A 57671-nucleotide genomic window follows, 5' to 3' on the forward strand; every position below is an offset into this window, starting at 1 on the left:
CCCCCCCCCCCCCCCCCCCCCCCCCCCCCCCCCCCCCCCCGCCCCCCCCCCCCCCAAAAACGGCGGGGTGTTTTTGGGCTATTCGGAGCGGGCAGCCAGTGCCGCCTCGTACAGGTCACGCTTGGAGGTGCCGGTATCAGCAGCGACCACGGCGCAGGCGCTCTTGAGACGCTCGCCACCAGCCACGCGGTCGAGGACCAGCTGTACTACGTCCTGCGCTTCGGGGGTTTCGGGGGCTTGTGCCCCCTCAACGATAATGACGATTTCGCCTCGGACGCGTTCAGACTCAGCCCATTCGGCAAGCTCAGCCAGGGTACCGCGTCGAACCTCTTCGTGAAGCTTGGTTAGCTCACGACTGACCGTTCCGCGGCGGTTGGCGCCGAAGGTCTGCACGAAGTCTGCCAGGGTCGCGGCGGTGCGGTGCGGGGATTCGTAGAAAATCATGGTGCGCTCCTCCCCCGCCAACGATGCAAGACGGCGGGTGCGCTCGGAGCCCTTGCGGGCGAGGAAGCCTTCAAAGGTGAATCGTCCGGTGGGCAGACCGGAGAGCGCGAGCGCGGTCAACGCCGCGGAGGGACCGGGCACCACGGTGACGGGCAGGTCGGCTTCCGTGACGGCTGCGGCGGCAACGTAGCCGGGGTCGGAGATGGTGGGCATGCCCGCATCCGAGAGCAGTAGCACGCGCTGGCCGTCCTGTACCGCCTGCACGATGGTTTCGCTGCGTTCGGCTTCGTTGTGGTCGTGGTTGACGATGATGCGGCCGCGGGTGCGCACACCAAGCCCGGAGGCGAGGGTGCGTAGCTTGCGGGTGTCTTCAACGGCGATGAGGTCTGCGGTGGCGAGGGCTGAGCGCAGTCGGTCGGAGGCGTCGGCAAGGTTGCCGATGGGGGTGCCTCCGAGGATGAGCACGCCGCCTTCTTCGGAGGTGACAGCAGGGTCAGCGGTGTCAGCCTGGGGTGCCTCGACCGTTTCTGAGGGGTCGATGGTTTCTTCGATGTATTCTGCGGGTGCGGTCATGGCAGGCCTCGTGTCTGTGTCTGATCTTCGTGTACCCACTAAGTGTAACGCCCGCACTCAATCCGGTGCCGGGTGGGGTGGCGGGTAATAGGTGGCTGGTGTGGGTGGGCTTCCGGATGCGTCATATATGCCGTTCACGGGCTGAAATGGTGCATCGTGCGTTCTGACCCTTTAGGATTGATGGGGTGAAGATACCTAAGCTACTTTCTCCCGCATCTGCCGCTCCGGTTGGTCCGGCCGATTTGACCCGTTCTTCGTCTGAACGCGGTCGTTACGGCCTCGATTCTCTGCTGGATGCGCTCGCTGTTGCCTATATTCGTGCCCCCCGTTGGGGCTGGTTGGTGCCTGCATTGATTGTGCTGATTGCCGGCATTCTGCGTTTCTATAATTTGGCGCATCCGAATGCCATTGTTTTTGATGAGACGTACTACGCCAAGGACGCCTACTCGTATGTGCATTATGGCTATGAGTTGAGCTGGTCGAAGGACGCTAATGCTTCCTTTGCAGCGGGTCACCCGTCGGGTCTGTTGACGGATTCGCCGGAGTATGTGGTGCATCCTCCGTTGGGTAAGTGGATGATTGCCGCGGGCATGGCAATTTTTGGTGATAATAATCCCTTTGGTTGGCGTGTTTCTGCTGCGCTGATTGGCACCCTGTCGGTGGCGTTGATTGCCTATGTTGGCTGGTTGCTGTTCCGTTCAATGACGGTGGCGACTATTGCCGCGCTGCTGGCTGCTGTGGATGGTCTGATGCTGGTGGAGTCTCGTTTGGCTCTGCTGGATATTTTCCAGATGTTCTGGATTTTGGTGACTTTTGTGTGCCTGGTGCTTGACCGCATTCAGGCACGGCGCGTGTTGGCGCGCCATATTGCGGAGGCGGCACGCCAGAATGGCGGTGTGCTTCCGCCGATACCGTGGGGCCCGAGCATGGGTCTGCGCCTGTGGCGTTTCGCGGCCGGTGTGTGCGCTGGTGCCGCGGTGGGTGTGAAGTGGAATTCGTTGTTCTTCGTTGCGGCGATGGGTCTGCTCACGGTGTTCTGGGATATTAATGCTCGCCGTATTGTGGGTCTGAACAAGTGGGGTTTGACGGCGCTGGTGCGTGACGGCATACCCGCATTTTTCCAGATGATTGGCGTGGGCCTGCTGGTGTATCTGAGCACTTGGGCAGGCTGGTTCCAGTCGTCGAATGCGTATTTCCGCCGTTGGGCTGTTGAGAACCCGGGCAAGGGTGTCATGTGGCTTCCTGAGGATTTGCGTTCCTTGTGGGAGTACCATGTCTCGGCGTTTAAGTTCCATTCTGGTTTGAGCAGCCCGCATACGTATTCTTCGCAGGCGTGGCAGTGGCTGGTTTTGGGTCGCCCGACCTCGTACTACTATGAGTCGCCAAAGTTGGGTTCTTCGGGTTGTACCGTGAAGTCCTGTTCCGAGGCTATTTTGAATATCGGCAACCCGGCGATTTGGTGGGCTTTTATTCCGGCGATTATTGTGGCGCTTCTGGTTTTGGTGCTGAAGCGTGATTGGCGTTTTGGTGCGTTGCTGGTTGTGTTCGGTGCGGGCTATTTCCCGTGGTTTATGTACCCGACTCGCACGATGTTTTACTTCTACGCTCTGTCCTTTGAGCCGTTCCTAATCCTGCTGTTGGCGGGTGTTTTGGGTCTGGTGCTGTCGGGTGCTCGCGGTTCGGTGTTGCGTGCTCGTTTGGGCGTGACACTCGTGGCGATTTACCTGGTGGGTGTGCTGATGTTGAGTGCGTACTTTATGCCGCTGTGGACTGCTCAGGTGATTCCGTATGAGCAGTGGTATTCGCATATGTGGTTTAAGTCCTGGATTTAGGCTCAGGTTTTTAGGCTGGGGTTTTAGACCTGGTCTTAGACAGGGGTTCAGGCGCGAGCGATGCGAGCTTGGGTATAGCGAAGGGGGCTGGGTTCTACCGTGTGGTAGAGCCCAGCCCCCCCCCTTGTTGTGCTCTTTCCGCGCTGGTTTGCACGGGGAAGTGGCTGATGATTTTTAGTTATCGCCGACTCGTGCGGAGGCGAGCTTGACGCGCAGTTCCTGGCGTTCTTGGCGGCGGCGTTCTGCCTTAAGCTTGCGGTATTTGGTGGGCCAGGTGGTCACGAGCAGGAGCGTAATCTGCGCTGCTACGAGGACCGCTACAGCGATTGCCGCGTCAATCCAGAATTGCGGCGGGTAGAGGCGGATCAGGGAGCTTCGTATGGAGAATTCCCAGTTGCCCTGCGGGAAGAACACCTGGTGGAAGGTGGTAAACAGCCATTCCCAACCGAAGACGCCCACGACACCGAGCACCGCGATGAGTCCCAGAGTAATCCATGCGCCACCGAAGAGGCTGCGGCGGATGGTGCCGGGGGCGCGCTCGCGCAGGGAGATGCTGCTAAAGAGCGTTATCAGGAATAGTGCGGCAACGGCTACGGTGGCGATGAGCAGTACCCATTTCACGTCGTGCATGTGGTTCACTTCTGCTTCAGTGAAGGCGAAGGTATTGTCGGCACCGGTGGTGACGCGGGCGAGATATTCGCGCGGCGCGAAGTTGTTGATGTAATCCACGCCGTAGGAGCCCAGGCGCATCCTCTCGATGAGGTAGTAGCCGTAGCTGTCTTTGGGGAATCCTGGGCGGTGGTATTCGAGCCAGAGGAAGGGCGCGGAGGCTACAGCGCGGATCGCAATCATGAGTACGGTCAGCGGTACGGTGAGCGCGATGAGGGTTGCGCGGAGCTTAATGAAGCGCGGGGTGTCTTCCACGGCATCTTCGCGAGCTGCGGCGCGTTCTGCAGCTTCGGGCGAGGCAGCCAGGGAAGACAGCGGCGCGTTGGGGTCCGCGACCGCGTGGGTGTGACCGGTGCGGGTAGTTTCGGTGCGGTACTTGCGTCCGGCGGTGGAGGCGCTTGCCGCCTCCGCGGTAGCGACGGTTTCTGCTTCAGCCGCATTTTCGGCTTCTGCTGCTGCAGCTGCTTCTGCTTCGGCTGCCCTCTGCATGGTTTCGCGGTTGAGGTCGCTGAGCGTCGGGTTTTTGGGGGTGCTCTGCGAATCGCGTACGAGGGGCACGAAGCCGGTGGAGACGTTGGGGCGGGTGCGTACGCGGGTGCCGACGCCCTGTTCGCGGAGTTTGCTGCGTGCGGGGACGACGGGTACGGAGCCGGTAGGCAGGTCGGGTTCTTCGGCGACGGTGGGTACGTCTGCTGCGATGCGTCCGAATGCGCCGATGGGCGGTGCCGGTTCGCTGGTCACGGTCTCTGCTCGGCGAGCTTTGAGGAGTTCTTCGGCGCTATTTCGGTGGATGGCCGGGCGCAGTGCGCCCCACATTCCTCGGTGTGTTTCTTTGCTCATGGTTCTCGCGTTCTTTTCGAGTAAATGGTGTTTGAGTGAGTTGCGGGTGTCTGTACTATCTGCCAGTTTCTCATACGCAAAGAACCTTCCGTATGAATTCGCGGAAGGTTCTTTGCATTCAGGTGTTTAAATTCTTGGGTTTGAATTCTAGGATTCGATGGTGTCCGAACCCTGGACGGGTACCTTGTAGACCACTCGCCAACCCTGCGGTGCAGTCAGCCGTGCGGCGTGGTCGTCGCAGAGGTCGTAGGCGTGAGGTTCGCGGAATTCAGAGAGTGCGTCAATGATTGCCGTGGAGTCTGCGTAAGAGTAATGGAGAGTAACAGTCGCCTCTCGCTGGCAGGTTTGGCGGGAGCACAGTCGTGCGGTCTGCATATGGGTGGTACCTTCCTGGCTTAGCTCGCCTGCTTGCGCAGTCGGCGGCGTTCACGTTCTGACAGCCCGCCCCAGATTCCGAAGCGCTCGTCATTGTCCATTGCATATTGTAGACATTCTTCGCGCACGGGGCATACACCGCATACCCTTTTGGCGTCTCGGGTGGAGCCACCTTTTTCGGGGAAGAAGGCTTCGGGATCGGTCTGGGCGCAGAGTGCTTCAGCTTGCCAGGCGAGTTCTCCATCTTCGCCTTCGGTTCCGTAGAGTCCTGTCGCTGCGGTCCATACGTCGGTGCAGGCAGGCATGTTTCGTTCTGCATCTGAGAGAAAGGCGTCGGCGACTTTTTCGAGAGACTGAGTGGAATTCATGCTACGGTGCTGAGCGCCTGATGCGCTCGCGGCCGCGACAGAGCGGTCGGATGCAAGGTAGGAGCCCATGGGTTTTCCTTCCGTGTTCTCATTGTGAGCTTAATGAGTCTGCGGATCCGTCGTGGACGGAATCTTCGTGTGTATGGTGTGGCGCGGTTTGCTCTGGCCTCTACGGTCCCTTCCAGAGCAAATGCAGTTATATATCTATTAGACGTGCGACACGCCGTTTCGTCAAACTAGACTTAATCAATGTTTAGATGTATGTGTTACAAGCGTCATATTTAATGTGAATTTGACCTTTATATATTTTCAAGCACGCCACTTGTCCTCACTCACACCCAAGGAGCACCGTAAATTTCCCCTTCTCCAAGACTAGTTTCCATCGCCGGTAAATTCTGCATCTTGACTGCAAATATAAGGGTTTACGACGACCACCCACCCGTCCCATCTCGAGCTCGGGGAAAGAATCTAATAATTAGATAAGAAAAACTTATCTTTTTTCACTATGCAGTTTCTGAATATTCTTCCAAAGCATTGCGAAGCATTTACATTTCCAATTTATATTTATGTCACATTACCAAGATGAGGCTTTAGGACTGTCAAACATTTTGAACCATTAGATTTTTTAGGGCACCCTTAGGCGTTTTTACTTTACCTTTGCATCTTTTAGCACCGCGCATATTCTCCCTGGCTGCCCCCCCGGTACGGTAGAGTGAAACCCATGGTTACTCTCTCCCCCACTGGCGCATCCGTGCCTACAACTCTGAACCGCTTCTTTGAGGAGCTCAGCAACCAGCAGACCCCCGCGCTCATCTGGTACTCGGCAAACGGCGAGCGCATTGAGCTCTCCGGCAGGGTCCTCATGAACTGGGTTGATAAGAGCGCAAACCTGCTGGTTGAAGAATGCGAGCTGGAGCCCGGCGAGGGTTTTGACCTTCAAGCACCTCTGCACTGGCGCACCATTGTTCTGGGCCTGGCGGCGCTGCGCGTGGGCGCTCTCCTCGATCAGGACGAGCCGCTGGTTGCCACGGTCTCCACCGAGCAGGAGGCGAGCTATACGAATGACCCCGCGTACCTTCTGGCGGTTGACCGTGCACCGCTGGCGCTTTCCTACACCGGCGATTTGCAGGCGCTGGCTCCGCACGCCGAGGAGGTACTCGATTACTGTGCTCTGGTTCGTAGCTTTGGCGACGAGTACTCGGGGTTGCTTCCCGATGATTCGGCAGAAATCATTGAGGGTTTCAGCTACGCGGAAGCCTACGAGCAGGCTCTCACACAGGCACAGGCCTATCGTACGGCAGGCTATACGCTACCTTCGGGGCAGCGTGCGCTCGCTTTGGAGTTGAGCCCCGACTACGGTTTTGATGCCTCGGAGGCGACCCTGAGCGCTCTACTGGAGGTGCTAGCTATTTTGGGCTCGGGGCATGCGATGTTTGTGGCTGACCCGAGCGTCAACTGGCAGGATGGGCAGCTGGCGTCGTTGATGACTTCCGAGCGTGCGGCGGAGATTCCCCGCGCATAGCACCCCTCCCCTGTTGCCCGAAAAATTGCACGGGAGGCTACCAATCACACGGAGCGCAAACAAACATATAGGTCTTTAAACGATTTATCCCCCGACACCGTTCAGGTCGGGGGATAAATCGTTATATCACGTTCTAACTAAGCTGCTTCTACAATCTGAGGAGTTCAATCCGAGGACCTTAGGAGTTCTGCGAGCCCGGCTTCGACTGTGCCTCAGGTGCAGTTGCTTCAGAGGTTGCCTTACATGTTGCAGGTTCTTCACCGTCAAGAATGGCGGCGGCTTCATCAAACATACGGCCGAGCTCCTCGTGGTCGGTACCTTCGCCCTCTTCAACCTTCTGGCGGTGCGAACCATACACCCAGAAGCGGTAGAGGAAGTAGCGAAGAATGGTGCCCAGAATGGTACCGATGATTGTACCGGAGATGAAGGATGCCTCGGGGGTGCGCAGGTTCAGCACGTAGGTACTGAATGCCACACAGCCTGCTTCAACGAGAATACCGAGCAGGTTGACCAGGCCGAATTCAACCGCTTCACGCTTCCAGTTTTCGGAGCGGGAGTCGCGGAAGGTCCACAGGCGGTTCATGAGCCAGGAGAAGATAGTTGCGACAACACTTGCAACGACCTTCGCCTTGGTGTGGGACTCCGACATGATGGTCATCATCAGCACCCACACCGTCACAGAGTTCACGATGAAGGCGGCGCCGCCCACGGTACCGAATTTGAGAACCTCAATACCGTAGCTGTCCCAGAGGGATTTTAAGCGTTCGGTGAGGGCCGGTTTCGTCTGTGGGCTCATGGGGGACCTATCTAGCGGAGATTTATCGGGAAAAAGGGAAGATTAGCGCCGGTTGGCGTTGGTAACGCAATGTCCGACGGTTGTTTCAGCCTCTTTTACAAGCTCTTATATGTTATTACAGTCCTGGTTGGTTGTTTGTACCTTTGAGAGTTTTTCCATGGACCTCCCAGCTAACGATACATTCCCTTTCATCTCACGTTGACTGGGTAGAAGGCACGTTTTTGATGGCTTTCGCCCGTATCAAAGCCCACATATTGTGCTCCGCATCTCCTTTGAATTTATTCTGTGACCTTAATGTGGTCTTGCTCCCCACAGGCTCTCCGAACCCGGTACACTTAGGTGATGTGACTTACCCTGTGACTGGACCCGTAATTGGTGTCATCGGCGGCGGCCAGCTGGCCCGCATGATGGCTCCCGCAGCAACTAACCTTGGCCTCAACCTGCAGATTCTCGCGGAGGCGCCCACCGTCGGCGCCGTGGCAGCGGTACGTACCGCCCCCGTCGGGGACTACAAGGATTTGGACACCCTCCGCGAATTTGCTCGCGGCAAGGATGTCATCACTTTTGACCATGAGCATGTGCCCACTGAATTTCTGCGCACTCTCATAGCAGAGGGCGTGAATGTACAACCCCACCCGGAGGCTCTGCAGTACGCGCAGGATAAGCTCCTGATGCGCGCCGCCGTTGAGCGTCTCGGCCTGCCGAACCCGCGTTGGGCTCAGGTGAGCACTCTGGATGAGTTGCTCGCTTTCGGTGATGAGATTGGCTGGCCCGTGGTTCTGAAGACCCCGCGCGGCGGCTACGACGGCAAGGGCGTCCTCGTTCTGGATTCCCCCGAGGAGGCACGCGAGCGCAGTGCTGCGTGGTTCGAGCAGTTGCCTTCCCGCACCGATTTCTCCGCCCTGCTTGCCGAGGAGAAGGTTCCTTTTACCCGTGAACTCTCCGCGCTGGTGGCTCGCCGTGAAAGCGGCGAGGTGCGCCCCTGGCCGGTCGTTGAGACCATCCAGGTGAACTCCATCTGTGACGAGGTCATTGCACCCGCACAGGATCTGGACCCCGAGGTTGCTGAAGCCGCTGCCTCTGCCGCGGTAACCATTGCCTCCGAGCTGGGTATGACCGGCGTAATGGCTGTTGAGATGTTTGAGGTGCCCGGCTCCCCCGCCGGCTTCTACATCAACGAGCTGGCGATGCGCCCCCACAATACTGGCCACTGGACTCAGGACGGCTCGGTGACCAGCCAGTTTGAGCAGCATCTGCGTGCTGTGCTGGATCTGCCGCTGGGTGACACTTCCGTGTTGGAGGGTGTTGCCGTGATGAAGAACTATCTGGGCGGCGAGAACGAAGACATTTTCGGTGTCTACCCGCTGGCGCTTTCGGCTGAACCGCGCGCAAAGATCCACTTCTACGGCAAGGAGACTCGTCCGGGCCGCAAGATTGGTCACGTGAATATTTCTGGCACGGTGGCTGAGCTTGAGGCGCTGCGCCATAGCGCCGCAAATGCCGCCTCCATTTTGCGTGACGGCCGCCCCCTGTAGCCCTATTTTTTAGCCGGTGCGTGGGGTAGGCGCATCCTGCGTATCCGGCGCCCCCCTAATTCAGACGCACCCTATTGATGGTGGTTCGCCACCGCATCCTGAAAGGATATGAGGATTATGTCTCAGTCTCCCTATGATTCTTCCCAGCCCATTGTTGGCATTGTGATGGGTTCGGATTCGGATTGGTCGGTCATGGAGGCCGCAGCCGAGGTTCTGGACGAGTTCGGCATCCCTTACGAGGCTGATGTTGTTTCTGCACACCGCATGCCAGAGGACATGATTGAGTACGGCAAGAAGGCTCACAGCCGCGGTATTCGCGTGATTATTGCCGGTGCCGGCGGTGCCGCTCACCTGCCCGGTATGCTCGCTTCCGTCACCGCTCTGCCTGTGATTGGTGTTCCGGTGCGTCTGAAGAACCTCGAGGGCATGGACTCGCTGCTGTCGATTGTTCAGATGCCCGCCGGTGTTCCGGTAGCTACCGTCTCCATTAACGGTGCTCGCAATGCGGGTCTGCTGGCTCTGCGTATTCTGGGTTCGGGTACCGATGCGTTTGCTCAGCAGGTTCACGCTGATTTGTGTCAGTTCTCTCAGGATCTGCGCCAGAGCGCAATGGACAAGGGCGCGGCTCTGCGCACCCGCGTTGCCGAAGCGAAGGCAAAGGCTGCTGCCGAGCGCGAGGCGGAGGAGAGCTCCTCCGCACCCCGCCCCGCTTCTGCTCCCGAGGCTTCGCCGGAGCCCCAGGCTTACGTTCCCTAAGCTCGGATACACTGGAACGATGAGCAATATTCTTCAGTCCGATATTTGGGCACGTTTTCAGGCATCTAATGGTCACACCGTGATCCGTAAGAGCGGTAACGACTGGTCGTACCTTGCGACCGTTGAGGGCGGCGCTACCGGCCGCTACCTGTACAGCCCGTACGGACCGGTCGCCTCCAGCGCTATGGCTTTTGATGAGGCTCTCACGTCGTTGAAGGAAGAAGCTGCGAAGCATCGTTGCCTGTTTGTGCGCATTGAGCCGACTGAATCCGCTATTTGGGGTGATCAGGATGCGGCTGCTTTCTTGGCTCGTCGCGGTGCGGTTCTGGCTCCTCGCCAGGTGCAGCCTTCGCACACTCAGATTATTGATCTTTCTGGCTCTGAGGACGAGATCCTCAAGGGCATGAAGTCCAATAACCGCAACCTGCACCGCAACATCCACAAGAAGGGCGTGACCATTGAGGTATCGACGAATCCTGAGGATTTGTCGATTCTGTTCGCGTTCTTGGATGAGACTGCGGACCGTAACGGTTTTAACCGTCAGCAGGATGAGTACCTGATGCAGGTTGCTCGCGTGCTGATGCCCGCCGGTGCTGCGTCCCTGTACGTTGCGAAGCTGACCGATGAGAACGGTGAGAGCACCCCGATTGCGGCGGCATTTGTGTACGATTCGGATGACACCCGCACCTACGCGCATGCGGCGGCTTCTTTTGAGCATCGTCGCCTGTCCGCGGGTATTCCGGTGGTGACGAACTTTATCCTGGACGCTAAGCGTAAGGGTCTGAAGTACGTTGACCTCTTCGGTATTGCGCCGGAGGATCAGCCGGATCACGAGTGGGCTGGTTTCACCAAGTTCAAGAAGTCCTTTGGCGGCGAGTCGGTAGAGTACCCGGGTACCTGGGATGTTCCAGTAACTTCTTTGGGTTACCGCGCCTACACGCTGGCGTACAAGGCTCGTCCGGCTGTTCGTGATGCTGTGTCGAAGGCGAAGGCGAAGGTTCAGTCTTTCCGCTCTCGCTAACGGGTTCAGGCTCGTCCTTACTGGGGCGTATCCTGAGAACTAAAAGCTAAATATACGAGGGAGGCCCCCCCCCCCCCCGGTTTGGGGGGGGGGGGGGGGGGCATTTCTGTATCTATCTGTATCTAGGGCCGCGCTGCATACGCCGCGCAAGTCCTAAAGACTACGCACGCTTTAGAGCCCGCGCACGACCTCCAGCAGCTTGAGCGCCGAGTCGCGCCAGGAGTAGCGGCGCACGTCCGACAGGCCGTCAATAATCACGCGCTCGCGAACGGCGGGGTCCTCCAGCGAACGGATAGCCTTCACCCAGTCGGCGGCGTGCGCCTCCGGGGCACCGTCAACCGGCGCGAACACGGCATGCGGTGCAATCTCACGGAAAATCGGGATGTCACTAATCACCGCGGGGCAACCGGCAGCCTGCGCCTCAACCACGGGCAGGCCGTAACCCTCCTCGCGGGAGGCGGTCACCAGGGCGTGCGCCTGGCGGAGCAGCTGCTGGTACTCCTCGTCACTCACGCCGTTGTGCACCTCCACGTTCTCACCGATGAGGCGTTCGTCGGTGAGCTGCACCAGGCGCTGCGGCGGCATCTTCGACAGCAGGTGCAGGCGGTAATCCGGCAGGGAACGCATCGCCAGTAGCAGGGTTTCTACGTTCTTGTACGGCATGAACGAACCCATGTACACCAGGTGCTTGACGGGCTGCTCTTCGCGGGTGGTGGCGCGTTCCAGTGCGGTCTGGCGGGAGACGACGCTGCCGGGCTGCGGGGCGTTGGGCACCACGAACAGCGGCTTGGTGGTCAGCTCGTGCTCACGAATCAGCGAGGCGGTCGACTCAGAAACCGTCACGACCGCGTCGCCGTGATTGAGCAGGAAGCGCTGCGGGGTGTAGGTCTTGTGGAAGAGCCGCCAGCCCACACGCACCGGTGCGGGCAGGAACCCGGGCGGGGTCGGGTGCGAGTAGTAGATCAGGTCGTGCAGGGTGAGAATCAGCTTGAACTTGCGTCCGGTGGAGCCGATGGTCTGCATGGGGGAGAACACCACATCCGGCGCATACTTATTCAGCTGCAGTGAGGCGGTCGGTTCGAGCGGGCCGGTGGGCGAGCAGATTTTCACGTGCGGCAGGTCGGGCAGCATGTCCAGCTGACGTTCGTCGCTAATGATCATGGTCAGGTCGAGGTCGGTGGCGGCTTCGTCACCGGTGTCGATGAGGGTTTTGAGCGCGCCCAGTAGGGATGCGGTGTAGCGGCTGATGCCGTCGTGGAAGCCGATACGGGTGTATCGGGCGTCAACCATGAGTTTCATGTTGGTTCCTTACTTCTCGTTCCCTGAGTGGCCGGCGGCGAAATCGGCGATGAGTTCCGCGGCGCAGCGAGGGGTTTCGTAGTGGATGAGGTGCCCGACTTCGGGGATCATGTCCAGGCGCTCGCGGGCGCCGGTCGAAGTAGCGGGCAGGCTGTGGGAGACGGGCAGCTCGCGGGAGGTCAGCGTCGCGTACATGGCGCGAGCTGTTTCGGGGGTGCCCAGGTCGTCGTCTTCGGCAACGAGCATCTGCACGGGTACTCGGATGGCGGCGGCGTATTCGGCGGCGGTGTGCGTAATGGACGCGTCGTAGGCGCTGAGCACTCCGCGGCGGGAGCCGAAGGAGCCGAAGTAGGCGGCGTGCTGGCCATTGATGAAGCGGCGCATTGCCTTGTCTTTGGTGCGCATCATGACTTCGCTGGAGGCGCGGGTAATCAGCTGCGAGCGCAGGAGCGGGTAGCCGATTTTTTCGGGGAGTGCCGCTCCGGCGCGGTAGTAGAGGGAGGCGAGGCGGGAGGCGACGCGCTGGCTACCTTCGAGCGCGGGTTCGCTAATCGGGTTGATGAGCGAGAGGAGCGCGAGCGAGTTCGGGTGTGCGGCGGCGAAGGCGCTGGTGACGATGGAACCGAAAGAGTGGCCGACCAGGTGCAGCGGTAGGGGCTGTGCATCCTCGCGGGCGGGGTTAGTGTGCTTCACAAAGTTGTTCAGCCACGCCACGTACGCATTGATGTTGTCTTCGCCCTGAGTGTTTTCGTCCTGAGCACCTTCGGGCAGGTCTGCGGAGCGGCCAAAGCCGGGCAGGTCGGGGCTGATGATGCTGACGTTCGGGATGAGCTTCAGCAGGTAGTTCGCGATGATTTCCAGGCCGTGGTGGTCGCCACGGAAGCCGTGCACGAGCAGCACGGGGTAGGAACCTTCGGGGAAGGTTCCGTCGTTCATGCCTTTGCCGTACTGCCAGTAGCGGGTCATAACCGCCTGCGCGCCGTCACCAATGAGGGCGTCGTGGCGGGTGCCGGGAATGAGCGGGCCGGGCACACCCTCAAGAACTGAGGTGTTGGGAGAGTCCGGGGTAACGGTGGAGGTCATGGGTACCTTTCGCGGGTTGGGTACTGAGACGGCAAAGTCCCGTTCTTAATTCTAGGGGAGAAGCCTGAAATGGCTCTGAAACCCGCCTGCCGCATCGGTGGTTGGGCGTGTGATTGCGCAGGTGGTCGGGTGGGTGGTGCCGTCCATTTGGTAGTCGAGGCGGCCTCAACTCTGGCGCGGTTCGGGTTTCGAGTTACACTTGGAGGGTTAAGTTTTTATCAACCTGTCTTTATTTAAGGAATCGCTGTGTCTGCTCAGGTAGAGACCGAACGCAACGAAAATGCGTACGACTTCCGCGCTATGGAAGCCAAGTGGCGCCCCTACTGGGACGAAACGAAGGTTTTCCAGCCCACCGGTGACGCCCCCAAGGGCCGCAAGTATGTGCTGGATATGTTCCCGTACCCCTCCGGTGACCTTCACATGGGTCACGCGGAGGCATTCGCTATTGGTGACATGAACGCCCGCTACTTCAAGCAGTGCGGCTACGATGTTCTGCACCCGATTGGCTGGGACTCCTTCGGCCTGCCCGCTGAGAACGCAGCCATCAAGAACGACACTCACCCCAAGGAGTGGACGTACAAGAACATTGAGACTCAGGCTGAGTCCTTCAAGCGTTACGCTATTGCCGCTGACTGGAGCCGCCGCCTGCACACTTCGGACCCCGAGTACTACAAGTGGACTCAGTGGCTGTTCGAGCAGTTCTACAAGAAGGGCCTGGCGTACCGTAAGGACTCCATGGTCAACTGGTGCCCCAAGGACCAGACCGTGCTCGCGAACGAGCAGGTTGTCAACGGTGCGTGTGAGCGTTGCGGTACTACCGTGACTAAGAAGTCGCTGAACCAGTGGTACTTCAAGATCACTGATTACGCGCAGCAGCTGCTGGATGACATGGAGCAGCTGGAGGGCAAGTGGCCCGACCGTGTTCTGCTCATGCAGCGCAACTGGATTGGTCGTTCTGAGGGTGCTGAGGTGCGCTTCGAGATTGAGGCGACCGAGGATCAGCCTGCTGAGTCTTTCACCGTGTTCACCACCCGCCCGGACACCCTGTACGGCGCAACCTTCATCGTGGTTGCTGCGGATGCGGCGTTCGCCAAGCAGATCGTGGCACCCGAGCACAAGGCTGCCCTGGAGCAGTACCGCGAAGATATTAAGGCGCTGAGCGATATTGACCGCCAGTCCTCCGATCGCGAGAAGACCGGCGTGTTTACCGGCCGCTACGCGATTAACCCGCTGACCGGCGCGAAGCTGCCCGTCTGGGCTTCTGACTACGTGCTCGCTGACTACGGTACCGGCGCGATTATGGCTGTGCCCGCGCACGACCAGCGTGACCTTGAGTTCGCTCTGAAGTTCGACCTGCCCATCGTGAAGGTCCTGGACGTTGAGGGTGCTGAGGACCCGGCTACCAGCGGTGTTGCCGCAGCTGGTGACGGCGTGCTCATCAACTCCGGTGAGCTGACCGGCCTGCCGAAGGCTGAGGCGCTCGCTAAGGCTATTGAGCTGGTTGAGGCTGCCGGCACCGGTGAGGGTAAGGTCATTTACCGTCTGCGTGACTGGCTGCTGTCCCGCCAGCGTTTCTGGGGTACCCCCATCCCCGTGATTCACTGTGAGGATTGTGGCGAGGTTCTGGTTCCTGAGGATCAGCTACCGGTGCTGTTGCCCGATAACCTGCGCGGTGAGCAGCTGGCTCCTAAGGGCCAGTCGCCTCTTGCCGCTGCCGATGACTGGGCGATTGTGCCTTGCCCCAAGTGTGGCAAACAGGCTCGTCGCGACTCGGACACCATGGACACCTTCGTGGATTCCTCCTGGTACTTCCTGCGCTACGTTTCCCCGAACTATGACAAGGCTCCTTTCGACCCGCAGGCTATGAGCGAGTGGGGTGCCGTCGACATGTACGTTGGCGGTGTGGAGCACGCTATTCTGCACCTGCTGTATGCACGCTTCTTCACCAAGGTTGTTCGCGACCTGGGCCTGATCAAGCATGATGAGCCGTTCAAGGCGCTCATGAACCAGGGTCAGGTGCTCAACGGCGGTAAGGCGATGTCCAAGTCGCTGGGTAACGGCGTGAACCTGGGTGAGCAGCTCGACAAGTTCGGTGTGGACGCTATCCGCACCACCATGATTTTCGCGTCCCCGCCCGAGGATGACGTGGACTGGGCGGATGTTTCCCCGTCCGGTTCGCAGAAGTTCCTGGCTCGCGCATGGCGTGTGGCTCAGGACGTCACCAGCGAACCCGGTGTTGACGCAACCACCGGTGACCTGGAGCTGCAGAAGCTGATTGCTCGCACCGTGCACGAGGTTCAGGGCCTGCTGGATAACGGCAAGTTCAACGTGGTTGTTGCTAAGACCATGGAGCTTGTGAACGCTACCCGTAAGGCTATTGACTCCGGTGCTGGCGCGGCTGACCCGGCTGTCCGTAAGGCTGCTGAGACTGTCGCTATTCTGCTGTCTCTGTACGCACCCTACACCGCTGAGGACATGTGGCACGCTCTCGGCCACGACACCCCGGTTTTGACCGCGGGCTTCCCCGAGGTTGACCCGGCTCTGCTGGTGGATGACACCGTCACCGCTATCGTGCAGATTAAGGGCAAGGTCAAGGCTCGCCTGGAGGTTGCGAAGGATATTTCCGAGCAGGAGCTTCAGGAGCTGGCTCTGGCGGATGCCGCAGTCCAGCGTTCGATTGGTGACGCCGAGATCCGCAAGGTGATTGTGCGTGCGCCTAAGCTCGTGAACATCGTGATCTAAGCTTTTTTAGATAAAGAAGTTTTTTAGATAAAGTACAAGCCCCGCTGTGGCTCCGGGTTCGTTCAACGGAACGAACCCGGAGGCCTGGCGGGGCTTGCGCCGTTAATGCGGTCTTTAGTGCGTTGAACCTGGACGTTCTGCTCTGCCGGGGCTATGGTGGTAGAAGTCCGCAATGAGATGCCAGACACAATAGTTGTGCCGTGAAGATAACCAGCAGGGGAGAGGGCCCAATGAGCCAGAAGGATACTCAGCAGGAACATGCTGAGCAGGCGCATCCTGCAAACGAGCAGGATAATGCACCCCGCATTGCCGTGGTGACCGATAGCGCCGCCGCCCTCGACCCCGAGCTCGTGCAACGCCTGAGCGCTCGCGGTAATTTTGTGATAGTTCCGATGCCGGTGACTATTCGCACGCCCGGTGAGCCGGATCGCCAGCTGCAGGATTTGACCGCCGCCGAGGTGGATGAGGCGATTATGCTTGCGCACGTGATGGGTCAGACGGTGAGCACTTCCGGGCCCGCGCCGGGCGTGTTTGCTGATGTGTATGACGAGTTGGCGTCGCGAGGTTTTACGCATGTGGTGTCGGTGCATCTGTCCGGTGAGCTCTCGGGAACGGTGGAGGCGGCACGCACCGGTGCCCGCCTGAGCCGCCTGGGTTCTAAGGGCGTGAGCGTGGTGGATAGCCGCACGGTCGCCGGTGCCTACGGTCATGCGGTGGTGTGCGCCCTGGAGATGCTGAACTCTGCTTCCTCTGATTTTGTTCCGAGCCCTGACTACCCGAGCCCTAACTATCTGAGCTCGGAACAATTGAGCCCCGCGCAGCTGGTGGACTACATTCAGTCCGTCTGCGAGCAGTCCACGCTCTACTTTTATATCCCGACCCTGGATGCGTTGCGCCGCGGTGGCCGTGTTTCCCCTGCGTTGGCGATGGTGGGGCAGATGTTCCAAATTAAGCCGATTGGCACGATTGTCGAGGGCAAGCTGGCGTATGTGGAGCGCCCCCGCACTGCGGCGCGTGCTCTGGAGCGCCTGGTGGAGGTGACTGTGCAGACCTGCCGTGAACATCAGCATGCGGCGGCGCTCAGCTCTGCTTCAGTGGGCTCTACTGCCACCGACCCCGTTAGTTCTTCGCTTGCTGCATCCCCGCGCGGTGAGGTGGTTGCGGTGCATCATGTGGGTAATGCGGCGCAGGCGGTGCAGCTGTATGAGCAGGTTCAGCAGATGCTGGGGGAGAGCTCCCTAGTTCATGATGCCGCCGTTTCTTCGGCGCCGGAGTTTCTGGTGAGTGCGTTGCCGCCGGTGCTGTCGGCTCATTCGGGGCTGGGGGCTGTGGCACTGGTCGTTTATTAGGATTGTGTACTAGCCGCCTATCCGGTGTGCCCGTGTTGACCCTGTGCTGAGTGCTCGTGCGGTCTACTTGTGCTGTGTGTCCGCGGATGTGCTCGTGCGGTGTTCCTGCGCGGTGTTCCCGTATGATGCGCCGCGGGCGACACGAAACACGACACGAAAACTGTATGCGGGGAGCGTATATAACCCGTTTTAAGGCTATGGTGTGTCTTACGTTGGGCTCGCCTGTTTTCGCGTGAGAAATTGCACTGCGTGCGAGCACTCAGAGCGTCATTGAAACCCATTCGCAGGTGAAAGGGTGTTTTTTACCCTCAGATTTTGCCTTGATATGGCGCGGTTTTTAGTAAATGTGCGTTTCATGTGTGTTTATGTTGCCGTGACCGTATCGCAACATTTTCTAAGGGTGAACACAACGCAAAACAATAGAAAACAATGGGTTTTTGCCGGTTTTTATAGCACAACTCACAAAAATTTCTTGATGGAACACACCAAAACACACACAAACTAAGGTAGGATTGTTACCAACAACGGCGGAATGCACCGGGCAACATAGAGCACGGATGAATCCGACTAAACCAGAGCCTGCAAGGCATCGGATTCGTACACCGCCACCAACGCACTGACAAGGAGATACTCCAGTGACTGTACGCGTAGCAATCAACGGCTTCGGCCGCATCGGCCGCACCTTCTTCCGCGCAGCTCAGGCCGAGGGTGTCGGCTTTGAGATCGTCGCAATCAACGACCTCACCGATGTTGAGACCCTGGCACATCTGCTCAAGTACGACTCCATCATGGGTCGCTTCAACGCAGAGGTTGAGGTCAAGGAAGGCGCGCTGGTTGTTGACGGCAAGGAAATCAAGATCCTCGCTGAGCGTGACCCCCAGAACCTCCCCTGGAAGGACCTGGGCGTTGACGTAGTCCTCGAGTCCACCGGTTTCTTCACCGACGGTACCAAGGCAAAGGCACACATCGAGGCTGGCGCTAAGAAGGTTATCCTCTCCGCTCCCGGTAAGAACATTGACGGCACCTTCGTCATGGGCGTGAACGACGACCAGTACGATGCAGCTAACCACCACATCGTCTCCAACGCATCCTGCACCACCAACTGCCTCGCTCCGATGGCTAAGGTCCTGAACGACGCATTCGGCATCAAGCAGGGTCTGATGACCACCATCCACGCATACACCGCTGACCAGCGTCTGCAGGATGCTCCCCACCGCGACCTGCGCCGTGCACGCGCAGCAGCTGTGAACATGGTCCCCACCTCCACCGGTGCAGCAGCAGCTGTTGGCCTGGTTCTGCCCGAGCTGAAGGGTAAGCTGGACGGCTTCGCAGTCCGCGTTCCCACCATCACCGGCTCCATCACCGACCTGACCTTCACCGCTGAGCGCGAGGTCACCGTTGAGGAAGTCAACGCAGCAGTCAAGGCCGCAGCTGAGGGCCCCCTGAAGGGCATCATCAAGTACAACGAGGATCCCATTGTGTCCAAGGACATCGAGGGTGAGCCCATCTCCACCGTCTTCGACGCACCGCTGACCAAGGTTATCGGCGACCAGGTGAAGGTTATCGCTTGGTACGACAACGAGTACGGCTACGTTGCACGCCTCGTGATGTTCACCAACAAGGTTGTGGCATCCCTCTAAGCCCCAATGGGCTTGCGACGCTCACCGAGTGTAAGCGTCACCCCGCGTAACTAACGCATAGTGAACCCCGGCACCACCGCATCAAGCGGCGGAGTCGGGGTTTGCTGTACCAAGATCCTGTGTAAGGGTCTTAATAAAACCCCAAAAAACGTATAAACATACTAGTTTCCGTCGCCCTTTTTCGGGTCAAAAATACCGTAAGAAAATAGCTGATAGAGAGTGCGAATATCCGCGATATTCTGCGGAGAAACACCATCTAAAAACTATTTACTAGGCTGTCAATCACCCTAATGTTCGGTATGATGGAAACGGTATATAAACCCACCTATCCAGGAGGAATTCCTATGGCTAAGGCACTGTCCGAACTGCTCGAAGAAGGCGTCGCAGGCCGCCACGTTCTCGTCCGTTCCGACCTGAACGTACCCCTGAAGGACGGCATTGTCACCGACGACGGCCGCGTCCGCGCATCCCTGCCCGTCATTGAGAAGCTTGCCAAGGCTGGCGCACGCGTTATCGTGACCGCACACCTGGGCCGCCCCAAGGGCAAGGTCGACCCCCAGTACTCCATCGCACCGGCAGCTGCACGCCTGGCTGAGCTGGCATCCGTGCCTGTGAAGGTTGCAACCGACCTGGTAGGCGAGGATGCAAAGGCTAAGGCAGCAGCCCTGGCTGACGGTGAAGTTCTGGTCGTTGAGAACGTCCGCTACGACGCACGCGAAACCTCCAAAGATGACGCAGAGCGCGGCGAGTTCGCTGACGAGCTGGTCGCACTGACCGGTGAGAACGGCGCATACGTGAACGACGCATTCGGTGCAGTTCACCGCAAGCACGCTTCCGTCTACGACGTTGCTAAGCGTCTGCCTGCATACCTGGGTGACCTGGTGAAGAAGGAAGTTGACGTTCTGGCTAAGACCCTGAACGATCCCGAGCGTCCCTTCGTTGTGGTCATGGGTGGCGCTAAGGTTTCCGATAAGCTCGCCGTGATCGACAACCTGATTGGTAAGGCTGACAGCATCCTCATTGGTGGCGGCATGGGCTACACCTTTGCATACGCACAGGGCTACGAGGTTGGCCAGTCGCTGCTGGAGAAGGACCAGGTCGAGAACGTTCTGCGTTACCTGAAGGAAGCTCCCGAGAAGGGCACCGAGATCATCACCGCTGTTGACGTGATCTGGGCTGACGCGTTCTCCGCTGATGCTAACACCGAGGTCCGCCCCGTTGAGGATCTGACCGGCGGTAAGCTGGGCGCAGAGGCTGAGGGCCTGGACATTGGCCCCAAGACCGCTGAGATTTTCGCTGAGAAGATCAAGGGCGCAAAGACCATCTTCTGGAACGGCCCCGTTGGCGTGTTCGAGATTGCTCCCTTCGCTGAGGGTACCCGCGCGGTGGCACAGGCTATCGTCGACTCTGACGCATTCTCCATCATTGGTGGTGGCGACTCCGCTTCTGCAGTCCGTAACCTGGGCTTCAAGGATGAGCAGTTCGGCCACATCTCCACCGGTGGTGGAGCTTCCCTTGAGTACATTGAGGGTAAGACCCTGCCCGGCCTGGAGGCACTAGGCGCCTAATCTGGGTGCACAGATTTAGTACACGGTTTTAGTGTAGGGAACCCCCGCCGGACAGTACTTTCGGTACTGCGCTGGCGGGGGTTTCTTTCTGGGCTTTTGAGATGGGCTCTTCGTGGCTGGCTGTGGGAGGTGGAAGCAGAGAGAGGTGGAATCCGTCCTACCGAGTTCGTGCGCAGAGTGTGCGTGTGTTACCTTGAAAGGTGTGTGATTCTCACTGTCACCGAGAGGGAGCACACATGCAACGAGTGTGAGCGAGGAAGCTCGTTCACTGTCACATCAACTTCCGGAAGTAAATATATGGTTACTTTTCAGGCTTATGCCGTCCCTGTACCTTTTCAAGGTGAGTACGCTGAGGTTCTCACAACGAGGCTCTCACGATGCGGCTCAAGCATCTAACTCAGACAAGTCAGATGTTGACTCGCTAAAGGTATTTATTCGTTTAATGATCTCATTTGTTATATGAACAATGAGTGTTCTTCTTAAGTTGATGCATTAGATATTTCAACTTACAACAAATGTAGAAAATTTATGTAACCCCAAGGATTATTGCGGTGAGTATTATTTATCCTACTTCTCGTAGAAGACTTATAAAGAGTGCGCTTGGAGTTAGTAGCGTCTTAGCTTTGAGTGCCTGCTCATCCACGCCAAAAACCAAAGAGAATAAATCAAAAGAAACCCCTTCGGCGACAGCGAGCGCTTCTCCGAAGCATAATGCCTACGCAAAACCGTTTCATAATGATCGTGACTATCGACGAACATATGAAATCGGTGATATCAACAATATTGGTATATATGAACCGGCAACGGAGGGACATCCCGCATACGCTGCACCGCCTCCATACTATGAGAACGCTTTTGAACGGGATATGACAGCAACCTCTATGCGCTATGCCGTTACATATTACGCAAACTATCAGAACTACATGCTTCTAGCCGGTGATGCACGGCGACTCTATCTTAAAAATATGCTAGGAGGATTGTTCTTCCCCACCATTCAAGAACTCTACGACAAAGGCGCTGGCTGGGTTATTACCCCGAACCAGCGAATTCTTGCCCTCACGATTCTTGAACGTCAGCCCCGTATTGTGGATGAAGCAAATCACCTATGCGAAATTAACGTTCGATACGATCTGAACCGAGAAGCGAAAGTGTTTATCGCAGCGGAGAAAAAGCTCTACCCGATTACTGATTTTGACACCCGCAACCTTGTTACAAACGGTTCCATCTACGGAACTATGGTGTGCCGATTCTTAGATCCAAAGTGGGAAGTGAACTTTACCCCCACAAATGGCTCAACGCAGGGGAACTAAAGGAAAGGAAACACAATGAAGGAAAACAATAACACCCCTGTTTCTTGGGAATCCTCAACCGGCGATAACCCATCAGAGCAGAAGAAGAACCCCAAAATCTCTCGTCGTGCCCTGTTACTGGGATCTGCTGTGGTAGGTACCGCTGCGGCATCAGGTCTGTATGTAGCTGGCTCAAACTTAAAATTTTCGTCAAACGAACGAACCTCGCAAGAAGATACCGCGTGGAAACGAAACCAGGCACTAGCCGCAGCCGAACCCACAACAAAAATTGCAGACGAAGACAATAAGAACGCTGCAGGAGGGCTATACGGTCGGCTGGTGTACACCGCATACCGCAAGGACGGTCTCTACGTTCCCGCAACCCGTGAGAGCCCCGCACAGAATGTACCCTACCCGGTTATCCAGGAGAAGATGAATACATACGATATTTCAGGTATGTACTTGTTCTTTGCCTACTATAATGCCGCCAAGAACTACGGGTATTTGACCGGTGACCTTGAGCCCCTAGCAAAGATAGTTGACCCCGAAAAAGTTATCTTTTCTAATGTGTACGAATTTATCGCCAATAACCAGGGGTGGATTGTTTCGGACCAAGAAATTGAATCGTATATGGTGCAAACCCCCGGATACGGTAGTCGAGAGATTCAGGGACGAAAAATATACAAGATGCAGACGGAATTGTCGATATATGGAGACGCTTATTTTGTGTATCGCGATACCGGCGAAGTGAAGTATTTTCGGGATATGTTTCATACTGACCGACACCCGACTATAAATTTCTACGGCGAGTTTTTGGACGGACGCTGGGTAAGCGTTGACGAAAATCTGCAGGGCGATCTCTTATTACCCAAGGGTGCTTCTGTGGCTGGATATATGAAATAGGTTCATGAATTCAAATTATCGTTAGGTAATGAGAGATATATTTTAGAAAGGAGAGGAAATGACTGTCGACCCGGAGTGGACTAAAAAATTCTTCAATCAAGAAGACTATAGGGGAGAATACCATCTTGTCGATACTGACATGATTGGGGTTCACGCCCCAGCTAACCAGGAGCATCCTGCATATTCCTCACCTATACCGGGATATGTTTTCTCATACAATCCTATATTTACAGTTCAAATTTTAAAATATTTCTGTGAATATTATTATGGATGCCAAAACTATATGCTTTTGGCATCCGATTCGCGCCGCCTCGAATATGCAATGACCGCCCAAGAACTATTCTTCCCCGCCATTCAAGATATCTTTGATGAGGGAAAAGGCTGGGTTATCACCCCCAACCAACAAATCTTGACCATGCACATTCTCGAAGCACAACCGCGCATCCATAACGAAGAACAAAAAATCTTCGACTGGAACGTCAAATTCGACATCCTCCCTGAAGCTAAAGTCTTCCGCAAGGATACCGGGCAGCTACAGCCCATCGCCGACTTTGATACGCGCGGACTCCTCCGCGACGGAGCAATCCACGGCACCCTGCGCTCCCGTTTCCTTAACCCCGGATGGGACATCCACTTCATCCCCGAAAAGGAGGCCTAACCATGGGGCCCCAACGCAAAGAACAGGAGACGAACGGAACGCTGGGTTCCTCCCCGGAAGCTCCGCCGGCATCTTCTGGTCAGCTACTCGCTCATCAGCAGGAACCGCGGAAGCCCCGCTTTTCTCGTCGTGCCCTCGCAATAGCAGGCGTAGGAACCCTCGGTGCCGTCATCGCCGGTCGGCAGACCGGTATCCTCGCCACCAATGAGGAAAAGCACGAAGCGCGCCTTCTTAAACGAGATAGAGCACTTATCGAGCTGGCACCTGAACAAAAATTTGATGATTATGTAGACAGTGGAAGTTCATCCGGTCTGCTCGTGTACACCGCCTACGAACGCAACGGCAGGTACGTGCCCGCTACCGAAGAGCGTGCCGCTCAGAATGTGCCTTACCCCGTTCTGCAGCCAGGTATTGATGAATATAGTCGCGGTGGTTTTTATACTTTCCAAGCATATTTTTATGCTGCCCTGAACTATTTCTACTACACGGGAGATACCAAACCACTATCCAAAGTAGTTACCCCTGAAAAAGTGGTATCTAAAGAGATTCTTGAAATGTATCAGAGAAACCTTGGGTGGATTGTTTCTGCCCAGGATCTCTACCAGGTTAGAATTAGGATTCCCGGAATCGGTACGCGGTCTAAAAACCGTCGCAAGATATATCAATACCAGGGATCCACTTTTATCCCTGAGGATGCATTTTTCTGTGTACGGCAGACAGGAGAGAAACTACCTATCAATAAGTTCTTGAAGACCGGCGAGGAGGAATATGTATTCCTTTATGCGGAGCACCTGCGCGGCCGCTGGGTGCTGGTGGAAGACGATAAGGACGCCACGCCGTTGTACCCTCCGGGATTCTCCCTCGAAGGGCTAGAGGTATAAGATCCCATCTTCCCGGTAGTCGCACGACATCATCGATAACCACACCACATCAACCACCCTAGGAGACATATGGAACAGTCACCCCAGAACCCCGGTGAGCCCGCGCAGGATAGCACCATGCAAGCTAGCACCGTGCAGGGCAGCCCCTTGCCGGAGAATACTGCGCAGAGCAATGCTGTACAGGAAAACACCGTGCGGAACAACGCTGCAGAAAGCACCACGGTAGAAGCCAGTGCAGTACCTACCGCGACCGTCCTCCAGAGCCCCGCGCAAGACCCCGCCGTAGATGGTGCCGCCCCCGCAGAGCCTAAGCGCATGGGCCTGTATGCACTCGTCTGTATCCCGGCTGCAGTTCCACTAGGAGCATCTATCGGCGGGATACCTCTAATGTGGCTGTACCTGACGTATACGACAGGTCCTAACGCAACACCGCTGATTATCATGAGCATCATCATCTGGGCGTGCGTTGCGTTCGCATACTGTGCCCTCGTCGCCTGGATTACCGAAGCAATCGCCACTCGCAAGCTACCTTGGGCACAATCTCTCGGCAAATGCGCACGAGCGATGGCACTCGATACAATCATCATCACCATCATCATTCTCTGTCTGACTGCATCTGTCGTAGGAAACCGCTACTAACACACCGTAGACAAACATCACCGGCAGAACACCGGCAGGGTAGAGCCCCTAAGCTCCACCCTGCCGGTACTTCGTATCCGGGCTCAACACGATTAGTGAACGTAGGGTGAGAATAGTCAAGGCTATAGCATAAAACCGCGCCGAACCAGTGAAAATATGCCGCCAACCCTCTAAAATAGAAAAGGAAAATTCCGAACAATAACCCCGCCCGGCATACCGCGCGGGAAAGCTAAGGAGCGAACTATGTCGCGTAAGCCCCTCATCGCAGGCAACTGGAAGATGAACCTCAACCACGCAGAGGCAGTCACCCTCGTCCAGAAGCTCGCATGGACCCTCGACGACGCAAACTTCAACTTCTCCGCAACCGAAGTAGCCGTCTTCCCGCCCTTCACCGACATCCGTTCCGTGCAGACCCTCGTCGAAGGCGACAAGCTGGACATCCTCTACGGCGGCCAGGACCTCTCCGTCCACGACTCCGGCGCATACACCGGCGAAATCTCCGGCGCATTCCTCTCCAAGCTCGGCGCAACCTTCGTGCTCGTCGGCCACTCCGAGCGCCGCACCTACCACCACGAAAGCGACGAGCTGTGCGCAGCAAAGGTTCAGGCAGCATACAAGCACGGCCTGACCCCCGTCCTCTGCGTCGGTGAGCCCCTCGAAATCCGCGAAGCAGGCACCCACGTCGAGTACACTCTCGAGCAGTTGCGTGGCTCCATCGCAGGTCTGACCGCTGAGCAGGCAGAAACCCTCGTCATCGCATACGAGCCCGTCTGGGCAATTGGCACCGGCAAGGTTGCAACCGCAGACGACGCACAGGAAATGTCCGCAGCAATCCGCGCAGAAATCGCTAAGCTCTACTCCGCAGACGTTGCAGAGAAGGTTCGCGTTCTCTACGGCGGCTCCGTCAAGTCCTCCTCCGCACCCTCCATCATGGGCAAGGAAGACGTGGACGGCGTGCTCGTCGGCGGCGCATCCCTGCAGGCTGACGAATTCGCAGCAATCGCACGTTTCGACGCATAAAACCCCGACGCGCCATAGCGTCTCATAGCGTTACAGCGCCCGGCGGGTACCCACCCGACCGGGCGCTGAACCATTTAACCACCACCGGAGATAGCGGTGGATGTATGAGGCGGGCGTAAGAGGAGGGTGCATGAGGCGGGGGAGAAGAGCCGGGCGCGTTCGCCCCTAACCGCAAAACCCATCCAGAATACGCCGACCCCGCAGTTCGCCCCGTACACTTAACGGCATGTTCAGCTTTGGTTTTTCCCTGGTCATCGCAGCTCTCGTCGGCATGATTCTCTACAGCTACCTGCGCAACCGCAAAGTGGGTGCCCCGCGCCTACCCGGCAACGACGGCGGGAACATCGGCTACGCAGGCGGCGCAGAATACCAGGAACCCTCGCCCGAATACCAGTACTTCGAGAGCCGCCGAGAAGCATTCCTCGACCAGCTCTACAGCCGCACCTCCTCACCGGAAATCCCCGTGACCCTCACCCTGCGCGACTGGGTAGACCAGGGCTTCTACGCTGAAGGAGGCGCCTACTGGGCTGCCGCGCAGCAGTTCACCTACTACCTCATCGACGGCGGATACGTGCGCGCCTACGACACCGAAGGCGACGAACTCACCGCCCAGCGTGTGCTCACCGACCGCCCCGCAGCCCTGCAGCTGACCCCCAGCGAATACCAGCGCCGCAGCAACCGCGCCGCGTAAAAAGCTGCCCCAACGTGACCGAATGGCGGCTGTAGCGTATAGTTAAAACCGTCTGTCTGCACCCCGCAGCCCAGGCACCCCACCAGAAGACAACGAAGGAAGGTCCCCATGGACGTCATCATGAACGTACTCATGGTCATCATCGCCATTACCAGCGTGATCGCAGTGATGCTTGTGTTGCTCAACCGCGGTCAGGGCGGCGGCCTCTCCGACATGTTCGGCGGCGGTATGACCAACTCCCTGAACTCCTCCGGTATGGCGTCTAAGAACCTGATCCGCCTGACCGTCACCGTGATCGTCATCTGGGTTATCGCAGTGGTCCTGTACGGCCTGGCAATGCGCTTCAACGGCCAGATTGTCGTCTAGCTAGAGCCTCTCATCAGAGCCCACGCCCACCCCACCGAGGGTGAGCCAATAGAGCTTCTCCCCGGCACTTCTCAACCGAGAATGCCGGGGATTTTTTATGCACCAAACTGCAATGACGAAAGCGGTAGCGGGACGCGAATCTTTACGGCATGATAGGACGTATACACCACATACGAAAGGCAAAGAAGCCATGAGCGCCTACACCCTCGACTACACGTACACCGCCCCGTCAGCCATCATCGACGGCGCCGACTCCCGCGCGCTCAGCCTCGCCACCAGCGGCGGCAGCACCCCCGAAGGTGCCGCCTCCCACCCGTACTTCTTCTCCGGGTTCCTCGAACGAGCAGACGTCTACGCCACCGCATTACTGGTCGTCGCCAGGGTCGCCCGCACCCGCTTCTACGTACCGCCCAGCTCCCTCGCCGCAGCCCTACGCGCCGCAGACCCCGTCGTCACCAGCACCGCCGAAGGCCTACGCTTCGAATCCTTCAGCGCCTGCTGCGGAGTGTACGCGCGCCTCGATGTTGACTCCAGCGCACTCGACGCCAGCCACAGCGCCGTAGGCGTCACCAACGTAGACGTCAACCCGCCCCTGCGCGCCGCGCTCGCCTCCCTCCGGGCAGGGGAGCCCATCCACCTGAACGTTGGCGACGACGGGCTGCTCACCACCACCCTTGACGGCTCCGTCATGGAAGAAAAAGTGCCGCTGCCCATCCGCTGGCTCAAAGGCTTTGCAGAAACGCAGATGCTCTCATCCCGCATGAGCCCCGTGCACAGCCTGGACGCTGCCGCCGCCCGAACCTTCATCCACTCCCTGCCGCGTAACTCCAGCACCAAGGCGGTCCTGTGGGCAACCCGCGCCGTGCGTTCACTGCGTCTTGCCACCCGCGCCACCGCCGGATCCGTATGCGTGGCGGGCCCCGAGCGTCTGCGCGTGCTTGAGCCGCTCATCCGCCACATTCAGCGCCTGGAAGCCTACAGTGAGCCCGTGACCGCCGGTAATGCGCCCGTGCCCAGCGTGTGGGTGGCGCACCTGCCCGGCGCACGCCTGAGCATTGGTTTGAGCCCCGAAAAGTCACGCGGGTTCTCCGGTGAGGGATCCGTGCTGCAGGCGCTGTCTAATCCGAGCACCGCCCAGAATGCTGACATGCTCAGCGTACTGCTCTCCTTCGAGCCGCGCATTGACGTGCCCGTCATGTCTGCCCGTGCCGGCCTGGATGAGGCGGCAACCCGCGACGCCCTCGCCCTGCTGGCTTCCTCCGGTCAGGTTGGTTTTGATGCACACGCTGGCGAGTATTTCCACCGCCCGATGCCCGTGCATCCGGAGGCGCTGACTGCCATGCACCCGCGCCTGGTCGGCGCGAAAAAGCTTGCCGACTCCGGCGCTATTGAGCGGGTCGGGGCGGGGGAGCACGGCACCGGTGAGTACAGTGTGCGCAGCGGTGAGAACACGTACACCGTGGTGCTGCCCGCCGACCCGTACGCCGTGGAGGGGTATCTCTGCTCCTGCCCCTGGTGGTTGAAGTACCGCGGTACGCGCGGCCCCTGCAAGCACGCGCTGGCGGTCAGTATTCTCTACCGCGAACACGCCGCCGGCTAGACACTCCACGCACCGCACTAAAAGACGACGCCCCAAAAGCTCGCCTCAGCTTCCTTCCCGAAAGACCATCATGAGCAAACGCCCCGAAACGCACACCTTCCCCGAAGGTGTCATCACCGAGCCGCTCCCCGGCGAGGTCATTTACCCGCTCACCAGGCAGCAGAAAACCTGGAGCGACATCATGCACTTCAACCGCAACCTCGCCAACATCCTGGCGGTCGGTGGTACCCTCGAACAGATCTACCGCCGCTGGCAGTACTTCGACATCACCACCACCCCATACGGCTCCCAGCTCGGTAAAAACACGCCCGGAACTGTCACGCAGGACCGCGTTAAAGCCTACGCAGAGTTCGGCTGGTTCACTGGAGGCGTTGCCATGCGCCTAGCTGAGCTCTACGGCGGGGCGCGCCTCGAACACAACGAGGAATACTACACCGCCCTCATTAACTGCGACCGCGAGCTGATCCTCCCGCTACTGCGCGAGGACGAACAGCTCCGCGAAGAGCTCATCTGGGGCATGCTCGCCGTCGAAGGTAACCGGGACGTATCCCTCACCCAGCGCGACTCCTACAAGCCCGGGCAGAAGGCCAACAACCCCGGCTGGTCCTGCGCCCTCATCGAAGCCACCGAAACCGGGCTGATTAGCCGTGACCGCCTCATTGACGCGCTCCTGAGCTCCCTCATGAGCGACTTCCCGACGTACCGGGTCGGCTGGTTCTCACGACTGGTCACCGGACTCAAACTCACCGCCGAAGAAATCGCGGCACGTCAGAGCGAATTTCTGACGCTTTTCTCCTCGCCCATCGGCCCGAGCGTAACCCTTGGTGTGCAGCATATTCACCGCCTCTGGAGCAAAAACCCGCAGGCGCTGGATGCTACCGCCTTCGCCTACGCGGCACCCGCCGTATGTGCCGGAACCAAAGCAAACGCACTCAAAATCCTGACCATGCTCCAGACGCTGTACCGGGCGGGCACCCTCGACGCTGCAGCCTGCGAAGACACGGTAGTCATGGCGCTCAGCCACACCCACGCGCAGGTTCAAGCCGCCGCCCTCAACCACCTCGAAGAATGGGTGCAGGCGGGCGCCGCAGACGATACGAGCGCCGACGCTGTCGTGTTTGCCGAGCGTGCCCGCGAACTCTACCGCGACTACCGACCCCAGCTCGATCCGCTGGTTGTGGCGCAGATTCAGGAAAAGGGCTCGCCGCTCCTCGAAGACGGGTACAGCCCGGAGAATAGCTGGGGGAGTGGCGAGGACAGCACCGCCCTCACTGAAGCTGCTGACATTGAGGCCGCTGCCGCGGAGGCGCTCGCCGCCTCCCGCACCGCAATCCACCGGTACTGGGATACCCCCGTACGCCCCGTTACCGTATCCGACGTGCAAGAACGCGCCCGTGCGCTCCTGCACCATCAGGTCGCGCCCAGCGCCACCCCCGATACGCTCAATGAAGCGGAACTTCCCGAAACGCACGCCGGATGCGAGCTGGAGCTGGAACTACTCACCGCCTACCTGCTCAGCGCCGACGGCACCGCGCAGAGCCCGAACCTGCTCGAACAGCTTGTTCCTATCTGCCTGAAAAAGCTGAACCACTGGGGTTTGGAGTGGTTCGACATGCGCGCGCATTTGACGGTTCTTGCCGCCGCCGGGAAGCTGCGTGAGCGCGCGAAGGCATCGGAGATGACCCCGAAAGAAGACCCCGGTACGGTGCCGAACCTGCACTACATGTACTCCCGCCACGCCGCGTTCTTCAGCACCGGATTCAAGGACGCCCTCGGTGTGCTGCAGAGCAGGCAGAGCTACACGCCGCTCGCCACCCCCGAACTCTTGAGCGGGTGGGTGCATCCGGATACCCTGGTGCGCCGGTACGCCAAGAACCTGGCTGATGGAGCCCCCATCCTGCGCCAGGATTTCACGGCGGCGCTACTACGTGTGCGCGTGCCGGAGATGCTACCTCCGTACGCTACCGACGAGCAGCGGCAGGAGGCACAGAGCCGCCGAGCTGAGGCGCTGACCCTGCTTGAAAGCCTCGAAGAGCAATACGTGAAGAACGCTCAGGAGGACGCTCCGCGTTCTGCTTCTACACAGATTCGCGTGCTCCGCTCCGCACTCGACGGCACCCTCGCCACCGGGCGCGTCAACCCCTACCTGGAATCCATCACGGTATCCCAGAGGGAGAAAAGCTGGGGCCTTCAGCTGAACGGGGTGAAGGACGGCGCATCCACCCCCGAGTTGAACGCTTTCCGCGGCCTCGCCGCCGCCCACCACAGCGAAGAAGGACAGTACGCCCTGCTCTACCCCTCGCGGGCAGAGCCGCTGGCTTTCTACTGCGCTAGTAGCAACTGGTACATCTTGGATTACAGTGCCTTTGACCGGAGCCTGTATTTGGCGTTGGCGGCGCACCCCGGCGCGTGGGGTCCCGCCTGCGCGTTCGTGTTTGCAGCGGGCTTCTCGGAGCAGCGCGTCGAGATTCGTTCCCTCGCCGCGGAAATCATGCACCGCGTGCTGGACGACCAGCTCAGCCTTGAGGACGCCACCACCGGTTTCGTGAACTTTGTGCCGCTGGCGATGCTGAACCGTTGGGCGCTTGCCCTCACCGACTTCGCCCAGCTGGATGCGCGGGCGGCGGTGCGCTTCTTCGCGCGCCTCATACCGCACCTGGATACCGGGGCGAACTCGCTCGGTAAGCTGCTGGGCGCCTTCAGCCAGGCGTTGGCGACTCTCGACCCTGCTACCCGTGCGGAGCTTGTGGATGAGCCGCTGCGTGCTTGGTTGGGTACGCTGACCGGTTCTTCGCAGAAGGCGCGGTACGCCCGGAATATCCTCAACCAGGTGCAGGGCTAACCGCCCCGTCCCTCTAACTTGTCACAACCATTCACCATCAACTCCGAAAGCAGGTACCAATGACTGATACCGCCCAGCCGCATAACCCTAACGAGCGCAGCGCCAGCGAGCATAACGTGGGGGAGCGCACCCTCGAAGAGCGCCGTGCCGCCCTCAAAGTCCTCATGGAGGCAGAATCAACTGACGTGCAGGAATACCATGCCGTCATCACCGGCGCCACCGAGGAGGAACGCACCTCCCTCGCCCGAACCCTCACCCCTAAGAGCGTGATCGGTAGCGACCACATTAACCGCACCCCGCTTGCCGCCTACGTTGCCGGGGCGCTCGTGCGCACCCCCGACGGCGACCCGTGGGAATACCACCGTTCCGCCGGCCGCGCCATGCGCACCCTGCTCTGGGAGGGGCGCCCGGATCAGCAGCTGATTGACGCGTTCCTGCTCGGGGCCACCGAACGCCCCGAGGAGTGGATTCTGCGTTTTATTGTGGGTCTGCCGAACTCTTGGGCGCGTTCGAAGAAAATTTGGGAAACTTGCTATACACTGCTTCGTGCCCGTAACCTGAGCTGCGATGCCCCCGAATACCTGGTCCTTTTCCTGCACGAAGCCCTGCCCTGCGTGAAGAAGGACAGCGCGAGCAACCACGCCCAGCTCAAGACCTTCTTCACCCGTGACATGACCCTGCTCGACCAGGAATTCTGGGCGGTCTTCCGCACCGAGGGGGTGCTCTTCAAAGGCTACGGCAACTACATGGGTGAAAGCGCGGAACTGTGCCACCTCCTGGGTGAATACTTCGACATTCGCGACGAAATCCTGGACGCCCTGCTACGCGGCCTGACCAGCGATTTCAGCGCCTTCAACTCGGCAGCTTTCCACTCCATCTACACCGACCTGCAGCCCACCGACGCAGAAAACCGGGCACGCTTCGGGCAACTCATGGCTGTCCTCACCGCAGAGCCCAGTGCCTCCGTCGGATTCGCCCAGACCATGCTGCAGAACGTGCTCAAAGCCTGCGCACCCGCCGCCCTGCAGAAGAACGAAAACGCAGAGCTAGCACCGCTAGAACAGGTCGAGCTGGAACAGCTCATCGACGCACTCGGCGCGAACCTCTACCGCACCGAAAAGAAGATTCAGCGCGGCGCCCTGCGCCTGCTCAAGCTCATCGCCACCCAGTACGCTGGTTTGAGCAAAGCCAAGCGCAAGAAGGCACAAACTGCCGAGCAGCTGGCGCTCGCCGACTACATTGCTGAGCGCGTCCTCGAAGCCTACGAGGTGCTGCCCCTGGAGTTGCGCGGTGCCGCTGAAGCCTGCCTACCCGAAGACCGCCTACCCCAGGCCGAAGAAGCGGAGGCGGCGGGCGCCTCCGTAGAGGTACCGCCGGTGCTGTTTCCCGACGTTGAGCACCGAGAACCCATCGCATCCATCGCGGATTTGGATGAGTTCTGCACTCTGCTGACCGAGGAATCGAACACCACCTCGGGTCGAATTACCGGGGACGAATCTCCCCGCACTAGGGGAGAGAACCTGGCTCGTCTTTACCACTTTGCCGCGACCGACAAGCTGGCACCGGTGGATCAGCAGCAGCTTCGTACCCTGCGCAAGATTGCCAGCGAATATTACTACAACAACGTCGCGTGTATGCCTGCGCTCTGCGCCGTGTTGGAAGCTAACGCCGAGGCAGCCGGGTACGAGTCCTGGGAGCTACCCGAGCTGACGCCGCTCCTGCAGTATTCCAGCCGTAGTGAACTGGTTGCGCGAACCTACTCGAACAATGCCATCCTCAGCAAGGAAGAGCTGGTGCGCCTGGTCGTCCAGAATAAGCACCACCTCTGGGCACATGACTCAACGCAGTTGAAGGGATACCGCGACCTCCACGAGATTTTCCGGGAACAGATGCGTGCCGTCGCCGCCGGGGGAGAGTACCGCACGGACGGACGCACAGTGCGCCTGCTGAGCGCACCGCTACCCGCCCGTCAGCTTACCTACAGTGACTGGACGTACCGCATGGTCTCCAGCCTGGACATCCCCTGGAGTGGCTACAACCGCGGTCTCGATTTTGATCGAATTGAGGAATACCGGCAAGCCAGCCAGGAAGGTCGTCTTCGCGAGGCAGGCTTCGAAAACTTTAACGTTGAGGAATTCGTGGAGTACCAGCCCATGTGGCAGGTCGCGAGCGACATTGCGGGTACCGTGGATGAGGCACGCGAGGCTATGAGCCACGCAACCGCTGGCATGAGCCCCGAGGAGGCTACCGCCTACGAAGCGCTTAACACCGCCTTCATTCCCTTCGTATATTTGCTGAATCTCGACAGGGTCGACAGCTGGCTGGGTGATTTCCTCCCGGCACTCACCGAATGGGCGTCCTGGTTGCTTCAGAACAACCCGGACCTGCTCTCGGCATACTTCTTGTTCGCGGGGAGGGCCGCTCTCGACTATAACAATGCGACTCCCGTATTGCCGCTTCTGCGCGCACTGAGGGAGTCCACCGTGCAGGTGGGCGCCCCGACCTGCACCCTGCTCGGCTACGTGGCGAGCGCGAAAAATCCTGAGTACCGTCTGGCGGCGGCAGAGGCCATTGCAGCGCTCTTTGAAGCGGGCCTGCTGGATACAGGAACCTTCGCGGAGACCCTGAAATGGGCGCTGGAGGACGGGATGGTCCTTGCGAACCGCCTGGTGGCGACCCTGCGTGAGGTGTCGTCTATCGGTGTTCTAGCGGGTTGGCGTGTGTTGCAGGTTCTGCGCCTGCTGCTGCCGATGGTTGGTGGGCTGACGAAGGGCGGCGACTATGTGCGCCTGGCGGTGGAGCTTGCCGAATTGTACGGCACGCCGGTTGAGATTCCCGCGGTCCTGGAGCCGAAGATGAAGGGCTCCACGGTGCTGGCGAAAGCACTACGCGCCTTAGCCGCCGTGCCTGCCCGCAAGACAGAGGAGGCGCTTGCCGCCCGCGAAGCCGCGCTCGCGCTACTGGGTGAGTCCTAACCCGAAAAACCTACCTGCCGGTGATGCTACTTGCCTCTTAGCTAGAGCCTCACCGGCGGGTGGAAAACCCCAAGCATGCTTCGGTGACGAAACGGCTTGACCACCCTCGCGGGGCGGGAGTAGTCTATAAGTAATGGCGGATCATGAAGAGTCCTACTTTCTGAAATATCTTTTTCTTATATTTGTCGGATTCTTCGCTTCCCGCCATTTTTCTTTTAATCCCCCGTTCCCACGCGGCTGACAGATGAGCGGCTAGCAGATAAGCAAGCGACCGATCAACAAGCAACGGATAAACACCGCCGAGACTCCGCGATACGTACCCGCCTGTTGCCCCCGCGAATATATACCCCCGCAGGTCACCGATGACCAAACCCAGCGACAACCAGCACCCACGCCGCTACGATAAGAACATAGACACACCACCGACGGTGATAGCCGGGTGAGACCAACGGAAAGGACGACCCGTGACCACTCCCTACGACGCATCCCCCTACCTGCAGGAATCACCCTACTTCGACGAATCCGCCTACCTTCACGGCGAAGCGCCTGAGGGCCTCAGCCCCCTCGTGCGCCTCATCCTGATGCGCCGCTACGGCGTGTACGTCTTCACCGACCTGTACGGCCCCTACTACCGCTCGAACTACTCGAGCATTAACGACCTGCACCACTCCGGCGCATTCGACACCGACCTGGGGCGAGTATCCGTCCTGAGCAATTGCGGTCTGACCCTCAGCCCTGAGTCCCTCGCCCAGGCGCTGAACGCCAGCGCCAACGAATTTGCCCTGTTCGCAACCATCTGGTCCTACGAGTACGGGTACCGTCCCGGCCGCGTGTTCCGCCGCGACTTTGATCTGCGCGCCCTGACGCTCACCGACGAGCAGCGCTACACCGAGCAGATTATGCACTACCTCTCCAACCCGTACTACAACCCGGACGGCACCGAGCGAATCCTTGGCGGTCTGCCCGAGAACTACGTGCCCTACGAGTGGCAGCAGCCGATGAGCCGCTCCAACTTCACCAGCATGGAACGCAACCGCCGACCCCTGCAGATGGTCAGCGGCGTGCAGAACGCCCTGATTATGGCGGGTGCCCTCTACCAGCAGCTACTCGGTCAGCAGCAGTCCTACAACCAGACCGACCAGCGCGACCTTGTGGCGTTGCGCCGTTTCCTCGCCCAGCATGACGTACTGCCGGCTGCCCGACCGGAGAACACCAGCCGCGAAAACCGCGTGTTCATCGCCGCCTGCCTGCACCCCGAAGACGCTGAGCACCTGCACACCATGAAGGAGGCGCTCGCCCTCGCCGCCGCCTACTCGCGTCTGCGTTCCAACGGCACGGTGGGGGACCTGAGCCTGAGCATCGCGCCGCGCCTGAAGCTGCGCCGTAGCGAACGCACCCGCATTGCGCACCTGCTCAACCGGGTGCTGAAAGCCGACCCGGTCGGTGCCCGCTACGACAGCGCACCCGCCGCCGAAATGTACAAGCGCCTCGTCAAGGCGGTTCACCCCGGCGACTACCCGTCACTGACCGCGCTGAGCCGCTGGGCTGACGACCTGTACCGCGGCGAGGTGTACAGCTTCGAGTCGCTGGTAGACCGCGCCTACGCAACCCGGGATGCGCAGAACGTGGCACGTCTGCTCTCGACCCGCCCCGGCGTGTTTGCACGCCAGCTGGTGCGCGCCCTGGATGCTTTCGAAGCGCCCCGCTACGGCATTGATACCGCGCCGAGCCCTGGCCAGCAGGTCATCTTTGACGCGTTTGCCGCCGTGGCGCCGCGCGTTTCCGCACCCATCCTGGTGCAGATTCGCAACCTGGTGACCCTGCAGCGTAACGCGCTCACGAACCCGCCGAAGGAGCGCCCCGCCAACCCGGTGGCGGTACAGGAGGACCGGGAGCTCGCCGACTATGCGCGCCGCAACCCGGAGGGCGTCGCGAGGGTTCAGAACCTCATACAGAACGCGGGCATCCCGAACCCGCTGGGCTCGTTCTTTGACCGTAACGCCGGCCTGTCTAACCCGCACACCTCTGTCCCCGAGAGCCCGCTAAACACTCAGCCTACCGCCCCGCAGCGCATGAACCTGTCCAAGACCGGTATCGCAACCATGATTCCGGCGCGCGAATACAGCCCGGCGGTGCTAGACCTGCTGGAGCGCCTGGTCGAGATTGGCCTGTCCGGCCGTCTTGCCGAGACTTCCATCTACCTGCCCGAGCAGGTGGGCGATACGATTATGCCGCTGAACACCCGCAGCGCCCGCCCCTCTCTGGACGGCATGGGCCGCTACAACACCTCAACGGTGCACCTGCCGCCCACCGGCGTGATTCGCCTCTTCTGCTTCTGGGATGAGGGCGTGGACATTGACCTGTCGCTGATGATGTTCGATGCCGAAGGCAACTACATGGACAAGATCAGCTACTGGTCGCAGACCGTGAAGAACAGCCAGGGCGCCATTTACGCGCACCACTCCGGCGACATTACGGACGGTACCGGCGGCGCCTGGGAGTACATCGACATTGAGGCACGCAAGGCGCTCAAGGCGCAGGTGTGCTACCTCGTGCCGGTGGTGCAGCTGTACTCCGGTTTCGGGGAGGCACACACCCTGGCCGCGGTAAACGACCTGCAGGCGGGCTTCATGGTGGTGCCCGCCGTGGGTGTGGGCGAGGTGCACGAGGTGAGCCAGGTACACACCAAGTTCACCTTGCGCGCTGAGAGCCGCGGCGTGCTGCCGTTCATCGTGGACCTGCAGAACCGCGACCCGTACGACATCCCCGATGAGACCGACGCTATCGTGAAGGTGACGGATATTGGTCTTGCCCGCGGCATTAACGTGTTGCAGTCTGGGGCGAACATCACCGCCGTGCGTGAGCACTTTGACTGGGCGCAGCCCATGACGGTGCGCGAGTACCTGCAGCTGACCGGCGCGAAGCTTGCGGCGAGCCCCGAGGAGGCGCAGCAGGTGCTGGAGGCTACGGTTCCGTCGCTGGCGGCACTGTACGTGGGCTTCGAGAATGAAGCGGAGGAGGCCCAGGAACAGTAGCCGCAGGGTCCTGCCGCCGCTGAAAAGTAGGCGAAAAGTAGGCGGGCGTAGCAAGAGTGGAGCCCCGGATAGTCGAAACTATCCGGGGCTCCACCCTATTGTCATGTCATAACATTTTGGAATCTACGTTGGATGATGAAGATGTTACTGGCTTACTTAGGCGACTGCTTCGAGCTGTTGGCTCACGTACTGGTTCAGACTCTGGTGAGAAAGCGCTGCCTGCTGAACCAGACGACGATGCAATTGCGGTGAAACACGCAAGTTGAATCGTCCTGAGAAGGAACGCAGAGAGAACGGTTCGGGTGCCTCGCGGCCGTCTTCTTCAAGAATTTCGAGGGTGTCGGCGACGACTTCTCGGATACCTGCGAATGCCTCGGTAGAGGTTGGGGCCAGGTATGAGAGGCTGGGAAATTCGGTGACGGTTCCGACAAATTCCTGGTCGTCTTCAGACCACTCGACGTGGTAGGTGTAGAGCTCTTGGCGGGGGAGAGTACTAGTCATCGTTATTCTCCAGTTTTCGAATGGCAGTTAGAACCTGCTTGACTTGGTATTTCTTTGCTTTACCAGAGTTTCCCTGCTGAATGTTGACAATAGGGTCACCATGCCAGGGGGTGCTGTAGTAGTGGTGAGATCCGCGGATACGCGGCGCTCCAAAGAAATGGGTGCATACCTTTTGAAGTTGAGTGAAAGTAACGTTTTGAGGGCTGGAGGCCATCTTCGCGACTAAATCTTCAATACTCGGCATACTTTATAGTACCACTTCTAGTACCATTTTGGGGTGACTTACAACCATAGAGAAAAGCCCCGGATAGTCGAAACTATCCGGGGCTCCACTCTTTTGTTGATGCAGTTCAGAACCGAACCAGAACCGAACCTTACGGGCGGTTCTCAGGAGCCAGCGACTCCTCGGTTGCAAAAATCAGGGTCTGCTTCTTACCTCGCGCACCCACCGCAGGGGTTTCCAGCAGCAGCTCCGCGTTCAGGTCCTCAGCGTCCAGCTTCGCGCCAGCCAGAAGGCGGCTGGTCGCATCCTGCTTATCCTCACCGGTGATGAGGAAGAACACGTGACGCGAATTATTGATAATCGGCAGGGTGACCGACACGCGCTCAGCCGGCGGCTTCGGCGAATCAGAAACCATCACGGTCACAGCCTTACCGCCCTCAACCGGATCCTCCGGCAGACCGGTACCCAGCAGAACCTGCTTACGGCCCGGGAACAGGGAAGCAATATGACCGTCCGGGCCCATGCCCAGCAGGGTGATATCAAAGACCGGCGCGGGCCACTGGCCGCCGCCACCACCGCAGCCTCCGCCGCCGCATCCGCAACCACCTGCGGATTCGGAAGCCTCAGCAGCCTCAGCATCAAATTCGTCCAGGGTGGTCTCTTCGATGGACTGCTCGGGTGCGGAAGAACCGCAACCGCCGCCACCACAACCACAACCGCCGGAGCCGCCGTGCTCGTGACCTGCGCCGCCACCGTGACCGCCAGCCAGCGGCAGTTCGGTTGCGCCCTCGGGCATCTGCACGCTCATAGCCGGTGCGGAACCGGCGTAGTCACGCATCTCAAAGGCGTAGTGCTCAGCTGCAGCTTCCAGGCCGGTGAAAATATCGGACGGACCCATGCGGTGCACATTGCCCACGACCAGGCCGTGTGACAGCAGGGGAGCGAGCAGCACCTCAATAGCCTGACCGTCATTACGTTCGGGGCTACGCTCGGGCACGTAACGCTCATCGGAGAACCAGAAATGCACGCGGGACCAGTCGATATCCTTCACGCGCTCGTTCTCAGCCCACGCCTTCAAGGTGGCGATACCCATGGTGCCGCCGGTCAGCGAAATGTGGGCGATTGTGCGCTCAGAGAGCACGTGCTCAATGATGTCGAGGATGCGGGTCACCGCGTCCGCTGCGAGAGCGTCGCGGGTCGGGTGCGCCACCAGGGTGGGGGTGGATGCGCCCATGTTCTGAATCTTAGGCATCGAAAACCTCCGGGTATTCTTCGAGGTCCAGCATGTCTTCAGGCTGGCAAGTGTCATCGACGAGGGTGACGGTGCGCAGCGCCTGCTTCAGCACATCACCGTAGGTGTCGTCCGGGTCGAGGCGGCGCAACTCCTCAGAAATGCACTCGGCGAGGGTACGCACCGGCAGCGCAATCTGCTGATCGGGTGCGTACGGGGTGGAGATGGTCGCCACGGAAATGCCGGGGCGGAACATCGTCACCGAACCGTCTTCACGCTCAATGCTGACGCGGTACAGGCCGCGGTTTGCCGCGCCAATGGTGGCGAGGTGTACGGGCGCTTCAAGCTTCCAGCCGAGCCAAGTACCGAGCAGCACCACGGACGGGGACTTGCTCGAACCCCACACAACCACGCGGCGCACGGGGGAGGCAGGCATCTGCTCCATGAGCGCTGCCAGCTGGGTGCGCCACAGAGTGAGGCGCGTCCACGCCAGGTCGGTGTCGCCTGCACGGAATACGTCGGTGAGCTTGCGCAGTGCTTCCTTCGGGTCGTCGGCGCGTGCAGAGTCGGTAATGCGACGCTGCGCGATACGACCGATGGAGTGCTGCGCCGGGTTCTCGGGCACCGAGTGCGGCCACCAGACCACAATCGGGGAGTCCGGCAGCAACAGACCGGAGATCAGTGCTTCGGTCGGGCGGGAAGCGCTACCCCAGCCGCGCAGAACAATCATCTCGGATGCGCCGGTGTCGCCGCCGAGGTGGATTTCTGCATCCAGCTGGTCGGGGTCGAGCGGATCGTGGGAGATGTGTACGATAATGCGGCTCGGGTGTTCGTGGGATGCACGAATTGCGGCGCGCATTGCTTCGCGGGAGTGGCCCTTTTCCGCGAGGACAACAAAGGTGAGTACTCGTCCACTGCTGAGGCTACCGTTGGCGGCAGTCAGGTGGCTCAGTTCCTTGTTGATAGCGGAAACGGTGGTGTTATGCAGGTGCGAGATCACGGGCGCCTCCAAGCGCGGTTGTCACGCTCAAGCATCTCGTGTGCTGAACGCGGACCCCACGAACCGGACTCGTAGGGTTCAGGCTTAATGCGGTTTTCTTCCCAGTACTCTTCGAAGGGGTCGAGGATCTTCCAGGAGAGCTCAACTTCTTCGTGGCGGGGGAACAGCGGCGGCTCGCCGAGCAGAACGTCCAGGATGAGGCGTTCGTAGGCTTCGGGGGACTCTTCGGTGAAGGAGTGGCCGTAGCCGAAGTCCATGTTGACGTCGCGGATTTCCATCTGGGTGCCGGGCACCTTCGCGGAGAATCGGATGGTCATGCCTTCGTCGGGCTGCACGCGGATGACGATGGCGTTCTGACCGACCTGCGGGTTTTCACGTTCTCCGAAGAGACGGTCGGAGGACTTCTTGAAGACCACGGCGATTTCGGTGACTCGGCGGCCCAGGCGCTTGCCGGCGCGCAGGTAGAAGGGAGTGCCTTCCCAACGGCGGTTTGCGATGGACACCTTCAGCGCGGCAAAGGTTTCGGTGCGGGAGTCTGCGGGGATGTCGTTCTCGTCGAAGAAGCCGTTGACGTGCTCACCGCCCTGGTAGCCTGCGGCGTACTGGCCGAGCGCAAAGGAGTTCGGCAGGTCGTCGATGCGGACTGCTTCGAGGACCTTTGCCTTTTCGGCGCGCAGGTGCTTAGCGTCGAGGCTGAGGGGCTCTTCCATGGCGGTGAGGGCGAGCAGCTGCAGCAGGTGGTTCTGGATGACGTCGCGGGCCGCACCCACGCCGTCGTAGTAGCCTGCGCGGGAGCCGATGCCGATGTCTTCAGCCATGGTGATCTGGACGTGATCCACGTAGTGGGAGTTCCAGAGGGGCTCGAACATCTGGTTGGAGAAACGCATCGCCAGGATGTTCTGTACGGTTTCCTTGCCCAGGTAGTGGTCGATTCGGAACACGGCGTCGGGCGGGAAGACTGCCTCCACGATGGAGTTCAGTTCGCGTGCGCTTTCAAGGTTGTGGCCGAAGGGCTTCTCAATGACCACGCGGCGCCAACCGTCGACGGGGTTGATGGTGTCGTTATCGCGGGATGCGAGGTCGTGTTCGGCGAGCTTGGTGAGGACCTGCTCGAATGCCTTCGGGGGAATCGACAGGTAGAAGGCGTGGTTGCCGTGAGCGCCACGCTCGTCGAGTTCGGCGAGGGTGCTCTTGAGCTGTTCATAGGCTGCGTCGTCGTCAAAGGCACCTACGACGAATCGCATGCCCTGCTGGAACTGGTTCCATACGTCTTCGCGGAAGGGGGTACGGGCGTGTGCTTCAACGGATTCGCGTACGTAGGAGCGGAAATCGTCATCGCTCCAGGGGCGGCGGCCGAAGCCGACAAGGCCGAAGCTCGGCGGGAGCAAACCGCGGTTCATGAGGTCATACACTGCCGGAAGCAGCTTCTTGCGGGCCAGGTCACCGGTTACGCCAAAGAAGACGAGCGCGGACGGCCCCGCAATGCGGGTAATGCGGCGGTCGCGAGTGTCCCTGAGGGGGTTCGCTTCATGACCGATAGTCACAATATATTCCTTTGATTGCCTTGGTTGGTTCGTGCGGCGCGCGGTTCGTACCTTATTCGCGCGGAGGCGATGCCGCATTCTGGAAGGTGTGTACCCTGTATTGTACCGGTTTTGACGGGATTGTTTCAGTGGCACCCTAATTCGCCGAGATTCCCCGAGCGGTGAAGCTCTGGCGGGAACCCCGGCGGATTGGGTCGCGGTGCCGCGGTGCGCATCGGGCGGTGCACACCGATAGTGTTTAGTGCCGCGCTATATTTTCGGCGGCTACTGGGGTGCGGCTACTTAGCCTGCTCGAGTGCCTCGCGGACGGTCTGCAGCAGCTCTTCCCAGGAGACGTCGAACTTGGACAGGCCCTCAACCTCGAGCTTCTCCACGACCTCCGGGTAGGAGACGTAAGCGGAGATAGCGTCCAGAACATTGTTGGACTCGGAGTAGTTCGGCACGATGGTGTTGCCGGTGATTTCGCCGTGGTCGGCAACAGCGTTCAGGGTTGCCTCGGGCATGGTATTCACGGTGTTGGGGGCAACCAGGCCGGTGACGTACAGGGTGTCCGGCAGGGACGGGTCCTTCACGCCGGTGGATGCCCACAGCGGGCGCTGTACGTTCGCGCCGTGTGCTTCCAGGCGTGCCCAACGCTGGGAGGAGAACATTTCCTCGAACACCTCGTAGGCGAGGCGTGCGTTCGCCAGGCCTGCCTTACCCTTGAGCTGCACAGCGTCGCCGCCGGCAGCTTCGAGGCGTGCATCGATTTCGGTGTCTACGCGGGAGACGAAGAAGGATGCGACCGAGTGGATGGTGGACAGGTCCTTACCGTTCTCCAGTGCCTGCTCCAGGCCGAGCATGTAGGCGTTGATGACCTCGCGGTAGCGGGTCAGGGAGAAAATCAGGGTCACGTTCACGCTGATGCCAGCAGCCAGGGTCTCTGCGATGGGGCGCAGGCCTTCCTGGGTTGCGGGGATCTTGATCATGACGTTTTCGCGGCCCACGCGCTCGTAGAGTTCACGTGCCATCTTGGCGGTGCCTTCGGCGTCGCGTGCTAGGCGGGGGTCAACCTCGATGGAGACGCGGCCGTCAAAACCGTTGGATGCCTTGTAGACGGGTGCGAACACGTCGCAGGCTGCGCGTACGTCGTCGCAGGTTGCGGCGAAGACTGCCTCTTCAACGCTTGCGCCGGCGGCGGCAAGCTCACGCATCTGCTCGGCGTATGCGGCGCCCTTGGAGAGCGCGCCAGCGAAGATGGTGGGGTTGGTGGTCACACCGACGACGTTGTGGGTCTTGATGAGTTCGGCGAGGTTGTCGCTGGTCAGACGCTCACGGGAGAGGTCGTCAAGCCAGATGGAGACGCCGGCGTCGGAAAGCTTCTGAGTGGACTCAGACATGTGAAAACCTACGATTCTTTGTCAGAAATAAAAATTGGATAACGGTAAAAAACTGCCGGGGTTGGGTAGGCTCCGGCTCATATTAATGAGTCGGAGCCTACCTGTTGTTCACCACAACCGCCTCATACATGCGCCCCTAAAAGGGTGCATACTCAGACGGACGCGGCGGACAAAGTTTTATTTTGCCGCCTCGATGGATTCCTTAGCGGCAGCCACGACAGCCTCCGCGGTGATACCGAATTCGCGGTACAGAGTCTTCGCATCGGCGGATGCGCCGAAGTGCTCGATGGATACGGCGCGGCCGGCGGTGCCGAGCAGGTCGTACCAGCTCATCGCCAGGCCAGCCTCGACGGAGACGCGGGCTGCAACCGAGGCGGGCAGAACCGACTCGCGGTACTCTGCGTCCTGCTCAGCGAACCATTCACGAGAAGGCATGGAAACCACGCGGGCGGCGATGCCCTGCTCTGCGAGGGTTGCGCGAGCCTGAACAGCGAGTTCAACCTCGGAACCGGTAGCAATCAGGATGACGTCCGGGGTGCCCTCGGTGTCAGCCATGATGTAGCCGCCGCGTGCGGTGCCCTCAGCGGAAGCGAACTTCTCACCCTCAGCGTCTGCGTGTACGTCTTCACGAGCCCAGACGGGCAGGTTCTGGCGGGAGAGCACGAGGCCTGCGGGGCGGTCGGACTTCTCCAGGATGGTGCGCCATGCGACAGCGGTTTCGTTAGCGTCCGCGGGGCGAACCACGTCGAAGCCGGGGATAGCGCGCAGGGAGGAGAGGTGCTCAATCGGCTGGTGGGTGGGGCCGTCTTCGCCCACACCGATGGAGTCGTGGGTCCACACGTACAGTGCGGGAACACCCATCAGTGCGGAGAGGCGAACAGCCGGGCGCTGGTAGTCGGAGAACACGAAGAAGGTGCCCGAGAACGCGCGGGTGGGGGAGGAGAGCACGATGCCGTTGACGATTGCTGCGGCAGCCTGCTCACGAATACCGAAGTGCAGTACGCGGCCGTAGGGGTTGCCGGTCCAGTCTTCGGTGCTGCGCGATGCCGGGTTGAAGGACTCCGCACCCTTGATGGTGGTCAGGTTCGAACCGGCAAGGTCAGCGGAGCCGCCCCACAGTTCGGGGAAGGTGTCAGCAATAGCGTTGATGACGGTGCCGGATGCTGCGCGGGTTGCCACGGAGGTGCCAGCCTCGAACACGGGGAAGGCAGCCTTGTAGTCTGCAGGCAGTTCGCCTGCGACGAGGCGCTTGTACAGTTCGGCGCGCTCGGGGTTAGCCTTAGCCCATGCCTCGAATTTCTCGTCCCATGCCTTGTGTGCAGCGGCGCCGCGTTCAACGAGTTGGCGGGTGTGTGCCAGGACGTTCTCCTCGATGAAGAAGCTCTTGGCGGGGTCGAAGCCGAGCAGTTCCTTGGTTGCGGCGACCTCTTCAGCACCGAGCTTGGAGCCGTGTACTGCGCCGGTGTTCTGCTTGGTGGGTGCAGGGTAGCCGATGATGGTGCGCAGCTCAATGAAGGAGGGCTTGTCGGTGACAGCCTTGGCACGCTCAATAGCGGCGTACAGTTCTGCGACGTCCTCAACGTAGTCGCCGGTGCGGGTCCAGTCCACGCGCTGAACATCCCAACCGTAGGACTCGTAGCGCTTTGCAACGTCCTCGGTGAAGGCAACGTCGGTGTCTTCCTCAATGGAGATGTGGTTGCGGTCCCAGACGACAATCAGGTTGCCGAGCTCCTGGTGACCTGCGAGCGCGCACGCCTCGGCGGTAACGCCTTCCTGCACGTCACCTTCGGAGGCGATGACGTAGACGTGGTGGTCGAAGGGGGAGGTGCCCGGTGCTGCATCGGGGTCGAACATGCCGCGCATACGGCGCTGTGCGTAGGCGAAACCAACGGCGGATGCCAGTCCCTGGCCGAGCGGACCGGTGGTGATTTCTACGCCCTTGGTGTGCTTGTATTCGGGGTGGCCGGGGGTGAGGGCACCCCAGGTGCGCAGGGCTTCCAGGTCGCTCATTTCGAGGCCGTAGCCGCCGAGGAACAGCTGAGTGTACAGGGTGAGGGAGGTGTGGCCGGGGGAGAGGATGAAGCGGTCACGGCCTTCCCAGCGGTCGTCGGAGGGATCCTGGTTCATGACCTTCTGGAAGAGCAGGTAGGCGACCGGCGCCAGGCTCATTGCGGTGCCGGGGTGGCCGGATCCGACATTATCTACGGCGTCTGCGGCGAGGATACGTGCGGTATCTACGGCGCGCTGGTCGGTTTCTGTCCACTGGAAGTTCTCTGCCACGTGGGTGTCCTTTCACAACGTGAGTGGATGCGCCAGCAGGCTTGTGCTAGCGCGCTGTTTGTCGGGTGTAACGTGCCTTCGGGGGTGTTTATTCCCGCGCCGGTAGGTGCCCGGGTAAGTGCCAGGGTAGGTGCGGGGTGCCGGGAGGTTTGTTTCGACCCTTTCGTTTTAACAGGATAGTTCACTGGGCGGAAGTATCCGGTGTGTGAATGCAGACATTCACAGGGTGATACATGCACGGCGCAGGGATGATTCGGGGGGGGGCGAATCGGGGGCGAATGTGCCGCCGGAGCGCGGACTCCGTGGGTTTTAGCCGGGTTTTAGCCGGGTTTCATGGCGTATGGCTGGTGGGTGGTTAGGGTGTGTTGATGAGCTATGCGCTGAATATTGTTCAGTAACCTAACAATTCTTGTGTAAGTGGTGAAGCTCATGTTAAGGTTGAGCAGGAAGGTTGTAGACCGAAACAGTGGTTGGGTCGGTCTGCATCTCGGTGATTGAAGCCCCTCCTCCGCGCAAGAACTGTTGATTATCTTACTGTGGTGGTGAGATAAAAGGTTCTGGAGGAGGGCGCTTTCTTTTAGTCTCGGACTGTGCCCATGGTGCAAGGTTGAGGCTAAAGATTTGTGTTATATGAATGGGTGCCGGATATGATCGGAACATATCCGGCACCCGCCTTTTAATCTGCGATTAGAAGAAGCACTGTCTGCTCTTGCGTCGTCTGTATTTGCGCTGCCTCTAGTCGGACCACTTGAACTTACGCGAGGCAACAAACCCAATGACAACGGTCCACACAATGAGGACCCAGTGCGGGTCGGCGAGCCACTGATGCTGAATGAAGTTGCCGCGCAGCGCGTCGCCCAGAGCCGCCGAGGGCGACCACGCCACGATTCCGGCGTACCAGTCCGGGAAGGACTTCAACGGGAACACCACGCCGCCGGCACCGGCAAGAATCACCCAGGCAATATTGACGATGGCGAGGGTCGCCTCTGCGCGCACCGTGCCGGCAATGAGCAGACCCAGCGCCGTAAACGCGCCGGCACCCATGAGCATCGTGATGATGGAGCGGGAGACGGCGATAGCGTCCGGGTGCCAGCCCAAACCGTACCCGAGCGCCGTCACCAGTGTGAACTGAATCGCCACGACCACCAGCACCGCAATGCACTTGCCTATAATCAGGCCGTTACGGCCCAGGGGAGTGGTTGCAAGGAACCGTAGCACGCCGTAGCGGCGGTCAAAACCGGTGGCAATACCCTGACCGGACAGCGCCGTAGAAATCACACAGAGCGCCAGAACGCCGGGGACCGCCGCATCCATGCGGGAGACCCCCACCGAGTTCGCGTACTCATCAATCAGACCGGTGAACCGCAACGCAATGAGCGCCATGACGGGAAAAATAATGTTGAGCATCAGCTGCTCGCCGTTGCGTAGCATCGCCATCGTCTCGTAGCGGCCCTGCTCGATCACGCGCACGAGCGGGTAGTTCGCGCGCGGGGGAATGTACTCCTCATCTTCGTCAATAGAAGAGGCCCTGGGGTGGGTGTCTACGAGGCGAGTGTCTACGGTGGGGCGGGTGGTCGCGGCGCGTTCTTCCAATTGGTTCCCTTCCGCTCGGTTCTCTTCTACTCGGCTCTCTTCTGCTGGCTTTTCTTCTACTTGGTTTTCTGCCGCCCGGTTGTTGTTAGTGCGTGCGGTGTTGCTCATCGGATATCACGTCCTGAAATATCGAGGAAGACATCCTCAAGAGTCTTCGGTTCCATGGTGAGAGAAATCGGCATGAGGCGACGTTCGGCGAGCGCCTCGGTGAACGCCGCCAGATGCTCGGGGCGTAGCGCGCCGACCAGCTCATACTCGCCGGGCACGGAGGTTGCGCCGTCACGAGCCGGGGCGTAGGGCACCTTCTCGATGAGCTCCACACCGGCACGCAGATGCGCGGGCAGCAACTGCTCACGGGTGGGGGTGGGTGCATCCAGCGTGTACTGCAGTCGGTTTGTGCCGTCGCTGGCGATGAGCTCGGAGACGGTGCCTTCCTGAACGGTGGCGCCGTTTTCAATGATGTAGACGTAGTCGGCGAGCTTCTGCGCGTCGTCAATCAGGTGCGTGGTGAGCACGATTGCGGTGCCGAGTTCACGCTGTTCACGAATGATGTCGAAGACGACGTTGCGGGATTGCGGGTCCAGGCCCGCGGAGGGCTCGTCGAGGAAGAGTACGTCCGGGCGGCCGATGAGGGCGGCGGCAAGGGAGACGCGCTGCTTCTGACCGCCCGAGAGGCGGCGAATCGTGGTGCCGTTGAAGGTATCAATGCCGAGGCGTTCTACGAGCTCTTCGACCGGGTACGGGTCGGTGTACATGGTCGAGATGTGCTCGAGTAGCGGAATGGGGTGCATGGCGTTGGGCAGGCCGCCGTCCTGGAGCATAATGCCGACCTTGGCGCGCAGCTCCGGGTCCGCCTGCAGCGGGTTTTCTCCGAGCAGGCGCACTGTACCGCGGGTGGGTTTGAGTAGGCCCTGGGCGCAGGCGAGGGTCGTGGTTTTACCGGCACCGTTGGCTCCGAGCAGGACGACTACTTCACCGGGGAAGACACGCAGGTTGACGTTGTTGACGGCGCGGTAGAGCCCGCTGGCAGTGAGCCGTTCGGGGTATTTGGTGCGGAAGGCGCGTGAGGGTTTGAACTCTTTGATGAGGTCTTTAATGCTGAGCGCCGGTTCTTCGGTGACGATGCGTCGTCGTGCGGTGGGGGAGGCGTTGGAATCCGTGTGGTGCTCAGCGTGTGCCGTTGGTACGGCGGATGCACGCCCCGGGTGGTCCTGCTGGCCCGCGGTGGTGGTCTCCATAGACAGTCACTTTCGATTTTTCGCTGATGAGTGTGTGTGCCCCTTCATCTTATGCCCTAACTCACGTTGAGGGCACGCTCGTAACGACTCAAATGTTCACTTAAGGTAGAAAAGTTAGCAAGTAGGGGTACCTAACTAGCCAAAGAAAAACTAATTAGGACATACTTTATTTGTGTATTCCGTGAACAAGACCCCTCAGCGCGCCTCAACGAACGAGGCGCAGACCCGAAGCGGCACCCGAACCGCCGCCTCGGGCTCTACTGGTGCTTCCAATACAAAGTCCTCCGCGGCACGCACATCCAAGCGCAAAGCCGAGGCAGAAGAACGCACCAGGGACCGCGTCCTGCGCGAAGTCCTGAGCAATGGCCCCGTATCCGCAGCAACCCTCGGTGAGCTCCTCAGCCTCACCCCCGCAGCGGTACGCCGCCACCTCGACGCCCTCGAATCCAACAACATGATCGAGGTTGCGCCCATCAAAAAGCACGGCGCCGGAGCTGGACGACCCGCCCGCCGCTACGTGATTGCCCCCCAGGGCCACGAACGCCTCGGCAACGACTACCTCATCATCGCCCGCGACGCCCTGCAAATGCTCCGCGACACGGTTGGGCAGGAAGCCCTCGAAGCTTTCGCCTCCGCCCGTGCCGCAGAAATGGAAGCCCGCTACCGACCCGTTGTAGAAGCCGCCGGTGACGATGTGGCAGCCAGAGCGCAGGCGCTCGCAGAGGCAATGAGTAAGGACGGCTTCGTGGCGACCGCTCAGGTCACCGCGCCTCCTGCAGGACGGACCGTTCCCGAGCATTTTCTGGCAAGTATTCAGCTCTGTCAGGGTCACTGCCCGGTACGCGACCTCGCTGGAGACTTCCAAGTGTTCTGTGAGCAGGAAACCGGGATTATTTCTGACCTGCTCGGCGTTGATGTCCGTAGGCTTTCAACCATGGCTTCGGGTGCTCACGTGTGTACGACGCACGTGCCCCTGAACCGCGTCACCGCCGAGGGTGAGAAGAACGCAGAAAAATCTGTAGAGAAACCTTCCGCGTAACGCTTACCGCAGTACCCCGCGGCGCACCCCGATGAACCCCTCAAGGGTGCGACCCGCACGCTGGAACCCGCACGCCCCACGCTGCGTTAAACGCCGTGGTCGAGCGCGGCATCAGCCCCTAAAACTACCGCGCCTGCAACCGGCAGGTGGCGGCGAGAAATGTAATAACCATCGAAGAAAGGCCGTAATGACTGAGAAAGTTGGGCAGAACGCCAACGACACCGTCATTTCAGAGATCCTGGAGATGAACCCCGAACTCGAGGGCATTGGCAACTACGAGTACGGTTGGGCAGACTCCGACGAAGCAGGCCAGGTAGCAAAGCGCGGCCTGGACGAGAACGTCGTGCGCGACATCTCTGCGAAGAAGAACGAACCCCAGTGGATGCTGGATATGCGTCTGAAGGCGCTGAAGTTCTTCGAACGTAAGCCCATGCCCACCTGGGGTGCGGATCTTTCCGAAATTGACTTCGACAACATCAAGTACTTCGTGCGCTCGACCGAGGGTCAGGCGGCTTCTTGGGAGGAACTGCCCGAGGACATCCGCACCACCTACGAGCGTCTGGGCATTCCCGAGGCGGAGCGTAACTCCCTCGTCGCGGGTGTGGCTGCACAGTACGAGTCTGAGGTTGTGTACCACCAGATCCGTGAGGACCTGGAGAAGCAGGGCGTGATCTTCGTCGACACCGACACCGGTCTGCGCGAATACCCCGAACTGTTCAAGGAATACTTCGGCTCCATCATCCCGATTGGTGACAACAAGTTCTCCGCGCTGAACACCGCCGTATGGTCCGGTGGCTCCTTCGTGTACGTTCCCCCGGGAGTTCACGTGGAGATCCCGCTGCAGGCGTACTTCCGCATTAACACCGAGAACATGGGCCAGTTCGAACGCACCCTGATCATTGCGGACGAAGACTCCTACGTTCACTACATTGAGGGCTGCACCGCCCCCATCTACAAGTCCGACTCCCTGCACTCCGCAGTGGTTGAGATTGTGCTGAAGAAAAACGCACGCGTTCGCTACACCACCATCCAGAACTGGTCGAACAACGTCTACAACCTGGTGACCAAGCGTGCTGTTGCGCACGAGGGCGCCACCATGGAATGGGTGGACGGCAACATCGGTTCGAAGGTCACCCAGAAGTACCCGGCTGTTTACATGGTCGGCGAGCACGCTAAGGGTGAGACCCTGTCCATCGCATTCGCGGGTGAGGGTCAGCACCAGGACACCGGTTCGAAGATGGTTCACATTGCACCGAACACCTCCTCGACCATTGTGTCCAAGTCCGTGGCGCGTAACGGCGGCCGCAGCGCATACCGTGGCCTGGTTCAGGTTCGTGAGGGCGCTAAGCACTCCAAGTCCTCCGTGGTCTGTGACGCACTGCTGGTGGACACCATCTCCCGCTCTGACACCTACCCCTATGTGGATGTCCGCGAGGACGATGTGACCATGGGCCACGAGGCGACCGTTTCCCGCGTCTCCGAGGACCAGCTGTTCTACCTGATGCAGCGCGGCCTGAGCGAAGAAGAAGCAATGGCGATGATCGTTCGCGGCTTCGTTGAGCCTATCGCCCGCGAGTTGCCGATGGAGTACGCACTCGAACTGAACCGCCTGATCGAACTTCAAATGGAAGGATCTGTGGGCTAATGCCGACCAACGAAGAAACCCTGGGTTACCACTCCCCGATCATCCCCGGCATGGACCAGGAGGGCGAGAAGCTCGCCACCGAGTTCGCCCACGATGACACCCTGATGCGCGCCACCGAGGCACACCACCAGGGCTCCAACCCGAACAACGTCCAGAAGGTACTCGAAGCATCCCGTGCAGAGCGTAAGACCTCCTACAATGTGGAGGACTTCGCGCCCCTGACCGGTCGTGAAGAGGACTGGCGCTTCACCCCGCTGAAGCGTCTGGGCGGCCTGCACCTGGAGAAGCTGACTGGCACCGCACCGGCACCGCAGATCACTGCACCCGAGCAGGTTCAGGTTGAGACCGTCTCCCGTGAGGATGCACGCATCGGCTCCGCGGGTATCCCCGAGGACCGCGTGGCAGCGAACGCGTGGTCCAGCTTCACCGAAGCAACCGTGGTGACCATCCCCGCCGAAGCTGAACTGGCTGAGCACGTGGAAATCGACATCACCGGCACCGGCAACGAGGCTGCCGCACAGCACATCGTGATTGAGGCTAAGCCCTTCTCGAAGGCTGTTGTGGTTCTGCGCCACACCGGCTCCACCGTCCTGGCACAGAACGTTGAGTTCGTGGTGAACGACGAGGCTGAGCTGAACGTTGTTTCCGTACAGCAGTGGGCTGACGACACGATCCACGCATCCGCACACTACGCTAAGCTGGGCCGTAACGCACGCTTCAAGCACGTTGTGGTGTCCCTCGGCGGCGACCTGGTGCGTGTGACCCCCTCCACCAAGTTCACCGCTCCCGGCGCTGAGACTGAAATGTACGGCCTGTACTTCGTAGACGCAGGTCAGCACATTGAGTCCCGCCTGTTCGTGGACCACTCCGTACCCAACTGCAAGTCCCGCGTGACCTACAAGGGCGCGCTGCAGGGTAAGGGTGCGCACTCCGTATGGGTTGGTGACGTTCTGATTGGTAAGGATGCAGAAGGCACCGACACCTACGAGCTGAACCGTAACCTGCTCCTGGAAGTTGGCCCCCGCGCCGACTCCGTGCCGAACCTGGAGATTGAGACCGGCCTGATTGAGGGCGCCGGCCACGCATCCACCACCGGCCAGCTCGATGAGCAGCACCTGTGGTACCTGCAGGCTCGCGGTATTCCGGAGGCTGAGGCACGCCGTCTGGTCGTGCGCGGCTTCCTGAATGAGATCATTCAGCAGATTTGTGTTCCCGAACTTGAAGAGCAGCTCACCGAGGCCCTTGAGGCAGAGCTCGCCCTCAGCAACAACTAAGCTTTACCAGGAGAAATCAATGTCTACTCTTGAAATCAAGGACCTTCACGTCTCGGTTATCCTCGACGATGAAACCACCAAGCCCATCCTGAAGGGCGTTAACCTGACCATCAACTCTGGCGAGATTCACGCAATCATGGGCCCGAACGGTTCCGGTAAGTCCACTCTGGCTTCCACCATTGCTGGGCACCCCAAGTACCAGGTTGACTCCGGTCAGATCCTGCTCGACGGTGAGGACATCACCGAGATGAGCGTGGACGAGCGTGCACGCGCAGGCCTGTTCCTGGCGATGCAGTACCCGGTTGAGATCCCCGGCGTGACCATGTCCAACTTCCTGCGTTCCGCTAAGACCGCTGTGGACGGTCAGGCTCCCTCCCTGCGTACCTGGACCAAGGACGTTAAGGAAGCCATGAAGAACCTGGAGATTGACCCCGCGTTCATCGCACGTAATGTGAACGAGGGCTTCTCCGGCGGTGAGAAGAAGCGCCACGAGATCCTTCAGCTGGAGCTGCTCAAGCCCAAGTTCGGCATCCTGGACGAGACCGACTCTGGTCTGGACGTTGACGCGCTGAAGATCGTGTCTGAGGGCGTTAACCGTGCGCACGACGAGAACGACATGGGCGTCATGCTGATTACCCACTACACCCGCATCCTGCGCTACATCAAGCCGCAGTTCGTGCACGTGTTCGTGGACGGCAAGATGGTTGACCAGGGCGGCCCCGAGCTGGCTGACCGCCTGGAAGAAGAGGGCTACGTAGCTTACGTGGGTAAGAAGTAAGCTTCTTCCCTGACCGGATTCTGACAGAAAGATAGAACTATGACTGAGACTGTGCAGGGTCGTATTCCTCAGGAAGAAATTGAGGAAGCCCTCAAGGAGGTCATTGACCCGGAGCTCGGCGTCAATATTGTTGACCTCGGTCTGCTCTACGGTCTGCGCTGGGATGAGGATGGAACCCTCATTCTGGACCTGACTCTGACCACCGCGGCGTGCCCGCTGCAGGAGGTTATTGAGGAGCAGGTTCAGAGCAACCTGGATAACCTGGTTGATTCTTGGCGTGTGAACTGGGTTTGGATGCCGCCGTGGGGCCCGGAGCGTATTACTGAGGACGGCCGCGATATGATGCGCGCGCTGGGCTTCAACATCTAAGCTCCTGACTTGCAGATAAGGTACCCGCCCGGTGCTGAAGGTGTATGCCTTCGGCACCGGGCGGGTATTTTTGTGCGTTTTTACATGAAGTGAATGTGTGGTCTTAATCCCAGATTTAAAAGTAATTTAATAATGGTAGTGATGTATTTTGCTGAAACAATTAGGACGCTTTGACTTTGGGGGGGGGTCTAGTATATTTCCTTGTGAATCATACACTCACATCATATTAGCTCCTTATGCAATGGCTGCTTGAGGATGCCGAAAGGAAATCATGGCACAAAAGATTATTGCCGCTGACGGTTCTGTCTACGTTAAGAAGAAGCCTTTCTACCTCCGTTGGTGGTTTATCACTCTCGTTATTCTTGTTCTTCTTGGTGGTTGCGCTTCAATAATGGGCGGCTCTAAGAGCTCCACTAAGGTAAGTGCCCCCTCATCTTCGGCAGCTACTGATTCGTCGGCACCTAGCGCTTCTTCCGCTACGGTAGGTACGGATACCTCTTCTGCGGCAGATGCCGGTACCTCTGCGGCTCCTGCTACCACTGCTGCGGAATCTAACGCAAAGCAGAACGATAACAGCGTTCCTAGAGAATATAAGTCTGCTTTGAAGAAGGCGGAGTCTTATTCTCGCACCATGCACATGTCCAAGCAGCGTATCTACGACCAGCTCACCAGTGAATTCGAAAAGTTCACTCCTGAAGCTGCTCAGTATGCTGTGGACAATATGAAGGCTGACTGGAACGCAAATGCCCTGGAGAGCGCAAAGAGCTACCAGAAGACGATGAACATGTCTCCCGAGGCAATCCGTTCCCAGCTGACTTCCTCGTTTGACGGATTCACCGAGGAAGAAGCTGACTACGCAGTCTCTCACCTGGACTAATTCAACAGATGATTCATAGAAGCCGCCCGGCATGGAACACATTCCATACCGGGCGGCTTCTATATGGTCAGCTTTGAACCTAGTCGTTCAGGTGCAGTAGCTTTAGCGAGTGTTCGTACTTGATCATCAGGGTCGAGCGGGTCGGCTCCGGCAACAGAGCCAGACGGTGCGGGTCAGTATTATCCGCAATATCGGCAAGCTTCACCAGACGAGCCAAATCATTCACACGCACCCGGCTCAGATACGACTCACGCGACTCACCCGGGCGATGGGTCAAGGCATCAATCGCATCCACAATACGCGCCGAGAAGTGACGGGCCAGATATGCGAGGGAAACGCCGGTATCCTCCACCGTGTCGTGCAGTAGCGCCACAATCTGAGCCTCAGTCTTCAGTTCCTCCAAAGACGAATCGGGATGAGTGGCGGCAGCCATTTCAGACACGAGCTTACGTGCCCCAAGAGCCACACGGCGAGGGTGGGAGATGTAGGGCCAGCCGTTACGATCAGTCTGCCCCTCATGCGCCTTATCAGCGATGCTGTCTGCCAGGCGAACCATCTCTTTGTAGTAGCTATTCGACATGAGAACCTCCGTTGGTTTAGACTCCTGCGAGTTGACGGCACCCGCGACCGTGCCGGTACGTTGCGCTAAGCCGATACGGAACGGTAGCTGGTACCAATACTCTACGCCAGCTGTGGGGCGGCGGAGGCGGAACTCGCCCGAAACACCCTTAATACGTCAAATATGACGCGCCGAAGAAGAAAATAGGGTGCTTTATGTCTGCAAATCATGAACTTGGTGCCTATTCTACCCGAGTTCTGCAGCGGATACCGACCCGCAGGAGGCGCCCTGCACCTCCGCGAAAGTGTCTGCCGCACCCATTTGGCACCGCCCGGTGTAACTCGCCCAAAAATCTCATATGGTGGCAAAAAATTTCTGTCTTTTTCTGGCGAAAATCGGTGCGCAAACCGCCCAACACAAAGGCAGTTTAAGCGTGTTTAGCACACACCGATACACACTCATCAAACGAAAAAATGCTCGCCCTCCGCGCCCTGATAAAACATCCAAAAACCCGTATTTTTGTGCGAAAATACGCGATAAACTGGGGGCAACCAAACATCGGAGAACACCATGGCAGAGCTCTACGAGCGCTTCGTCGCTTTGTATCCCCACCCACACGAGCGAATCCGCCACGGCGCCCCACGAGCCGAACTTAACCGGCGATACCTCGAACACCTTTACGAGGGCAAGAACCGGGGAACAACCCCCATCGTGGTTGCCCTCGACCCGACCCTGCTCGGGACCATTGAGAATAACGTCTCCCTGCGCACCTCAACGCCCGTGCAGCACATCACCGGCGACACCGTTGAGCGGTACGCACATGAGCTCATCACAGACCAGCATCATTACCTAGACCAGGTCGGTGTAGAAGTTGCCGCACATGAGGCGTTCCGGCACCTGAACGAGAGCGCCTACCTGCATACCTACCGCCGCCTTATGGAAAACGGTGAACTCGGCGAAGACGATATTGGTAGGCCCCTGAAAGCTGAGTACCCCTTCGAGCTGACCGCCGGCATCATCAATGAGAAGGTCAAAGCTGCCGACATTGACAGCGCCGCGGAACTGCTGATTATGGACCTGCCGCTGCGGGATGTATCCGGGGTATTTGCTTACCTGCCCTTCGGCGGGTGGGATTCCAGCCCCAGCCCCGAGGCGATGCTGTCCATTGCCCGCTACTGGTTTGAACGCGATGACGCCTACCCGGCTGTTATCGCCTCGGACTTTATCGAGTTCTACACGCCGGTACCGGTCACAACCCGCCGCGACGCCGAAATCCTAGCGGTCGAGCACACGATGGTTTCCTCGGCGATGCCGGTGCGTGTCTACCGCGGCTTCGACAAGCTCGTGGAGGCGCTCTACGGTCAGCACGACTGGTACCTGTGGTGGGAGCAGCTCCCGCGGCGGCGCTCCTTATTGAAACGCCCTAAACCAGCCTAAGCTAGGCGAGTAAAGCGAAGGGGCGGGATGAACCTACATAGTTCACCCCGCCCCTCTCGTGTATCTGCGCTTTTTCGTGTATTTGTGCAGGTCCGCTCCGGGTTGCTGTGCTACGTGCGCTATTTCAGTTCGTCCACGTGCCGTGCCCGCAAAGCACGAGCGGTCGCCGTCGCGTAATCAACCGCCTGCACCACCCACGGAATCAGCAGCCGCCAATACATGCGCTTGGGCAGGTTACGCGCCACCGCCGCCCTGCGCAACGCACCCCAACGGTCCATGAGCGCCGGAATCGACCGGATCATCAACGCAATCAGCAGACCCAGACGCTCGGGAGAAAGACCCACGAAACGCAGCGGCGAACACAGCCTCACAAAGCCGTCAATTAGAACCGGCAGGGGAGTGCTCACCAGCAGAGCGCGGGACGCATAAAAAGCCGTCAGCATAGTCGCGATAGCATCCGCGCCGGAGGCGTACTGACCCGTAAACACGTAATAGCCGACCATAATCAGTAGCAGCAGAGACAGCGTGCGAACCACCAGCCACAGCTGGGAGGCTGGCACACCAGCCCACAACGCGCACAGCGTGGAGGCAACCAAAGCCACCAGCGCCACCTGCCAGCCGGTCACTGTCAACAACAGGAACAGCCCAAAGAAGAGCGTGCCCTTGAACCATAGCGGCACCCGATGCACCGGCGTGTTCAACGGCTGGTAGAAACCCACCAGCAGAGTACCGGGGTTAAAATCTGAGTCCTGAGAAGCAGGGCGAGGATTCACGCGCGGATTCACCTGAGGAGTCACACGAGGATTCACGCGCGGCGTGTTAGCGCCCATGCGTGCCTCCTGCCGAATCCAGACTTTCGGTCGCGCCCTCGTTCGGGAACCCTTCGGCACACCACGTGCGGTACTGCTGCACCAGCTGCCCCGCATCCCCCTGCGCGAGTAAACGGCCGTCATGAATAATGACGGCTTCATCGCAGGACGCCGCCAAATCCAGGTCGTGCGTGCTGAGCACCAGCATCTGATCCAGCGACTCCAAATGCATAAGTAGCCGCGCGCGATTACGCAAATCCAGCAGGGTGGTCGGCTCATCGAGCAGAAGAATCTGAGGGCGCGCCGCCAGCACACTGGTGAGGGCGACCAGCTGCTTTTCGCCTCCTGAGAGGGTAAAAACACTCTGGTTTTCAAGGTGTTCGAGGCCGCGCTCGCGGAGCAGTTCACGAATCTGTTCGAGGCGCTGCTCACCGCTGAGGGCACTACCTTCAACGGCGGCTGCACGGCGCAGACTCAGATCAATATCTTCGGCAACGGTGGGCATAATCAGCTGCGCCTCCGGCTGGGCGAAGAGCATACCCACACCCTCAAAAGCACCCTGCGAATGACCGCGAGCACCCGTT

The 57671-nt window shown here is 59.5% G+C and carries 47 protein-coding genes (1 of these 47 running past the window's edge); 28 read left to right on the forward strand and 19 right to left on the reverse strand.

The window, feature by feature from the left end; genetic code table 11:
* Nucleotides 1-78: 78 nt before the first annotated feature.
* Entirely contained in the window at nucleotides 79-1017 is a 939-nt protein-coding gene (gene rsmI, locus NML54_RS03550; protein ID WP_254755943.1) for a 16S rRNA (cytidine(1402)-2'-O)-methyltransferase, read from the reverse strand.
* Nucleotides 1018-1202: 185 nt separating this feature from the next.
* On the opposite strand from rsmI, the gene NML54_RS03555 reads away from it, so the two are divergent.
* On the forward strand, nucleotides 1203-2849 hold the full coding sequence (locus NML54_RS03555; protein WP_254755944.1) for a dolichyl-phosphate-mannose--protein mannosyltransferase: 1647 nt from the start codon (nucleotides 1203-1205) through the stop codon (nucleotides 2847-2849).
* 174 nt (nucleotides 2850-3023) lie between these two features.
* On the opposite strand, the gene NML54_RS03560 is transcribed toward NML54_RS03555, so the two are convergent.
* The 3 genes from NML54_RS03560 to NML54_RS03570 form a co-directional block, all read right to left on the reverse strand.
* Nucleotides 3024-4334 (reverse strand): DUF1461 domain-containing protein, encoded by a 1311-nt coding sequence (locus NML54_RS03560; protein ID WP_254755945.1) that lies wholly within the window; start codon nucleotides 4332-4334, stop codon nucleotides 3024-3026.
* A 171-nt stretch (nucleotides 4335-4505) separates the two neighbouring features.
* Entirely contained in the window at nucleotides 4506-4733 is a 228-nt protein-coding gene (locus tag NML54_RS03565; protein ID WP_254755946.1) for a DUF3499 family protein, read from the reverse strand.
* Nucleotides 4734-4753: 20 nt separating this feature from the next.
* Entirely contained in the window at nucleotides 4754-5170 is a 417-nt protein-coding gene (locus tag NML54_RS03570; RefSeq protein WP_254755947.1) for a WhiB family transcriptional regulator, read from the reverse strand.
* 652 nt (nucleotides 5171-5822) lie between these two features.
* On the opposite strand from NML54_RS03570, the gene NML54_RS03575 reads away from it, so the two are divergent.
* Nucleotides 5823-6623, forward strand: coding sequence for a TIGR03089 family protein (locus tag NML54_RS03575; protein ID WP_254755948.1), 801 nt, complete (start codon nucleotides 5823-5825; stop codon nucleotides 6621-6623).
* A 178-nt stretch (nucleotides 6624-6801) separates the two neighbouring features.
* On the opposite strand, the gene NML54_RS03580 is transcribed toward NML54_RS03575, so the two are convergent.
* Nucleotides 6802-7419, reverse strand: coding sequence for a GtrA family protein (locus NML54_RS03580; protein WP_254755949.1), 618 nt, complete (start codon nucleotides 7417-7419; stop codon nucleotides 6802-6804).
* A 344-nt stretch (nucleotides 7420-7763) separates the two neighbouring features.
* Here NML54_RS03580 and NML54_RS03585 point away from each other — a divergent pair, with 344 nt between their 5' ends.
* From NML54_RS03585 to NML54_RS03595, 3 genes are all read left to right on the forward strand, one after another.
* Complete coding sequence (locus NML54_RS03585) at nucleotides 7764-8954, forward strand: 5-(carboxyamino)imidazole ribonucleotide synthase (RefSeq protein ID WP_371925788.1); 1191 nt, start codon at nucleotides 7764-7766, stop codon at nucleotides 8952-8954.
* 117 nt (nucleotides 8955-9071) lie between these two features.
* On the forward strand, nucleotides 9072-9710 hold the full coding sequence (purE, locus tag NML54_RS03590) for a 5-(carboxyamino)imidazole ribonucleotide mutase (RefSeq protein WP_254755950.1): 639 nt from the start codon (nucleotides 9072-9074) through the stop codon (nucleotides 9708-9710).
* A gap of 19 nt (nucleotides 9711-9729) precedes the next feature.
* Nucleotides 9730-10731, forward strand: a complete 1002-nt coding sequence (locus tag NML54_RS03595; RefSeq protein WP_254755951.1) for a lipid II:glycine glycyltransferase FemX — start codon at nucleotides 9730-9732, stop codon at nucleotides 10729-10731.
* A 171-nt stretch (nucleotides 10732-10902) separates the two neighbouring features.
* Here the strand turns inward: NML54_RS03595 and NML54_RS03600 are convergent, their stop codons facing one another.
* Both NML54_RS03600 and NML54_RS03605 read right to left on the reverse strand, forming a co-directional pair.
* Nucleotides 10903-12030: a glycosyltransferase family 4 protein gene (locus NML54_RS03600; protein ID WP_254755952.1), complete on the reverse strand. Its 1128-nt coding sequence runs from the start codon at nucleotides 12028-12030 to the stop codon at nucleotides 10903-10905.
* A gap of 9 nt (nucleotides 12031-12039) precedes the next feature.
* Entirely contained in the window at nucleotides 12040-13113 is a 1074-nt protein-coding gene (locus NML54_RS03605; RefSeq protein WP_254755953.1) for an alpha/beta fold hydrolase, read from the reverse strand.
* Nucleotides 13114-13353: 240 nt separating this feature from the next.
* Here NML54_RS03605 and leuS point away from each other — a divergent pair, with 240 nt between their 5' ends.
* The 16 genes from leuS (at nucleotide 13354) to NML54_RS03685 (ending at nucleotide 37311) form a co-directional block, all read left to right on the forward strand.
* Nucleotides 13354-15855 (forward strand): leucine--tRNA ligase, encoded by a 2502-nt coding sequence (leuS, locus tag NML54_RS03610; RefSeq protein ID WP_371925790.1) that lies wholly within the window; start codon nucleotides 13354-13356, stop codon nucleotides 15853-15855.
* Between the two features lie 230 nt (nucleotides 15856-16085).
* Nucleotides 16086-17204 carry a DegV family protein gene (locus NML54_RS03615; RefSeq protein WP_254755954.1) on the forward strand — a complete coding sequence of 373 codons (1119 nt, stop codon included), beginning with the start codon at nucleotides 16086-16088 and terminating at the stop codon, nucleotides 17202-17204.
* Nucleotides 17205-17839: 635 nt separating this feature from the next.
* Entirely contained in the window at nucleotides 17840-18844 is a 1005-nt protein-coding gene (gene gap, locus NML54_RS03620; protein ID WP_254755955.1) for a type I glyceraldehyde-3-phosphate dehydrogenase, read from the forward strand.
* Between the two features lie 344 nt (nucleotides 18845-19188).
* Nucleotides 19189-20412: a phosphoglycerate kinase gene (locus NML54_RS03625; RefSeq protein WP_254755956.1), complete on the forward strand. Its 1224-nt coding sequence runs from the start codon at nucleotides 19189-19191 to the stop codon at nucleotides 20410-20412.
* Nucleotides 20413-20963: 551 nt separating this feature from the next.
* Nucleotides 20964-21722, forward strand: a complete 759-nt coding sequence (locus tag NML54_RS03630; protein WP_254755957.1) for a DUF6318 family protein — start codon at nucleotides 20964-20966, stop codon at nucleotides 21720-21722.
* Between the two features lie 15 nt (nucleotides 21723-21737).
* A complete protein-coding gene (locus NML54_RS03635; RefSeq protein ID WP_254755958.1) occupies nucleotides 21738-22604 on the forward strand; it encodes a DUF6318 family protein in 867 nt (288 codons plus the stop codon).
* Between the two features lie 58 nt (nucleotides 22605-22662).
* A complete protein-coding gene (locus NML54_RS03640; protein WP_254755959.1) occupies nucleotides 22663-23262 on the forward strand; it encodes a DUF6318 family protein in 600 nt (199 codons plus the stop codon).
* A gap of 2 nt (nucleotides 23263-23264) precedes the next feature.
* Nucleotides 23265-24143 carry a DUF6318 family protein gene (locus tag NML54_RS03645; RefSeq protein ID WP_254755960.1) on the forward strand — a complete coding sequence of 293 codons (879 nt, stop codon included), beginning with the start codon at nucleotides 23265-23267 and terminating at the stop codon, nucleotides 24141-24143.
* Between the two features lie 69 nt (nucleotides 24144-24212).
* On the forward strand, nucleotides 24213-24782 hold the full coding sequence (locus tag NML54_RS03650) for a histidyl-tRNA synthetase (RefSeq protein WP_254755961.1): 570 nt from the start codon (nucleotides 24213-24215) through the stop codon (nucleotides 24780-24782).
* A 243-nt stretch (nucleotides 24783-25025) separates the two neighbouring features.
* The gene (gene tpiA, locus NML54_RS03655) at nucleotides 25026-25802 is read left to right on the forward strand and encodes a triose-phosphate isomerase (protein ID WP_005509126.1); all 777 of its coding nucleotides are present in this window, start codon (nucleotides 25026-25028) and stop codon (nucleotides 25800-25802) included.
* Between the two features lie 226 nt (nucleotides 25803-26028).
* A complete protein-coding gene (locus NML54_RS03660) occupies nucleotides 26029-26493 on the forward strand; it encodes a hypothetical protein (protein ID WP_254755962.1) in 465 nt (154 codons plus the stop codon).
* Nucleotides 26494-26601: 108 nt separating this feature from the next.
* Nucleotides 26602-26859: a preprotein translocase subunit SecG gene (secG, locus tag NML54_RS03665; RefSeq protein ID WP_005506130.1), complete on the forward strand. Its 258-nt coding sequence runs from the start codon at nucleotides 26602-26604 to the stop codon at nucleotides 26857-26859.
* 190 nt (nucleotides 26860-27049) lie between these two features.
* Nucleotides 27050-28459 carry an SWIM zinc finger family protein gene (locus tag NML54_RS03670; protein ID WP_254755963.1) on the forward strand — a complete coding sequence of 470 codons (1410 nt, stop codon included), beginning with the start codon at nucleotides 27050-27052 and terminating at the stop codon, nucleotides 28457-28459.
* A gap of 70 nt (nucleotides 28460-28529) precedes the next feature.
* Nucleotides 28530-31301: a DUF6493 family protein gene (locus tag NML54_RS03675; protein WP_254755964.1), complete on the forward strand. Its 2772-nt coding sequence runs from the start codon at nucleotides 28530-28532 to the stop codon at nucleotides 31299-31301.
* A gap of 59 nt (nucleotides 31302-31360) precedes the next feature.
* A complete protein-coding gene (locus tag NML54_RS03680; protein WP_254755965.1) occupies nucleotides 31361-34276 on the forward strand; it encodes an endonuclease in 2916 nt (971 codons plus the stop codon).
* A gap of 464 nt (nucleotides 34277-34740) precedes the next feature.
* Nucleotides 34741-37311 carry a hypothetical protein gene (locus NML54_RS03685; RefSeq protein WP_254755966.1) on the forward strand — a complete coding sequence of 857 codons (2571 nt, stop codon included), beginning with the start codon at nucleotides 34741-34743 and terminating at the stop codon, nucleotides 37309-37311.
* 156 nt (nucleotides 37312-37467) lie between these two features.
* Here the strand turns inward: NML54_RS03685 and NML54_RS03690 are convergent, their stop codons facing one another.
* From NML54_RS03690 to NML54_RS03730, 9 genes are all read right to left on the reverse strand, one after another.
* Nucleotides 37468-37812 carry a type II toxin-antitoxin system HicB family antitoxin gene (locus NML54_RS03690; protein ID WP_254755967.1) on the reverse strand — a complete coding sequence of 115 codons (345 nt, stop codon included), beginning with the start codon at nucleotides 37810-37812 and terminating at the stop codon, nucleotides 37468-37470.
* The gene (locus NML54_RS03695; RefSeq protein ID WP_005506120.1) at nucleotides 37805-38056 is read right to left on the reverse strand and encodes a toxin HicA; all 252 of its coding nucleotides are present in this window, start codon (nucleotides 38054-38056) and stop codon (nucleotides 37805-37807) included. The genes NML54_RS03690 and NML54_RS03695 overlap by 8 nt, the downstream gene beginning before the upstream one ends.
* 130 nt (nucleotides 38057-38186) lie before the next feature.
* Nucleotides 38187-39287, reverse strand: coding sequence for a 6-phosphogluconolactonase (locus tag NML54_RS03700; RefSeq protein ID WP_254755968.1), 1101 nt, complete (start codon nucleotides 39285-39287; stop codon nucleotides 38187-38189).
* Nucleotides 39280-40266 (reverse strand): glucose-6-phosphate dehydrogenase assembly protein OpcA, encoded by a 987-nt coding sequence (locus tag NML54_RS03705; protein WP_254755969.1) that lies wholly within the window; start codon nucleotides 40264-40266, stop codon nucleotides 39280-39282. Before NML54_RS03705 ends, NML54_RS03700 begins: the two co-directional genes overlap by 8 nt.
* On the reverse strand, nucleotides 40263-41810 hold the full coding sequence (zwf, locus tag NML54_RS03710) for a glucose-6-phosphate dehydrogenase (RefSeq protein ID WP_070686853.1): 1548 nt from the start codon (nucleotides 41808-41810) through the stop codon (nucleotides 40263-40265). Before zwf ends, NML54_RS03705 begins: the two co-directional genes overlap by 4 nt.
* A 278-nt stretch (nucleotides 41811-42088) precedes the next feature.
* The gene (gene tal, locus NML54_RS03715) at nucleotides 42089-43189 is read right to left on the reverse strand and encodes a transaldolase (protein WP_254755970.1); all 1101 of its coding nucleotides are present in this window, start codon (nucleotides 43187-43189) and stop codon (nucleotides 42089-42091) included.
* A 177-nt stretch (nucleotides 43190-43366) separates the two neighbouring features.
* Entirely contained in the window at nucleotides 43367-45469 is a 2103-nt protein-coding gene (tkt, locus tag NML54_RS03720; RefSeq protein ID WP_254755971.1) for a transketolase, read from the reverse strand.
* 735 nt (nucleotides 45470-46204) lie between these two features.
* Nucleotides 46205-47170 (reverse strand): ABC transporter permease, encoded by a 966-nt coding sequence (locus tag NML54_RS03725; RefSeq protein WP_254755972.1) that lies wholly within the window; start codon nucleotides 47168-47170, stop codon nucleotides 46205-46207.
* Nucleotides 47167-48300: an ABC transporter ATP-binding protein gene (locus NML54_RS03730; RefSeq protein ID WP_254755973.1), complete on the reverse strand. Its 1134-nt coding sequence runs from the start codon at nucleotides 48298-48300 to the stop codon at nucleotides 47167-47169. The genes NML54_RS03725 and NML54_RS03730 overlap by 4 nt, the downstream gene beginning before the upstream one ends.
* Nucleotides 48301-48472: 172 nt before the next feature.
* Here NML54_RS03730 and NML54_RS03735 point away from each other — a divergent pair, with 172 nt between their 5' ends.
* The 6 genes from NML54_RS03735 to NML54_RS03760 all read left to right on the forward strand — a co-directional run bounded on the left by NML54_RS03735 (nucleotide 48473) and on the right by NML54_RS03760 (nucleotide 54282).
* The gene (locus tag NML54_RS03735) at nucleotides 48473-49339 is read left to right on the forward strand and encodes a helix-turn-helix transcriptional regulator (protein ID WP_254755974.1); all 867 of its coding nucleotides are present in this window, start codon (nucleotides 48473-48475) and stop codon (nucleotides 49337-49339) included.
* Nucleotides 49340-49526: 187 nt separating this feature from the next.
* Nucleotides 49527-50984, forward strand: a complete 1458-nt coding sequence (sufB, locus tag NML54_RS03740; protein ID WP_049341273.1) for a Fe-S cluster assembly protein SufB — start codon at nucleotides 49527-49529, stop codon at nucleotides 50982-50984.
* Complete coding sequence (gene sufD, locus NML54_RS03745) at nucleotides 50984-52258, forward strand: Fe-S cluster assembly protein SufD (RefSeq protein ID WP_254755975.1); 1275 nt, start codon at nucleotides 50984-50986, stop codon at nucleotides 52256-52258. The genes sufB and sufD overlap by 1 nt, the downstream gene beginning before the upstream one ends.
* A gap of 19 nt (nucleotides 52259-52277) precedes the next feature.
* Nucleotides 52278-53036 (forward strand): Fe-S cluster assembly ATPase SufC, encoded by a 759-nt coding sequence (gene sufC / locus NML54_RS03750; protein WP_070686839.1) that lies wholly within the window; start codon nucleotides 52278-52280, stop codon nucleotides 53034-53036.
* 39 nt (nucleotides 53037-53075) lie between these two features.
* The gene (locus NML54_RS03755) at nucleotides 53076-53405 is read left to right on the forward strand and encodes a metal-sulfur cluster assembly factor (protein ID WP_070686837.1); all 330 of its coding nucleotides are present in this window, start codon (nucleotides 53076-53078) and stop codon (nucleotides 53403-53405) included.
* A 271-nt stretch (nucleotides 53406-53676) separates the two neighbouring features.
* Entirely contained in the window at nucleotides 53677-54282 is a 606-nt protein-coding gene (locus tag NML54_RS03760; RefSeq protein WP_254755976.1) for an Ltp family lipoprotein, read from the forward strand.
* A gap of 79 nt (nucleotides 54283-54361) precedes the next feature.
* Here the strand turns inward: NML54_RS03760 and NML54_RS03765 are convergent, their stop codons facing one another.
* Nucleotides 54362-54862: an HD domain-containing protein gene (locus NML54_RS03765; protein ID WP_254755977.1), complete on the reverse strand. Its 501-nt coding sequence runs from the start codon at nucleotides 54860-54862 to the stop codon at nucleotides 54362-54364.
* Nucleotides 54863-55411: 549 nt separating this feature from the next.
* On the opposite strand from NML54_RS03765, the gene NML54_RS03770 reads away from it, so the two are divergent.
* Nucleotides 55412-56278, forward strand: a complete 867-nt coding sequence (locus NML54_RS03770; RefSeq protein WP_254755978.1) for a DUF4253 domain-containing protein — start codon at nucleotides 55412-55414, stop codon at nucleotides 56276-56278.
* 119 nt (nucleotides 56279-56397) lie between these two features.
* Here NML54_RS03770 and NML54_RS03775 read toward each other — a convergent pair whose 3' ends face one another.
* On the reverse strand, nucleotides 56398-57108 hold the full coding sequence (locus NML54_RS03775) for an energy-coupling factor transporter transmembrane component T family protein (protein WP_254755979.1): 711 nt from the start codon (nucleotides 57106-57108) through the stop codon (nucleotides 56398-56400).
* Nucleotides 57098-57671 carry the 3' portion of an energy-coupling factor ABC transporter ATP-binding protein gene (locus NML54_RS03780; protein WP_254755980.1) on the reverse strand. The gene runs 314 nt beyond the window's last position, so 574 of the gene's 888 nt are visible here — the last part of the coding sequence; the start codon falls outside the window, past its right edge — the gene reads right to left on this strand; the stop codon is at nucleotides 57098-57100. Before NML54_RS03780 ends, NML54_RS03775 begins: the two co-directional genes overlap by 11 nt.

The organism is Rothia gullae (genome assembly GCF_024294905.1).
Lineage (GTDB): Bacteria > Actinomycetota > Actinomycetes > Actinomycetales > Micrococcaceae > Rothia.

What these genes read in the sequence shown, in the direction of transcription:
- rsmI (WP_254755943.1), bottom strand. Translation starts at nt 1,017, where the DNA reads ATGACCGCACCCGCAGAATACATCGAAGAAACCATCGACCCCTCAGAA.
- NML54_RS03560 (WP_254755945.1), bottom strand. Translation starts at nt 4,334, where the DNA reads ATGTGGGGCGCACTGCGCCCGGCCATCCACCGAAATAGCGCCGAAGAA.
- NML54_RS03565 (WP_254755946.1), bottom strand. Translation starts at nt 4,733, where the DNA reads ATGCAGACCGCACGACTGTGCTCCCGCCAAACCTGCCAGCGAGAGGCG.
- NML54_RS03570 (WP_254755947.1), bottom strand. Translation starts at nt 5,170, where the DNA reads ATGGGCTCCTACCTTGCATCCGACCGCTCTGTCGCGGCCGCGAGCGCA.
- NML54_RS03575 (WP_254755948.1), top strand. Translation starts at nt 5,823, where the DNA reads ATGGTTACTCTCTCCCCCACTGGCGCATCCGTGCCTACAACTCTGAAC.
- NML54_RS03580 (WP_254755949.1), bottom strand. Translation starts at nt 7,419, where the DNA reads ATGAGCCCACAGACGAAACCGGCCCTCACCGAACGCTTAAAATCCCTC.
- purE (WP_254755950.1), top strand. Translation starts at nt 9,072, where the DNA reads ATGTCTCAGTCTCCCTATGATTCTTCCCAGCCCATTGTTGGCATTGTG.
- NML54_RS03595 (WP_254755951.1), top strand. Translation starts at nt 9,730, where the DNA reads ATGAGCAATATTCTTCAGTCCGATATTTGGGCACGTTTTCAGGCATCT.
- NML54_RS03600 (WP_254755952.1), bottom strand. Translation starts at nt 12,030, where the DNA reads ATGAAACTCATGGTTGACGCCCGATACACCCGTATCGGCTTCCACGAC.
- NML54_RS03605 (WP_254755953.1), bottom strand. Translation starts at nt 13,113, where the DNA reads ATGACCTCCACCGTTACCCCGGACTCTCCCAACACCTCAGTTCTTGAG.
- NML54_RS03615 (WP_254755954.1), top strand. Translation starts at nt 16,086, where the DNA reads ATGAGCCAGAAGGATACTCAGCAGGAACATGCTGAGCAGGCGCATCCT.
- NML54_RS03625 (WP_254755956.1), top strand. Translation starts at nt 19,189, where the DNA reads ATGGCTAAGGCACTGTCCGAACTGCTCGAAGAAGGCGTCGCAGGCCGC.
- NML54_RS03635 (WP_254755958.1), top strand. Translation starts at nt 21,738, where the DNA reads ATGAAGGAAAACAATAACACCCCTGTTTCTTGGGAATCCTCAACCGGC.
- NML54_RS03640 (WP_254755959.1), top strand. Translation starts at nt 22,663, where the DNA reads ATGACTGTCGACCCGGAGTGGACTAAAAAATTCTTCAATCAAGAAGAC.
- NML54_RS03645 (WP_254755960.1), top strand. Translation starts at nt 23,265, where the DNA reads ATGGGGCCCCAACGCAAAGAACAGGAGACGAACGGAACGCTGGGTTCC.
- NML54_RS03650 (WP_254755961.1), top strand. Translation starts at nt 24,213, where the DNA reads ATGGAACAGTCACCCCAGAACCCCGGTGAGCCCGCGCAGGATAGCACC.
- tpiA (WP_005509126.1), top strand. Translation starts at nt 25,026, where the DNA reads ATGTCGCGTAAGCCCCTCATCGCAGGCAACTGGAAGATGAACCTCAAC.
- NML54_RS03660 (WP_254755962.1), top strand. Translation starts at nt 26,029, where the DNA reads ATGTTCAGCTTTGGTTTTTCCCTGGTCATCGCAGCTCTCGTCGGCATG.
- secG (WP_005506130.1), top strand. Translation starts at nt 26,602, where the DNA reads ATGGACGTCATCATGAACGTACTCATGGTCATCATCGCCATTACCAGC.
- NML54_RS03670 (WP_254755963.1), top strand. Translation starts at nt 27,050, where the DNA reads ATGAGCGCCTACACCCTCGACTACACGTACACCGCCCCGTCAGCCATC.
- NML54_RS03675 (WP_254755964.1), top strand. Translation starts at nt 28,530, where the DNA reads ATGAGCAAACGCCCCGAAACGCACACCTTCCCCGAAGGTGTCATCACC.
- NML54_RS03680 (WP_254755965.1), top strand. Translation starts at nt 31,361, where the DNA reads ATGACTGATACCGCCCAGCCGCATAACCCTAACGAGCGCAGCGCCAGC.
- NML54_RS03690 (WP_254755967.1), bottom strand. Translation starts at nt 37,812, where the DNA reads ATGACTAGTACTCTCCCCCGCCAAGAGCTCTACACCTACCACGTCGAG.
- NML54_RS03695 (WP_005506120.1), bottom strand. Translation starts at nt 38,056, where the DNA reads ATGCCGAGTATTGAAGATTTAGTCGCGAAGATGGCCTCCAGCCCTCAA.
- NML54_RS03700 (WP_254755968.1), bottom strand. Translation starts at nt 39,287, where the DNA reads ATGCCTAAGATTCAGAACATGGGCGCATCCACCCCCACCCTGGTGGCG.
- tal (WP_254755970.1), bottom strand. Translation starts at nt 43,189, where the DNA reads ATGTCTGAGTCCACTCAGAAGCTTTCCGACGCCGGCGTCTCCATCTGG.
- NML54_RS03725 (WP_254755972.1), bottom strand. Translation starts at nt 47,170, where the DNA reads ATGAGCAACACCGCACGCACTAACAACAACCGGGCGGCAGAAAACCAA.
- NML54_RS03730 (WP_254755973.1), bottom strand. Translation starts at nt 48,300, where the DNA reads ATGGAGACCACCACCGCGGGCCAGCAGGACCACCCGGGGCGTGCATCC.
- sufB (WP_049341273.1), top strand. Translation starts at nt 49,527, where the DNA reads ATGACTGAGAAAGTTGGGCAGAACGCCAACGACACCGTCATTTCAGAG.
- sufD (WP_254755975.1), top strand. Translation starts at nt 50,984, where the DNA reads ATGCCGACCAACGAAGAAACCCTGGGTTACCACTCCCCGATCATCCCC.
- sufC (WP_070686839.1), top strand. Translation starts at nt 52,278, where the DNA reads ATGTCTACTCTTGAAATCAAGGACCTTCACGTCTCGGTTATCCTCGAC.
- NML54_RS03755 (WP_070686837.1), top strand. Translation starts at nt 53,076, where the DNA reads ATGACTGAGACTGTGCAGGGTCGTATTCCTCAGGAAGAAATTGAGGAA.
- NML54_RS03760 (WP_254755976.1), top strand. Translation starts at nt 53,677, where the DNA reads ATGGCACAAAAGATTATTGCCGCTGACGGTTCTGTCTACGTTAAGAAG.
- NML54_RS03765 (WP_254755977.1), bottom strand. Translation starts at nt 54,862, where the DNA reads ATGTCGAATAGCTACTACAAAGAGATGGTTCGCCTGGCAGACAGCATC.
- NML54_RS03770 (WP_254755978.1), top strand. Translation starts at nt 55,412, where the DNA reads ATGGCAGAGCTCTACGAGCGCTTCGTCGCTTTGTATCCCCACCCACAC.
- NML54_RS03775 (WP_254755979.1), bottom strand. Translation starts at nt 57,108, where the DNA reads ATGGGCGCTAACACGCCGCGCGTGAATCCTCGTGTGACTCCTCAGGTG.